This is a genomic window from Endozoicomonas sp. ALB091 (assembly GCF_049310265.1).
In the GTDB taxonomy this organism is placed as follows: domain Bacteria; phylum Pseudomonadota; class Gammaproteobacteria; order Pseudomonadales; family Endozoicomonadaceae; genus Endozoicomonas.
Genome location: NZ_JBLYNQ010000007.1, coordinates 634,382 through 692,052 on the forward strand (window position 1 = coordinate 634,382; position 57,671 = coordinate 692,052).

General features: G+C 51.1%; 52 protein-coding genes (1 of these 52 cut by a window edge). 18 read left to right on the forward strand and 34 right to left on the reverse strand.

Annotated elements, in window-relative coordinates; translation table 11 throughout:
• Positions 1-36 precede the first annotated feature (36 nt).
• From nqrF to ACO6UX_RS14675, 7 genes are all read right to left on the reverse strand, one after another.
• Positions 37-1,263: an NADH:ubiquinone reductase (Na(+)-transporting) subunit F gene (gene nqrF, locus ACO6UX_RS14645; RefSeq protein WP_422448768.1), complete on the reverse strand. Its 1,227-nt coding sequence runs from the start codon at positions 1,261-1,263 to the stop codon at positions 37-39.
• Positions 1,264-1,279: 16 nt separating this feature from the next.
• Positions 1,280-1,876, reverse strand: a complete 597-nt coding sequence (gene nqrE / locus ACO6UX_RS14650) for an NADH:ubiquinone reductase (Na(+)-transporting) subunit E (RefSeq protein WP_422448770.1) — start codon at positions 1,874-1,876, stop codon at positions 1,280-1,282.
• A 3-nt stretch (positions 1,877-1,879) separates the two neighbouring features.
• Positions 1,880-2,545 carry an NADH:ubiquinone reductase (Na(+)-transporting) subunit D gene (locus ACO6UX_RS14655; RefSeq protein WP_422448772.1) on the reverse strand — a complete coding sequence of 222 codons (666 nt, stop codon included), beginning with the start codon at positions 2,543-2,545 and terminating at the stop codon, positions 1,880-1,882.
• Entirely contained in the window at positions 2,545-3,336 is a 792-nt protein-coding gene (locus ACO6UX_RS14660; RefSeq protein ID WP_422448774.1) for a Na(+)-translocating NADH-quinone reductase subunit C, read from the reverse strand. The genes ACO6UX_RS14655 and ACO6UX_RS14660 overlap by 1 nt, the downstream gene beginning before the upstream one ends.
• On the reverse strand, positions 3,336-4,508 hold the full coding sequence (locus tag ACO6UX_RS14665; protein WP_101749066.1) for an NADH:ubiquinone reductase (Na(+)-transporting) subunit B: 1,173 nt from the start codon (positions 4,506-4,508) through the stop codon (positions 3,336-3,338). Before ACO6UX_RS14665 ends, ACO6UX_RS14660 begins: the two co-directional genes overlap by 1 nt.
• Before the next feature lie 33 nt (positions 4,509-4,541).
• Entirely contained in the window at positions 4,542-5,879 is a 1,338-nt protein-coding gene (locus ACO6UX_RS14670) for a Na(+)-translocating NADH-quinone reductase subunit A (RefSeq protein ID WP_422448776.1), read from the reverse strand.
• 891 nt (positions 5,880-6,770) lie between these two features.
• On the reverse strand, positions 6,771-7,553 hold the full coding sequence (locus ACO6UX_RS14675) for a TatD family hydrolase (RefSeq protein WP_422448778.1): 783 nt from the start codon (positions 7,551-7,553) through the stop codon (positions 6,771-6,773).
• A gap of 87 nt (positions 7,554-7,640) precedes the next feature.
• On the opposite strand from ACO6UX_RS14675, the gene ACO6UX_RS14680 reads away from it, so the two are divergent.
• Positions 7,641-7,769 (forward strand): hypothetical protein, encoded by a 129-nt coding sequence (locus ACO6UX_RS14680; protein WP_422448780.1) that lies wholly within the window; start codon positions 7,641-7,643, stop codon positions 7,767-7,769.
• Between the two features lie 41 nt (positions 7,770-7,810).
• Here ACO6UX_RS14680 and ACO6UX_RS14685 read toward each other — a convergent pair whose 3' ends face one another.
• From ACO6UX_RS14685 to ACO6UX_RS14740, 12 genes are all read right to left on the reverse strand, one after another.
• A complete protein-coding gene (locus tag ACO6UX_RS14685; RefSeq protein ID WP_422448782.1) occupies positions 7,811-8,152 on the reverse strand; it encodes a PilZ domain-containing protein in 342 nt (113 codons plus the stop codon).
• A 55-nt stretch (positions 8,153-8,207) separates the two neighbouring features.
• The gene (locus tag ACO6UX_RS14690; protein ID WP_422448784.1) at positions 8,208-9,191 is read right to left on the reverse strand and encodes a DNA polymerase III subunit delta'; all 984 of its coding nucleotides are present in this window, start codon (positions 9,189-9,191) and stop codon (positions 8,208-8,210) included.
• A gap of 68 nt (positions 9,192-9,259) precedes the next feature.
• On the reverse strand, positions 9,260-9,901 hold the full coding sequence (gene tmk, locus ACO6UX_RS14695; protein ID WP_422448786.1) for a dTMP kinase: 642 nt from the start codon (positions 9,899-9,901) through the stop codon (positions 9,260-9,262).
• A 29-nt stretch (positions 9,902-9,930) separates the two neighbouring features.
• Positions 9,931-10,986: an endolytic transglycosylase MltG gene (mltG, locus tag ACO6UX_RS14700; RefSeq protein ID WP_422448788.1), complete on the reverse strand. Its 1,056-nt coding sequence runs from the start codon at positions 10,984-10,986 to the stop codon at positions 9,931-9,933.
• Positions 10,979-11,803 carry an aminodeoxychorismate lyase gene (pabC, locus tag ACO6UX_RS14705; RefSeq protein ID WP_422448790.1) on the reverse strand — a complete coding sequence of 275 codons (825 nt, stop codon included), beginning with the start codon at positions 11,801-11,803 and terminating at the stop codon, positions 10,979-10,981. The genes mltG and pabC overlap by 8 nt, the downstream gene beginning before the upstream one ends.
• Before the next feature lie 13 nt (positions 11,804-11,816).
• Positions 11,817-13,058 (reverse strand): beta-ketoacyl-ACP synthase II, encoded by a 1,242-nt coding sequence (fabF, locus tag ACO6UX_RS14710; protein WP_422449563.1) that lies wholly within the window; start codon positions 13,056-13,058, stop codon positions 11,817-11,819.
• Positions 13,059-13,587: 529 nt separating this feature from the next.
• On the reverse strand, positions 13,588-13,821 hold the full coding sequence (gene acpP / locus ACO6UX_RS14715; protein WP_020582918.1) for an acyl carrier protein: 234 nt from the start codon (positions 13,819-13,821) through the stop codon (positions 13,588-13,590).
• A gap of 212 nt (positions 13,822-14,033) precedes the next feature.
• Positions 14,034-14,816, reverse strand: a complete 783-nt coding sequence (gene fabG / locus ACO6UX_RS14720; protein WP_422448793.1) for a 3-oxoacyl-ACP reductase FabG — start codon at positions 14,814-14,816, stop codon at positions 14,034-14,036.
• 14 nt (positions 14,817-14,830) lie between these two features.
• Positions 14,831-15,769 carry an ACP S-malonyltransferase gene (gene fabD / locus ACO6UX_RS14725; protein ID WP_422448795.1) on the reverse strand — a complete coding sequence of 313 codons (939 nt, stop codon included), beginning with the start codon at positions 15,767-15,769 and terminating at the stop codon, positions 14,831-14,833.
• Positions 15,770-16,342: 573 nt separating this feature from the next.
• Positions 16,343-17,377, reverse strand: coding sequence for a phosphate acyltransferase PlsX (gene plsX, locus ACO6UX_RS14730; protein ID WP_422449564.1), 1,035 nt, complete (start codon positions 17,375-17,377; stop codon positions 16,343-16,345).
• 8 nt (positions 17,378-17,385) lie between these two features.
• Positions 17,386-17,568, reverse strand: coding sequence for a 50S ribosomal protein L32 (gene rpmF / locus ACO6UX_RS14735; protein ID WP_020582914.1), 183 nt, complete (start codon positions 17,566-17,568; stop codon positions 17,386-17,388).
• Between the two features lie 33 nt (positions 17,569-17,601).
• Complete coding sequence (locus tag ACO6UX_RS14740) at positions 17,602-18,216, reverse strand: YceD family protein (protein ID WP_422448797.1); 615 nt, start codon at positions 18,214-18,216, stop codon at positions 17,602-17,604.
• Between the two features lie 177 nt (positions 18,217-18,393).
• Between ACO6UX_RS14740 and ACO6UX_RS14745 the strand changes: the two genes are divergently transcribed.
• Positions 18,394-18,975: a Maf family protein gene (locus ACO6UX_RS14745; protein WP_422448799.1), complete on the forward strand. Its 582-nt coding sequence runs from the start codon at positions 18,394-18,396 to the stop codon at positions 18,973-18,975.
• Between the two features lie 42 nt (positions 18,976-19,017).
• Here the strand turns inward: ACO6UX_RS14745 and ACO6UX_RS14750 are convergent, their stop codons facing one another.
• Both ACO6UX_RS14750 and rluC read right to left on the reverse strand, forming a co-directional pair.
• The gene (locus ACO6UX_RS14750) at positions 19,018-20,004 is read right to left on the reverse strand and encodes a S49 family peptidase (RefSeq protein ID WP_422448801.1); all 987 of its coding nucleotides are present in this window, start codon (positions 20,002-20,004) and stop codon (positions 19,018-19,020) included.
• 42 nt (positions 20,005-20,046) lie between these two features.
• Positions 20,047-21,006 carry a 23S rRNA pseudouridine(955/2504/2580) synthase RluC gene (rluC, locus tag ACO6UX_RS14755; RefSeq protein WP_422448803.1) on the reverse strand — a complete coding sequence of 320 codons (960 nt, stop codon included), beginning with the start codon at positions 21,004-21,006 and terminating at the stop codon, positions 20,047-20,049.
• 919 nt (positions 21,007-21,925) lie between these two features.
• Between rluC and rne the strand changes: the two genes are divergently transcribed.
• On the forward strand, positions 21,926-25,084 hold the full coding sequence (gene rne, locus ACO6UX_RS14760) for a ribonuclease E (protein WP_422448805.1): 3,159 nt from the start codon (positions 21,926-21,928) through the stop codon (positions 25,082-25,084).
• Positions 25,085-25,314: 230 nt separating this feature from the next.
• A complete protein-coding gene (locus ACO6UX_RS14765) occupies positions 25,315-25,797 on the forward strand; it encodes a hypothetical protein (RefSeq protein ID WP_422448807.1) in 483 nt (160 codons plus the stop codon).
• Between the two features lie 265 nt (positions 25,798-26,062).
• On the opposite strand, the gene murB is transcribed toward ACO6UX_RS14765, so the two are convergent.
• The 8 genes from murB to ACO6UX_RS14805 all read right to left on the reverse strand — a co-directional run bounded on the left by murB (position 26,063) and on the right by ACO6UX_RS14805 (position 33,269).
• Positions 26,063-27,115, reverse strand: a complete 1,053-nt coding sequence (murB, locus tag ACO6UX_RS14770) for a UDP-N-acetylmuramate dehydrogenase (RefSeq protein WP_422448809.1) — start codon at positions 27,113-27,115, stop codon at positions 26,063-26,065.
• Between the two features lie 41 nt (positions 27,116-27,156).
• On the reverse strand, positions 27,157-27,627 hold the full coding sequence (locus ACO6UX_RS14775) for a low molecular weight protein-tyrosine-phosphatase (RefSeq protein ID WP_422448811.1): 471 nt from the start codon (positions 27,625-27,627) through the stop codon (positions 27,157-27,159).
• Between the two features lie 5 nt (positions 27,628-27,632).
• Entirely contained in the window at positions 27,633-28,505 is an 873-nt protein-coding gene (gene kdsB / locus ACO6UX_RS14780; protein WP_422448813.1) for a 3-deoxy-manno-octulosonate cytidylyltransferase, read from the reverse strand.
• The gene (locus ACO6UX_RS14785; protein ID WP_066015636.1) at positions 28,505-28,696 is read right to left on the reverse strand and encodes a Trm112 family protein; all 192 of its coding nucleotides are present in this window, start codon (positions 28,694-28,696) and stop codon (positions 28,505-28,507) included. The genes kdsB and ACO6UX_RS14785 overlap by 1 nt, the downstream gene beginning before the upstream one ends.
• A 16-nt stretch (positions 28,697-28,712) precedes the next feature.
• On the reverse strand, positions 28,713-29,771 hold the full coding sequence (gene lpxK, locus ACO6UX_RS14790) for a tetraacyldisaccharide 4'-kinase (protein ID WP_422448815.1): 1,059 nt from the start codon (positions 29,769-29,771) through the stop codon (positions 28,713-28,715).
• Positions 29,768-30,196 (reverse strand): ExbD/TolR family protein, encoded by a 429-nt coding sequence (locus tag ACO6UX_RS14795; protein WP_422448817.1) that lies wholly within the window; start codon positions 30,194-30,196, stop codon positions 29,768-29,770. The genes lpxK and ACO6UX_RS14795 overlap by 4 nt, the downstream gene beginning before the upstream one ends.
• Positions 30,193-30,840: a MotA/TolQ/ExbB proton channel family protein gene (locus ACO6UX_RS14800; RefSeq protein WP_422448819.1), complete on the reverse strand. Its 648-nt coding sequence runs from the start codon at positions 30,838-30,840 to the stop codon at positions 30,193-30,195. Before ACO6UX_RS14800 ends, ACO6UX_RS14795 begins: the two co-directional genes overlap by 4 nt.
• Before the next feature lie 134 nt (positions 30,841-30,974).
• Entirely contained in the window at positions 30,975-33,269 is a 2,295-nt protein-coding gene (locus ACO6UX_RS14805) for a DNA internalization-related competence protein ComEC/Rec2 (RefSeq protein ID WP_422448821.1), read from the reverse strand.
• A gap of 317 nt (positions 33,270-33,586) precedes the next feature.
• Here ACO6UX_RS14805 and ACO6UX_RS14810 point away from each other — a divergent pair, with 317 nt between their 5' ends.
• The 3 genes from ACO6UX_RS14810 (at position 33,587) to ACO6UX_RS14820 (ending at position 36,413) form a co-directional block, all read left to right on the forward strand.
• A complete protein-coding gene (locus ACO6UX_RS14810; protein WP_209276541.1) occupies positions 33,587-34,120 on the forward strand; it encodes a DUF2062 domain-containing protein in 534 nt (177 codons plus the stop codon).
• A 34-nt stretch (positions 34,121-34,154) separates the two neighbouring features.
• Positions 34,155-34,460 carry a hypothetical protein gene (locus ACO6UX_RS14815; protein ID WP_422448823.1) on the forward strand — a complete coding sequence of 102 codons (306 nt, stop codon included), beginning with the start codon at positions 34,155-34,157 and terminating at the stop codon, positions 34,458-34,460.
• A 345-nt stretch (positions 34,461-34,805) separates the two neighbouring features.
• Positions 34,806-36,413 carry a hypothetical protein gene (locus ACO6UX_RS14820; protein ID WP_422448825.1) on the forward strand — a complete coding sequence of 536 codons (1,608 nt, stop codon included), beginning with the start codon at positions 34,806-34,808 and terminating at the stop codon, positions 36,411-36,413.
• Between the two features lie 21 nt (positions 36,414-36,434).
• Here the strand turns inward: ACO6UX_RS14820 and ACO6UX_RS14825 are convergent, their stop codons facing one another.
• Positions 36,435-41,282, reverse strand: a complete 4,848-nt coding sequence (locus tag ACO6UX_RS14825) for an NAD-glutamate dehydrogenase (RefSeq protein WP_422448827.1) — start codon at positions 41,280-41,282, stop codon at positions 36,435-36,437.
• A 245-nt stretch (positions 41,283-41,527) separates the two neighbouring features.
• Here ACO6UX_RS14825 and ACO6UX_RS14830 point away from each other — a divergent pair, with 245 nt between their 5' ends.
• From ACO6UX_RS14830 to ACO6UX_RS14865, 8 genes are all read left to right on the forward strand, one after another.
• The gene (locus ACO6UX_RS14830) at positions 41,528-42,499 is read left to right on the forward strand and encodes an AAA family ATPase (RefSeq protein WP_422448829.1); all 972 of its coding nucleotides are present in this window, start codon (positions 41,528-41,530) and stop codon (positions 42,497-42,499) included.
• Between the two features lie 37 nt (positions 42,500-42,536).
• Positions 42,537-43,475, forward strand: coding sequence for a DUF58 domain-containing protein (locus ACO6UX_RS14835; protein ID WP_422448831.1), 939 nt, complete (start codon positions 42,537-42,539; stop codon positions 43,473-43,475).
• A 58-nt stretch (positions 43,476-43,533) separates the two neighbouring features.
• Positions 43,534-44,031 carry a DUF4381 domain-containing protein gene (locus ACO6UX_RS14840; RefSeq protein WP_422448833.1) on the forward strand — a complete coding sequence of 166 codons (498 nt, stop codon included), beginning with the start codon at positions 43,534-43,536 and terminating at the stop codon, positions 44,029-44,031.
• Complete coding sequence (locus ACO6UX_RS14845; RefSeq protein WP_422448835.1) at positions 44,024-45,061, forward strand: vWA domain-containing protein; 1,038 nt, start codon at positions 44,024-44,026, stop codon at positions 45,059-45,061. The genes ACO6UX_RS14840 and ACO6UX_RS14845 overlap by 8 nt, the downstream gene beginning before the upstream one ends.
• The gene (locus tag ACO6UX_RS14850; RefSeq protein WP_422448837.1) at positions 45,054-46,991 is read left to right on the forward strand and encodes a VWA domain-containing protein; all 1,938 of its coding nucleotides are present in this window, start codon (positions 45,054-45,056) and stop codon (positions 46,989-46,991) included. Before ACO6UX_RS14845 ends, ACO6UX_RS14850 begins: the two co-directional genes overlap by 8 nt.
• Positions 46,985-48,778: a BatD family protein gene (locus ACO6UX_RS14855; RefSeq protein ID WP_422448839.1), complete on the forward strand. Its 1,794-nt coding sequence runs from the start codon at positions 46,985-46,987 to the stop codon at positions 48,776-48,778. The genes ACO6UX_RS14850 and ACO6UX_RS14855 overlap by 7 nt, the downstream gene beginning before the upstream one ends.
• A gap of 478 nt (positions 48,779-49,256) precedes the next feature.
• A complete protein-coding gene (locus ACO6UX_RS14860; RefSeq protein WP_422448841.1) occupies positions 49,257-52,397 on the forward strand; it encodes a hypothetical protein in 3,141 nt (1,046 codons plus the stop codon).
• Positions 52,398-52,846: 449 nt separating this feature from the next.
• The gene (locus ACO6UX_RS14865) at positions 52,847-53,479 is read left to right on the forward strand and encodes a hypothetical protein (protein ID WP_422448843.1); all 633 of its coding nucleotides are present in this window, start codon (positions 52,847-52,849) and stop codon (positions 53,477-53,479) included.
• 62 nt (positions 53,480-53,541) lie between these two features.
• Here the strand turns inward: ACO6UX_RS14865 and ACO6UX_RS14870 are convergent, their stop codons facing one another.
• The 3 genes from ACO6UX_RS14870 to ACO6UX_RS14880 form a co-directional block, all read right to left on the reverse strand.
• On the reverse strand, positions 53,542-53,892 hold the full coding sequence (locus tag ACO6UX_RS14870; protein WP_422448845.1) for a hypothetical protein: 351 nt from the start codon (positions 53,890-53,892) through the stop codon (positions 53,542-53,544).
• 13 nt (positions 53,893-53,905) lie between these two features.
• Positions 53,906-54,562, reverse strand: coding sequence for a hypothetical protein (locus tag ACO6UX_RS14875; RefSeq protein ID WP_422448847.1), 657 nt, complete (start codon positions 54,560-54,562; stop codon positions 53,906-53,908).
• Between the two features lie 118 nt (positions 54,563-54,680).
• Complete coding sequence (locus tag ACO6UX_RS14880) at positions 54,681-55,475, reverse strand: lytic transglycosylase domain-containing protein (protein WP_422448849.1); 795 nt, start codon at positions 55,473-55,475, stop codon at positions 54,681-54,683.
• Positions 55,476-55,512: 37 nt separating this feature from the next.
• Between ACO6UX_RS14880 and ACO6UX_RS14885 the strand changes: the two genes are divergently transcribed.
• From ACO6UX_RS14885 to ACO6UX_RS14895, 3 genes are all read left to right on the forward strand, one after another.
• Positions 55,513-55,635, forward strand: a complete 123-nt coding sequence (locus ACO6UX_RS14885) for a hypothetical protein (RefSeq protein WP_422448851.1) — start codon at positions 55,513-55,515, stop codon at positions 55,633-55,635.
• A 547-nt stretch (positions 55,636-56,182) separates the two neighbouring features.
• On the forward strand, positions 56,183-56,929 hold the full coding sequence (gene fkpA / locus ACO6UX_RS14890; protein WP_422448853.1) for an FKBP-type peptidyl-prolyl cis-trans isomerase: 747 nt from the start codon (positions 56,183-56,185) through the stop codon (positions 56,927-56,929).
• Between the two features lie 72 nt (positions 56,930-57,001).
• The gene (locus ACO6UX_RS14895) at positions 57,002-57,175 is read left to right on the forward strand and encodes a hypothetical protein (protein WP_209203657.1); all 174 of its coding nucleotides are present in this window, start codon (positions 57,002-57,004) and stop codon (positions 57,173-57,175) included.
• Here the strand turns inward: ACO6UX_RS14895 and ACO6UX_RS14900 are convergent, their stop codons facing one another.
• Positions 57,176-57,671: the 3' portion of a sodium-dependent transporter gene (locus tag ACO6UX_RS14900; protein WP_422448855.1), read on the reverse strand. It continues 848 nt past the right edge of the window; only the last 496 of its 1,344 coding nucleotides appear in the window; its start codon lies beyond the right edge, outside the window; its stop codon occupies positions 57,176-57,178.

The window sequence follows — 57,671 nt, forward strand, 5'->3', positions numbered from 1 at the left end:
AAAGAGCACCGGCCTTTACTTCATTAAAGCCAGAGTTTAGCCACCAAAATCATCCAGAAGGATGTTCTCAGGCTCTACACCCTGATCTTCCAGCATCTTGATAACGGCTGCGTTCATCATGGGTGGTCCACACATGTAGAACTCGCAGTCTTCCGGAGCCGGATGATCCTTCAGGTAGTTATCAAACAGAACCTGATGGATAAAGCCGGTGTAGCCGGTCCAGTTATCTTCTGGCAGCGGATCGGACAGTGCCAGGTGCCAGCTGAAGTTCTCATTCTCTTCAGCCAGTTTGTCGAACTCATCCACGTAGAAGGCTTCACGCAGGGAGCGGGCACCGTACCAGAAAGAGATCTTACGGGTGGAAGACAGACGCTTCAGCTGGTCAAAGATGTGCGAACGCATGGGTGCCATACCCGCACCACCACCAACAAAGACCATTTCGTTGTCGGTCTCTTTGGCGAAGAACTCACCAAAAGGTCCGTACACGGTCATCTTGTCGCCGGGCTTCAGGTTGAAGACGAACGAAGACATCTTGCCAGGCGCAAAATCAGTACCCGGAGGTGGTGAAGCAATACGGATATTGAACTTCAGCAGGCCTTTCTCTTCCGGATAGTTGGCCATGGAGTAGGCACGGATAGTCTCTTCATCCACCTTGGAAACGTACTGCCACTGGTTAAACTTATCCCAGTCACCACGGTACTCTTCGCCGATATCGAAGTTTTTGTACTCGACGGTATGGGGAGGACATTCCAGCTGGACGTAACCACCGGCACGGAATTTAACGTCTTCCCCTTCTGGCAGTTTCAGTACCAGTTCCTTGATGAAGGTCGCTACGTTGTCATTGGAAACAACTTCACATTCCCACTTCTTGACGCCGAAGAGTTCTTCTTCAACTTCAATTTCCATGTCCTGCTTAACCGCCACCTGGCAGGAAAGACGCCAGCCTTCCTTCTCTTCACGCTTGGTGAAGTGGGAGCGCTCGGTTGGCAGCATTTCACCACCACCGGACAGCACCTTACACTTACACTGCGCGCAGGTACCACCGCCACCACAGGCGGAGGGCAGGAATACCCCGGCACCGGACAGGGTGTTGAGCAGCTTGCCACCGGCAGCCGTGGTTACGGCTTTGCCGGGATCTTCATTAATCCCGATGGTCACGTCACCCATACTCACCAGTTTCGAACGGGCGGCGAGGATAACCAACACCAGCGCCAGTACGATAATGGTAAACATGGCAACGCCATAGATAATATTTAAATCCATATCGTCCCAATCCCCCTTACAGCTGTACGCCAGAGAAAGAAAGGAAGCCCAGGGACATCAAACCTACGGTAATGAAGGTAATGCCCAGACCTCTCAGTCCTGCAGGTACATCACTGTACTTGAGCTTTTCACGGATGCCCGCCAGGGCAACAATGGCCAGAGCCCAGCCCACACCAGCACCGAAACCATAAACCGCAGATTCACCGAGGTTATAGTCACGCTGAACCATGAACAGTGACGCACCCATGATAGCGCAGTTTACGGTAATCAGTGGCAGAAATACGCCCAGCGCGTTGTAAAGAGCGGGTACAAATTTATCCAGAAACATTTCCAGGATCTGTACCAGGGCAGCGATAACACCGATGTAGGTGATCAGGCCCAGGAAGCTCAGGTCAACACCGGCAACCAGCGCCCCGTCTTTCAGGATGTTCTGGTAAATGACATTGTTAATGGGCACGGTGATGGTCAGTACGGCAACCACCGCAACCCCCAGGCCCAGGGCAGTTTTCACCTGCTTGGATACGGCCAGGAAGGTACACATCCCCAGAAAGAAAGCCAGCGCCATGTTTTCCACGAACACTGCTTTCACAAATAGCGAAATAAAATGTTCCATGACTTAGTGCGCCTCACTGAATTTGGTATTAGGTGCAATCTTGAATTCCACCTCTTCAACCTGGTCTGTCTTCCAGCTGCGAATCGCCCAGATCAGCAGACCGATCAGGAAGAAGGCACTGGGTGCCAGCAGCATCAGGCCATTGGGAACATACCAGCCACCGTTGTTTACGGTTGCGAAGATCTCCATACCAAACAGGTTCCCAGCACCAAACAGCTCACGGAAGAAAGCAACAATCATCAGCACACAGCCATAGCCCAGACCGTTACCGAAACCGTCCAGGGCTGACAGCATTGGACCGTTCTTCATGGCGAAGGCTTCCGCCCGACCCATGACGATACAGTTGGTAATGATCAGGCCAACGAATACCGACAACTGCTTGGAGATGTCGTAAGCGTAAGCTTTCAGGATCTGGTCAACCACAATGACCAGCGAGGCGATAACCGTCATCTGACAGATAATACGGATGCTGTTGGGAATGTGGTTACGGATCAGGGAAACCGCCAGGTTGGAACAGGTGGTTACCCCGATAACCGCCAGTGCCATAACCAGGCTGACCTGCATGCTGGTGGTGACCGCCAGCGCCGAACAGATACCCAGAATCTGCAGGGTAATAGGGTTATTCTTAACAACCGGTTCCAGCAGGATATCTTTGGTCTTCACAGACATTATGCATTCCCCGCTTTCAGATTATTCAGGAACAGTTTAAAGCCGACATCGGACAACCAGAACTTGATCAGATTGCTGACGCCATTGGAAGTCAACGTGGCTCCAGCCAGGCCATCAATCTGGTTTACGGCTCCCGGGCTGGCTGTATCAACGCCACCTTTGACCACGTGCAATGCCACCTTGCCATCAACACCGTAGATTTCCTTGCCAACCCAGCGGGATTTCCAGACCGGGTTGCTGACTTCACCGCCCAGTCCGGGGGTTTCCGCCTGCTCAAAGAATCCGAAACCTTTCACGGTGTTCAGGTTGTTTTCCAGCGCCAGGAATCCGTACATGGTAGACCACAGGCCACGGCCGTGAACCGGCAGGATCAGGGTCTGCATCTGGCCATCCTGCTCCACCAGGTAGACCTTGGCAACGTCAGCCTGGCGGGAAATACCGGCGATGTCAGCACTGCCCAGGGCTCTGGAAGCCTTGGCATCTTTGGCGGCAGTACGCTGGTCGTACTGATCAACGGTCAGGCCATTGGCATCATCAACAAACTTACCGGTTTTCAGATCCACCAGCCGTGGTTGGATCTGCTGGTACAGCTCAGCAATTTCAGCGGGACTCAGCGCTCTGGCATCACTGCTCAGACCGGCGATATCCAGAATGTTACGCTGAACATCCAGCTTGATGTTCCGGTCCTGAACCGGCTTCAGAAATACTGCCGCCATGGATACCAGCACCGAACAGATCAGTGACAGTACCACCGTGACCAGCAGCGTCTTTTTAATCGTATCGTTTCCCATCAGGCCCGAGCCTCCCGACGCTTGATATTGGCCTCTACCACAAAGTGGTCAATCAGCGGCGCAAACAGGTTGGCAAACAGAATGGCCAGCATCATCCCTTCCGGATACGCAGGGTTCACCACTCGAATCAGGACAACCATGACACCAATCAGTGCACCGTAGAACCAGCGGCCCTGGTTAGTCATGGACGCCGATACCGGATCCGTGGTCATGAAGATCAGACCGAAGGCAAATCCACCCAGGACCATGTGCCAGTACCAGGGCATATGGAACATGTAATTGGTATCAGAACCGATCATGTTGAACAGGGTAGACAGGGCAATCATACCGATCATGGTACCCGCGACAATTCTCCAGGAAGCAATACCAGAGAACAGCAGAACCGCACCACCGATAAAGATGGCCAGTGTCGATGTCTCGCCTACAGAACCCTGCATCACGCCAACAAACGCCTGGATCCAGCTGATGGACTGTTGCAGTGCTTCCATACCGCCCTGCTGGGTAACGCTCAACATGGTGGCACCGGAGAAGCCGTCAGCCGCAGTCCATACCAGGTCACCGGAAATCTGCGCCGGATATGCGAAGAACAGGAACGCACGGCCAGTCAGCGCCGGGTTCAGGAAGTTCTTGCCCGTACCGCCGAATACTTCCTTACCGATAACGACACCGAAGGAGATACCCAGGGCTACCTGCCAGAGCGGGATGGAGGGTGGCACAATCAGGGCAAACAGCACGGAGGTAACGAAGAAACCTTCATTCACTTCATGCTTACGGATAATGGCAAACAGCACTTCCCAGAAACCACCGACAAAGAAAGTCACGGCGTAGATGGGCAGAAAGTGAACAGCACCATAGATCAGGTTATCCAGGATACTGGCAGGATCATTACCGGCCAGCATGGCAATCAGCATACCGTGCCAGTCAGCCGGGACAGTGCCCAGACCATTGGCAATGGCCGTGTTTGCCTGATAACCCACGTTCCACATACCGAAGAACATGGCCGGGAAGGTACATAACCAGACCAGCCCCATCATGCGCTTCAGATCAACCGCATCACGCACGTGGCTGGTGTTATGGGTTTTGTCCAGCGGTGTATAGAACAGCGTGTCAGCGGCTTCATACAGCGCATAGAATTTTTCGTATTTACCGCCCTTGACGAAATGGGGTTCCATCGAGTCAAGGAGATTTCTTAATGGCTTCACTGATTACCCCTCCAGCTCAATACGGGTCAGGTTGTCACGCAGCAGGGGGCCGTACTCATACTTACCCGCACAAACGAATGTGCAGAGAGCCAGGTCTTCCTCTTCCAGCTCAAGGGCACCCAGTTTCTGAGCGGTCTCGGTGTCACCGACAATAATGGCACGAAGCAGCTGAGTCGCCAGGATATCCAGAGGCATCATCTTTTCGTAGTTGCCTACGGGTACCATCGCACGCTCACCACCGTTTGTCGTTGTGGTGAAGTTGAACAGGCGGCTCTTGCTCAGGCCGGAGGTCATAACCCGCAGAATGGAGAAGCGATCCACCGTTGGGTTGACCCAGCCCAGGAACAGACGCTCGTCACTATCTTCCAGAACGGAAACCTGATTATGGTAACGTCCCAGGTAAGCAAATGGACCTTTGGCAGTGCGACCGCCAAATACCGATCCAGAAATAATACGGTTGGTGGCAGGCTTCAGTTCACCGGCAGTGATTTCATCGGTAGAGGCACCCAGGCGGGTACGAACCAGGCGTGGCTTGTCAACCTGAGGCCCTGCCAGAGAGACAACACGATCCGTGAACAGCTTACCGGTGGTAAACAGTTTACCGACGGCAATAACATCCTGATAACCCACCTGCCAAACCGTTTTGGTGGCAGAAACCGGGTCCAGAAAGTGGATGTGTGTACCTGGCAGACCTGCGGGATGGGGACCTGCAAACTCTTCACTGTTGGCAATGCCCGCAGGAATGTTGGCACCCGGAGCCTTGCACAGGAAGATCTTGCCGCCACTGAGTTTACCCAGGATATTGATACCCTGTTCAAACGCCTCGGCCTGTTCCCTGATCACCACTTCCGGATTGGCAGCCAGCGGGTGAGTATCAATCGCCGTGATAAAGATCGACGCCGGGCGGGTTCCCAATACGGGTACCTTGCTGAACGGACGGGTGCGCAGGGCAGTCCATAGACCGGATTCATTCAGCAACGCTTCCACCTGTTCAGCGGTCAGACCCGCCAGCTCTTCAGGTTTGAAGGCTGTAAAGGTCTCTTCTTCTTCCTGGCCATCGACATCGATCACCACGGATTGCAACACCCGTTTTTCACCACGGTTAATTGCTGAAACTGTACCGCCAGCCAATGCAGTGTACCGGATACCCGGTGTCTTTTTATCGGTAAAGAGCAGTTGCCCTTTCTTAACTCGATCTCCCACAGCAACCGCCATCGTAGGTTTCATACCTACATAATCAAAGCCAATCACGGCAACAGAGCGCGCCGCCCTGCCTTCCGAGATACTTTGTTCAGGCGATCCTGAGATCGGGAGATCCAGCCCCTGTTTGATTTTGATCATACCTTTCGCCTAATCAATCAAGTTGAGGTCAGGAGTAACCCGTCTCTCCGGTGATCCGGAACTGTCGTAACGAATTATGGAAGCCATGGTCATTGAGTCTTCCCTGACGAAAAACACAAAAACAAAACTCCCGCTAACCAGAACACTGGCCGGGGCACTGCACATTATGGTCAGTAAGCAACTTGAGAAAGGGGGGAGCAAACACGCCGGGCAAGGCAAAACCCTGAGGCCTAAAGCTTCAGGGTCAGGCAGCAGAAGCTGATAGCAAACCCCCTTTTTCAAGGTTACTGCTGCGCAGTTTTATTCCCGGAAAGCAATCTGGCAATCCGATCAGACACAGAAAAAACTCCGCTGAAAATCAGCCGAATTCTGATGGGCATCCAGATAGACAAGCATCGTAATTGTAGAACTTGTGTTCTTTATAATTAGCTGAAGCATGATCGGAAATTCCGTATCTGAGCCTAAATCCGCAACATCACCGATGAAAATGGTGGCGCAATTATAAATAGACTGGAGGTGATATGCCATACTGACAGGGAGGATATTTTTACCAATACCTATAAGAAATAACCAACAAATACCCTAATCGCCAGAGTTTTTCTCGCTCTTCCCTGGCAGAGAAAACAGCGAGAATTCTCGGCCAACTTACCCTTCAATCATGCAAAACCTGATACATAATTTTTCCTTTATAGCACTAGTACATGGTTTCAATGAGTTTGAGGTGTATAATCTCCGTTCACCCTGAGCGGAGTCGAAGGGTGCTTGGCACGATCTATCAGAGTCCGGAGTTTCCGCCCTTCGACAGGCTCAGGACGAACGAAGTGCGGAGGCATGACATCCCGTCAAACTCATTGAAACCATGTACTAGGTTACACGACCATTGCTTACCAATCAGACTGCCCGGCGGAACAGCCGATAGAAATTGTCAGACGTTTTTTCTCCAAGCTCCTCGGGTGTCACTCCTTTCAGCTCAGCAATAAATCGTGCCACATCGGCAACGAACCTTGGCTCATTCGACTTGCCCCGATGGGGGACCGGTGCCAGATAGGGAGAGTCTGTTTCAATCAGCAAACGATCCATGGGTAAATAGTCAACCACCGCCCGCAACGCAGACGCATTCCGAAAGGTCACAATACCCGATATGGAAATGTAGTAATTCAGGTCCAATGCCGCTTTTGCCATCTCCAGAGACTCGGTAAAGCAGTGCAGCACCCCGGCAGACTCCCTGGAACCGTATTCACGGAGAAAGTCCAGAGTATCTTCCCGGGCATCGCGGGTATGCACCACCACCGGCAACACCAGTTCTGCGGCCAGTTCAAGATGGTTAATAAAGGACTGCCGCTGAACCGCCTGAGCCCCCTCGGTGGTGGCGTAGTAGTAATCAAGCCCTGTTTCACCGATAGCAACCACTTTTTTATGGTTGGCCAGTGAGCGCACAACGTCGATATCAGGCACAACCTCCTTGCAGTCCAGTGGATGAACGCCAACCGAGGCATAGACATCCTCATACCGCTCCGCCAGTGATACTACTTCCGGACCATTGGCCAGATCGATGCCAATACAGAGCATACGATCCACACCCGCCGCCCTGGCTGCCTCTACTGCAAGGTCAAGATTCCCCTCATAAGCACTCAAATCCAGACGGTCGAGATGACAATGGGAGTCAATAAACATTCTTCTCTCCTGAAAGTTCAACCCTGACAAATTTGCACCGCAGGTTTCATAAAACCAATTTCTGCCACAGGGTCAGGAGGTTTTTTGATGAGTCTGCTACCAGGCCTGCTGGCCCGGATGTCTGAAATAAAGAGACCGGATATTTCCGGAAACTGGAAGTGTAGGCAACCCACACGGTCAGTTAAGGATGACCGGGTCGCCATTGGAGCAGCGTGACCTTTTCACTGACTGGTTCGGGCACACTGTCAAAAGACCGCTCACATTGTGTTGGTATGGCGGTTCGACGACAAGGCACCGGCGATATGCTTCTCAATTTTACTGCGGACACTGTCAGTCGGATCATTAAATTGAATACCGATCCCTGCCTGTCGGCCACCCTGGGCTCCCATCGGCGTCACCCAAACCACCTTCCCCGGCACAGGAATCTTCTCCGGCTCATCCATCAGCGTCAGACGAATAAACACGTCATCCCCGAGGTTGTAATGTTTGTGAGTTGGCACAAACAGCCCGCCGCCACTGATAAACGGCATATACGCTTCATAGAGTGATGCCGTGTCCCGTATGGTCAGAGACATCAGTCCCTGCATCCCTTTCCCCATGACAGCCCTCTCCTTTTTTCCTGAATTCAAATTCTGAACGGGTTCAGAACCCGATTTATATCACCAGCTCAAGATAATCGCTGAACACACCTTCCATCAACATCTGACTGTTCAGGTTAGCGCCCTCAAGCAATTGCTGTCGCTGTTGCATGATCTTATCGCGCAATACCAGCAGATCACCCGCTTCCACTTTTTTAGCCATATAGTCCAGCATTCTCATCAAATCACGATTCCGAACACAGCTTTCATCGGCCGCCAGTTTCAGTTTTACAGCATCATCCAGCCAGCTGCCCATCCAGTCCAGCAGTTCAACCAGGTTACCCGTATGCCACTCTTTCGCCATTTCTACAGGGGTCAGATTCCCACGAAACAGTTCGGGCATAGCATTGAACAAACGTCCTCGAACTGCCAGCGTATCATGATCAAACATTGCCCTGGCGGTCATGGGCGAACCTGATGAAAGGCTCAACAACTGATCCACCACCAGAGGATCGGCAATATGATCCGACAACCAGGCTTTTGCCTGCACAGTATCCGGCACAGTAAAAGACACCATCTGACAACGGCTGCGGATGGTCGGCAACATATCTCCGGAGCGGGCACTGACCAGAATAAAGAGAGTATCACCGCCGGGCTCTTCCAGACTTTTCAGCAATGCATTGGCGGCATTAACATTCATCGCTTCCGCCGGGTTAATAACGATGACCCTGCGCCCCCCCTGCTGGGCGGTTTTACGGGCAAACTCATTGACCTGACGAATCTGGTCAATCTTGATTGGCTTGCCTGTCGCCTCAGGCTGAACCGCCAGCAGGTCAGGATGAGTTCCCGCCTTTACCAGCTCACAGCTCTTGCAATGACCACAGGCGTAATCACCACTGTTTTGATGACAAAGCACACGAGTGGCCATAGCCCTGGCAAAATAACCCTTGCCCACCCCGGGCCCCCCCTTCAACAGCAGGGCATGGGAAAGCAGGCCTGCCTGCATTCGCTGAACCAGTGGTTGCCACTGAACCCCGTGCCAGGGTAACGGCTTTGACAAGAAGTTACTCACCATATCAGTTGATTCAGAACTCAATATTAATCCAACCTTTATCCTTGGCCGTGGAGCTATTGACTCCCAAGCCGACGCTGCAAAACCTTGATGATGTGTGCTTCAACCTCTGGAATCGACTGACTGCCATCAATAACAACGTACTGATCGGGTAAACGCTCAGCCCTTTCCAGATAGACAGTGCGAACGCGGTGAAAGAACTCGATCGCTTCCTGCTCAATCCGATCCAGCGCCCCACCCTGCTCCATAGCCCGACCTTTCGCCCTTGCCAGGCCAAGTTCCGGCTCAATATCCAGAAGCAACGTCATATCCGGCCTGCGATCTCCCTGCACCAGCTGCTCCAGTACCGCGATACGCTGCTCATCGATACCACGACCACCACCCTGATAGGCATAAGTTGCATCGGTAAACCGGTCACAAACCACCACCTTGCCCTCAGCCAGTGCAGGTTCGACACGCTGACTGAGGTTCTGGCTGCGCGCGGCAAAGACCATCAACAGTTCGGTAGTATCTGTCACCGTCTCTTCGTGTTCGGCCAGCACCAGGCTTCTCAGCTGTTCAGCCAATGGCGTGCCACCTGGCTCCCGGGTTTCAACAACATCATGGCCATTAACCTTTAACCATTGCAGAACAACCCCTTTGGCGGTGGTTTTACCGGCACCTTCACAGCCTTCAATCGTCAGAAAAAAACCCATCAATCTCTCAATTTCAACAGTAGCCAGTATTGCTATTGCACCGTAGAACGATAATCTTTCCGCCGTTCCGTAATCTGATACTTCCTGACGGCGCGATTGTGCTCAGCCAGTGTTTTGGAAAAGTGGTGAGTACCATCGCCACGGGCAACAAAATAAAGCGTTTCCCCATTGGACGGATTCAGTGCCGCCTGAATGGCCTCACGGCCAACCGTCGCAATCGGGGTTGGCGGCAGACCATGAATCACATAGGTGTTATAGGCGGTTCGTTCCCGCAGCATACGACGATTCAATTCACCCTGGTAACGATCACCCATACCGTAGATAACGGTCGGATCGGTCTGCAGTCGCATCCTTTTTTCCAGACGTCGGATAAAGACACCGGCAATATCAGGCCGCTCGGATGGCACACCGGTCTCTTTCTCAATAATCGACGCCATAATCAAGGCTTCGTAGGGGGATCTATACGGCAGGTTTTTGGCCTTTTGATCCCACTCATCCGCAAGGACGGATTGCAGCCTTTGATAGGCTCTTTGCAGAATTGACGCCACCGGCGTCCCCGCTTCAAAGCTGTAGGTGTCCGCATAGAACAACCCTTCCAGGTTATCGGTCTGCGGTACATCCCCGGGCAACGCCCCCATCACCGCTGGCAGTTTGTTCAGCTCTACCGGAGCGGCCAGTTTCGGGTGGCTATTCAAGTCTGCGAGCAACTCTTTTAGTGTCCAGCCTTCCACCAGGGTCGCGCTGAAGTAACGAACATCACCAGTAACAAACTTGTGCAACAGCTGCCGATAGGTGGTACCGGTAGCAATCAGGTATTCCCCGGCATGAAGGTCCGCAGCAACCCCCTTGACCCGGGCAAAGACCTTAAACATATCAGGATATTGAATCAGCCGGTCTGCCGCCAGTCGCTGCACCACACGTCCCAGCGAGTCGCCCGTAACAATGACAAACCCGGCTTCACTGGTTACCGGCACCTGCTGATCACCATACCAGCGCAGACCATACCAGCCAGCTGCAAGACCTGCCAGGACCAGAAACAGAGCCAACAGCAAACCACCGAACAGTGTCAGCAGCAACTTCCTAAGCATTGAATTCTTCCAGTACACAATCTCGAATTTGGACAGTCAGTGGGCCAATCTCCCACTCCCTTCCCTCGCATTCAATCACAGGCCAGACACCGTTGACACTGTTGCAGAGAAAGACTTCCGCAACATCCAGCCCCCGGGGTACGGACTGCTCTTTAACCGTCATCCCACGATGACGGGCAAACTCAATGATAAAATCGCGACAAACCCCCGCCACACCTTGGAATGACAGATCCGGAGTCACCAGGTCACCTTCATGGGTCACAACAAACAGATTACTCATGGTGCCTTCAACCAGGTTGCCCGCAAAGTCACACAGCAGACCTTCGTCGTAAGCATCGCCCTGCCATTCACTTCTGGCCAGGACCTGCTCCAGACGATTCAGATGCTTCAGACCTGCCAGGTCACTTCGCCCAAGACGCATCTGACAAAGCTTTACCCGTGCCCCATGCACTGCGGGATCACGGGACCTTGACGGCAGCGGGTGGAGTGACAGAATCCGACGCGAAGAGAGACAACCCTCAGGATTATAGCCGCGTCCACCGCTGCCCCGGGTGATCATAACCTTCAGCACACCGTCATCGGCCCGGTTATCCAACAGAAAGGCATCCACCTCCTCAAGCAATCGCTCAATATCCACGGCAATACCCAGCTGCTGGCAAGAGCGTTGCAGACGACGCCAATGGTAGTCAGCCAGCGTTGGCTTACCACCGGCAACCCGAACCGTTTCAAATAAGCCATCCCCGTAAGCCAGCCCACGGTCTGAAACCGGCAGGACACTTTCAGGTACTCCATTCACCCAGACTGGATACTCACTCACCCGGAACCCCCTCTTAGCTGTCTAATCTGGAAAATGCCAGGGTTACATTGGTACCGCCAAAGCCAAAAGAGTTGGAGAGCACATGATCCATCGGCATTTTCCTGGCATGGTGCGGCACATAATCAAGATCACAGCCTTCGCCGGGCTGATCCAGATTGATGGTCGGGGGAATCACACCTTCAACCAGGGATTTGATACTGAATACCGCTTCCACCGCCCCGGCAGCCCCCAGCAAATGGCCGGTCATGGATTTGGTGGAACTGACCGCCAAGCGCGCGGCGTGGGTACCAAACACCTTATGAATCGCCAGTGTTTCAGCCACATCCCCTGCCGGTGTGGACGTGCCGTGGGCATTAATATACGACACATTTTCAGGTGCCAGACCGGCATCTTCAAGGGCTGACATCATGGCACGCGCAGCACCACGACCATCTTCTGGCGGCGACGTCATGTGCCAGGCATCACCACTCATGCCAACACCACTGAGCTCAGCGTAAATCCTGGCACCACGTTTAACCGCATGTTCGTACTCTTCCAGCACCAGAATACCGGCACCATCCCCCAGGACAAAACCGTCACGATCCGCATCCCACGGGCGGCTGGCTTTTTCAGGCTCATGGTTACGGGTAGAGAGCGCACGGGCTGCGGCAAAACCGGTCATGCCCAGCGCAGACGAACCTTTTTCGGCACCGCCGGCCACCATCAGATCGGCATCACCATAAGCGATGGTTCTCGCGGCAAGGGCAATGGCATGGCTGCCGGTAGCACAGGCTGTAGAGGTGGCAAAGTTGGGTCCCTGAAGATTGTATTTCATGGAAACCCAGCCCGCCGCCATATTGACGATGGCAGCAGGAATAAAAAATGGGGATATTCGACGCGGGCCGCTGTTCAGCAGTGTGGAGTGGTTCTGTTCAATAGACGTCAAACCACCAATACCCGAGCCGATCGCCACACCATATCGGTGCGCACAGTGATCATCAATCACCAGACCGGCGTCAGCCATGGCCTCGGCAGCAGCAGCCACACCGTATTGAATAAAGACATCCATTTTACGGGCATCTTTCTTATCGATAACACCGTCAGGATCAAAACCTTTGACCGCGCCACAGATAGATACACTGAAACCTTTCGTATCAAGATGGGAGATCGCTTCAATACCACTGCGCCCAGCTAACAGGGCAGACCAGCTGTCATGGACATTATTGCCCACCGGGGTTATTGCCCCCATGCCTGTTACAACAACCCTTCTACGCATTCGCTGCGACAATCGTTCTGTATTTTTTTCTTCCGACAAGACTGACTCTCCTGCTGACCTGTCGTATAGATTTAATGAACCGTCATTCACATCAAAGCATCGCCACAGCAGCCTGACTATGAAAAAACGACAACAACACGATGATAAGTAGTTAACCAAATGAAATCATATTTTCTGACTAAGTGGTCAGTCACTCCCGGCAACTGCTCCTGCGTTGCTCTAGCTCCTGCATCCATGCAGTCGTGCGGCGTTACAACTCCGGTCACATAGCTAAGGCTATGCTCCCTTCGTTGTGCCTTGCATAGTAACTGCCCACTTAGCCAGAAATATACGATTCCATTTGGCCAACTACTTAATGTCATCACGCAGCCAGCTTTTACCGCGATAGCCAGCAGACTGCCATAAACAACAAAAGCCGCAGACCATCGTCGTGCGGCTTTCGAGTGACATACTTTGGGGATACTTTCGCTAGAGAATATGTATCGGGAAAGCGTGTCACAAAGATACAGTTGTGCAAATCAAGGCAGAATCAGGAGTGTGCAACAACGTAGTCAATTGCTTCCTGAACAGTGGTGATTTTCTCAGCCTCTTCATCAGGAATCTCGGTTTCGAATTCCTCTTCCAACGCCATCACCAACTCAACAGTATCCAGAGAGTCCGCGCCAAGATCCTCTACGAATGACGCACTGTTAGTGACTTCGTCTTCCTTCACGCCAAGCTGTTCGCAAACAATCTTCTTAACGCGCTCTTCAATGGTGCTCATACCTTGTTGTGCTCCTATCGATATTCGGTGCAGCCTGAGGCTACAGGTGAACTAGTGTATATGGTCAATTATGGGAATTTCAAGCCAGTTCATGGAAAACCGGTGACCATCCACGCAAATTGACAACAGATTTAACAAAACCCCAAAACCCAACCCATTAGAACAGGGCTTGCCTCGCCCTGCTCATTACTACAGGTTCCGGCCAAGGAGGATTAATTCATGTACATGCCGCCATTGACATGCAAGGTCTCACCAGTGATATACCCGGCAGGCTCACTGACCAGAAATGCAACAGCAGCGGCAATTTCTTCCGGCTGCCCCAACCGGGCCAGGGGAATCTGGCCAAGCAGGAAGGACTGCTGCTCTTCAGGCAGCGCCCTGGTCATATCGGTTTCGATAAAGCCCGGAGCAACGGTGTTCACGGTAATGCTTCTTGAACCGACTTCACGGGCCATCGCCCTGGTGAAGCCTTCAATACCGGCCTTGGCTGCCGCATAATTTGCCTGCCCCTGGTTACCCATGGAACCAACGACAGAGCTGATATTCACTATCCGCCCCCAGCGAGCTTTAGTCATGCCACGCAGGACAGCCTTACTCATCCGGAAGATGGAACTGAGATTAGTATCAATAACGTCATCCCACTCCTCCTCCTTCATGCGCATCAGGATATTATCACGGGTAATGCCGGCATTGTTGATCAGAATCAACGGTGCGCCATATTCTGCGCAGATCACCTTGAGCACTGCCTGACATTCATCCGCTGAAGTTACGTTCAGGGCCATGCCCTGACCTTGAATACCTTCCGCCTGCAAAGCGTCAGTAATGGCCGCCGCACCGGACTCAGACGTTGCCGTGCCAATCACGATGGCTCCGGCTTTCCCCAGGGCAAATGCTATGGCTTTGCCAATACCACGACTGGCACCGGTAACCAGGGCAACCTTCCCCTTCAAACCATCTCCTGCAATGGACCGATCCAGCTCTCTTTCAGCAGTCATTTCCCGCCTGTTCCTTATTGGTTAGCTTCTGCCAGCATCTGAGCCATAGCGTCAGCAGACTCCAGCGTAGCAATGGGCGCACGTCGTGCAATACGTTTATTCAGTCCAGCCAGCACTTTACCGGGGCCGCATTCAGCAAACCGGCCAACACCAGCGGCCATCATGGTTTCCACAGACTCAACCCAGCGAACCGGACTGTACAGCTGAGCCACCAGATTCGCCTTAAGCTGAGCCGGATCAGAACAGACACTGGCAGAGACATTCTGCACCACCGGAATCACCGGCTCGATCAACTCAATACCGTCCAACGCTTTTTGCAGGCGCTCTGCAGCAGGCTTCATCAAGGCACAATGAGAAGGAACACTGACTGGCAGCTCAATCGCCCTTTTGGCACCCGCTGCTTTGGCAGACTCAATGACACGTTTAACTGCGGCAACCTGTCCGGCAATCACCACCTGACCGGGGGCATTGAAATTGACCGCCTCGACCACTTCATCACCTGCCGCTTTCTCACAGGCAGCAACCACATCTGCATCATCAAGGCCAATAATAGCAGCCATGGCTCCTGCACCGGAGGCAACCGCCTCCTGCATAAACAGTCCACGCAGACGAACCAGACTGACGGCATCGGCAAAATTCATCGCACCGGCACACACCAGGGCCGAATATTCACCCAGGCTGTGCCCGGCCATCATCGACGGCGCTTCGCCCTGACGCTCACACCAGAGACGCCAGAGAGCCACACTGGATACCAGCAATGCAGGCTGGGTATTCTCCGTCTGATTCAGCGCCTCAGCAGGCCCCTCAGAAACCATGTTCAGGAGATCAAAACCAAGCCCCCCGGTGGCTTCAGCAAACGTTGCCCGCACCACTGGCTCTGAAAGATAGTCAGCGATCATGCCAACTTGTTGGGACCCTTGTCCTGGAAAGACAAAAGCAAGCTTATCCGTCATTGCAACCCGCTCTTTCGCTTGGCTCTCCTGTTACCGAGAGGCCTGAAATTCAATTGAATACGAAGCGAACCTCTCGGTACAACCGCACCGATTAATGCAGTCAGCCCAAAGACCAGATACGCTTCCCAATAAAAAACCGGGGCAATTATAGGAAAAATAGACAACAAGGTAAGTAAATTTATGTTTCCAATAACAAAAAAGAACCAAAAATGATTATAAGCACAGAATAATTAACACAAAATATTATAGATACCATTACCTGCAAATCCCGTGCAATCTCTGACCTGGAGTTGCAATTGATCATTATTAACGGTAAAGCCTTGGCAATAAGTTCAGTAAGGCAGTCACAATGATCTATGCAGGGCAACTTATTTTTCCGGAACATTCACTCAGAAACGATCAGCGAAAAATACAACCTGTTTAACCGAGGCAAGAGACCAGCTACCAGACCCGGAAAACCAACAGTCTGTTTTTGAGGCAGTAGCCCTGTTGTTATTCCGGGGCCGGTAATGTACGCTCACCTGCTATTTCGGATCATATCTTCCAGGGATGGCTTTCAATCATCATTAACCTTTACCCCTCTCCCAGCATTAATTCTATCTCTTCTGCCAACCGCCCGGGAACATCACTATCCACTTCCCTGACGGCCTCGCCGATAGCCCGAAAAAAACCTTCTTCATCGGAGTGACCGTGACTTTTGACCACAATCCCCTGCAGCCCGAGAAAACTGGCACCGTTGTATACTACCGGATCAATGCTTTTATAGATTTTGCGCATGACCGGCGCAATCAGCAGAGAGAGAAACCGACGCCAAAGCGTCTGCTGAAAAGCGGCAACCAGGCTGTCACGGATTAAACCGGCAACCCCCTCTCCGGTTTTCAGGGCAATATTGCCAACAAAACCGTCGCAGACCACCACATCCGCGCCACCGGCAAACACATCATTCCCTTCGATATAGCCGATGTAGTTCAAACGACCATCTTCTTTCAACAGCCGATTTGCCAGCTTTACCTGTTCATTCCCTTTGATATCCTCAGTGCCGACGTTCAGCAACCCCACCCTCGGAGCATTGATACCCCTGACAGTAGCGGCCAGCAAAGACCCCATCACAGCAAACTGGTAAAGGCTGTTGGCTGAACAGTCCACATTGGCACCCATATCCAGCAGCAGAACACTACCACCGGCACAGGGAATGGCTCCGGCAATGGCAGGACGATCAATACCCACAAAGGTTTTCAGGGCAAATCGCCCCATGGCCATCAGGGCACCCGTATTCCCCGAGCTGACGCAGGCAGCCGCACGGCCATCAGCCACCTGTTCAAGAGCACCCCACATGGAGCTGTCTTCTTTGGATCTCAGGGCAAAAGAGGGTTTTTCATCCATGCCGATGGTCTTGCCAGCATGAATAACCGTAAGGCGGGACTGATCGAATGCAATAGAAGAGAGATGACCGGTAATCAGTTGCTGATCACCTACCAGGGAAAGATGAAGATCCGGATAAGCATCCAGGGCTCGGAGGGCAGCCCGGATACGAGAACGGGGACTTTCGTCCCCGCTCATAATATCAAGCGCTATTCTCCTTCCTGGAGCTGCTGGCCGTCCTGGCATGGTACGGCTCACTCGCCGATTTTACCTTCAAGCACTTTGCGGCCACGGTAGAAGCCGTCAGCGGTCATGTGATGACGACGATGAGTTTCGCCGGAAGTCGCATCAACAGACAGCTGAGAAGCAGTCAGACTGTCGTGGGAACGGCGCATGTCACGCTTGGAACGGGTTTTACGGTTTTGCTGAACAGCCATGTGTCAACTCTCCTAAATTCTTTGCCTGGAACTCTATTTGGGTTCGGTAGTACTTTTATCCTGATCAGCTTTCAGACTAGCCAGAACACTGAACGGGTTACGACGCTTTTTCTCTTCCTCTGCCCGGGCAGCGGAAGCCTCAGCCTCTTCATCAGATTCAGTAGTAAAGTTCTGCTGAACCTGGCAGGCTTCAGGCGGATGATAAGCCACGATAGGAAGGCTCAACAGAAGCTCTTCCTCCAGCAGGGGCACTAACTCCATCGGCTCCTCCTGGAGCATCAGGGGTTCATAACCCTCTGGCAGGGACCGGGCCTGCTCATCGGTCAATACACCCATCAGGTTGAGGCCTGAACGCACGGGAAGTTCTGCTACATCAAGACAGCGCTGACAAATCATTTTAAGATTCGCCTCAACATGCCCCTCAAGAACCACTCGGTGATCTTCGCTCATATAGAAATGAAGAAAGACCTTCACCTCGCCCTGATCGTCAGCGAGACTGGCCACCAGTCGATCAAACTGTTTAAGCGCCAGCGAACCTTCAAACTGTAACCCCTGACGCGCGAGTTTCCGCGGATCAATGGTTTTTGGTAATTGGCCTGATAACATAAGCGCGCAATCATAGGGCGATGCCCCTTTGCTGTCAAACATCCTTTTCGGGTGAGGTTTATCAGAATTTCAACTATTTCGTGAATAACATGCCTGAAGACTGTATTTTCACAACCTGCTGCCGGATGGCGCAGGCGAGTTTTACAAAAATTCGTAACCATGCATACTGTGCTCGACTATCCGCACCCTTTGCCCGCACCACCTGCACAACATAAAACGATGAATATATTGCTAGCCTCAGGCTCACCCTATCGAAAAAGCCTGCTTGAACGACTCAACCTGACGTTCAGCCAGGCCTCACCGGACATTGACGAAACCCCTGAACCCGGAGAGAGCGCCAGGGAGCTGGCCATCAGGCTTTCCCGGGAAAAAGCCCTGATACTGGCAGATCAGTATCCGGACACCCTGATTATTGCCTCCGACCAAACCGCCGCGCTGGACAATAGAATTCTGGGCAAACCCGGAACCCGGGAACAAGCCATTCAACAGCTTTCCAACTGCAGCGGCAGACAGGTGGTTTTCCACACCGGACTTAGCCTGCTGAACACCGCTACAGCAGAGCATCAGCTGACCTGTGTGGATTACACCGCCTGGTTCCGAACACTGTCCAGCACGCAGATTGCCACCTATATAGATGCAGAAAGTCCGCTGGACTGCGCTGGCAGCTTCAAATGTGAAGGACTGGGCATAACCCTGTTCGAGAAAATGGCTGGCGATGATCCTGACAGCCTGATTGGACTGCCACTGATCACCCTGACCACCATGCTGATGAATGAAGGGGTTTATCCTTTGGGCAGATAGGGTAAATACACCGGGTCTTGCACAGCAGACCCGGTAATCAAATCACATTAACTGAAAACCGTCACCCAGGGCTTCCACCAAAGTGGCGCTGACACCAGCCCCAAAATCCCGGGCAAATTTTTCCAATGGTGAAAGGCGAAAGGTGTAATCAACAATATCCTCTTCACCCACCACTTCACGGGCCACATAACCGGCACTGCCCAGACCATCAATCAGACCCAGTGTTTTGGCCTGTTCACCAGACCAGACCATGCCTGAAAAGATATCCGACCGATCAGCCAGTCGATCACCCCGCCCGTTTTTTACCGCGTCAATAAACTGCTGGTGAATAGTATCCAGCGACGTTTGCCATTCGACAGCAGCTTCACGGTCCACGGACTGGAATGGATCAAGGAATGCCTTATTTTCACCGGAGGTATAGGTTCTGCGGGTAACCCCCAGCTTCTCCATCGCCCCGACAAAACCGAAACCAGAGGAAATAACGCCGATAGACCCTACCAGGCTGGCCTTGTCAGCGTAAATTTCATCAGCGGCAGCGGCAATGTAGTAGCCGCCAGACGCACCAATATCCATAATGACCGCGTAAAGAGGAGTATCCTTGTGCAGTTCGCGCAGCCTGAGAATCTCATCATAGATATAGCCAGATTGAACAGGGCTACCACCCGGGCTGTTAATTCTCAAAATCACCGCTTTAGTGCCCGGATCCTCAAAGGCTGAGCGTAATCCCGACACCACGACATCTGCATTCACATCGCCACCACCAATCTGGCCATCAATCTCCACCAGCGCCGTATGCTCACTGGAGCCATCACTGATCACCACATCATTGATATTGGTCGCGTTATAAATGACAGCAACGGAGAAAAACAACCAGCCAAAGGTCAGCAGCTTAAAAAATATACCCCATCGCCGGGAACGCTGCTGCTCCAGCAGCGAGCCTTTGGCCAGGGCATCCACCAGATCCCAGGCTCGATTACTGTCCAGGCTATCCTGCGCCTCAGACGAGGACTCCCGCCACTTGTCTTGCATAATCACCCCTTAAACAGGTTCACTCAAAAACGATCATATTTATCAATTCTTCGGTTCGGCATCCAGCCCTTGTAAAGCTGACAACACCTCAGCCAGGTCGTCCGGCAAAGGCGCTTCAACCTTCAATCGCTTACCATCCAGCAGGTCAAATTCGATACTGGCGGCATGCAGGAACAGCCTTTTAAGACCAAACTGCTTCTGGGACTGATTGTCTGAATCCTTACCGTATTTTTCATCCCCGGCAATGGGATGCCCTGCGTGCAGACAGTGAACCCGAATCTGATGGGTCCGCCCTGTGATGGGGTAAGCCTCAACCAGGGTCATATTTGGAAAACGGTTCAGTACTCGAAACGCTGTTCGGGATTTTTTGCCATCCACATGCACCCGGACCATCCGCTCTCCTGACTGCAGCACGTTCTTCAACAGCGGCGCATTGACCAGCTGCTTTCTCGCTGGCCACTTACCCACCACCAGCGCATGATACAGCTTTTCAACTTTTTCTTTCTGCTGCAACTGGTTATGCAGGTGACGCAGCATACTGCGGCGCTTGGCAATCACCAGACAACCCGAGGTGTCCCGGTCCAGGCGATGCGCCAGTTCCAGCGTGCGGTTATCCGGCCGTAGCTGGCGAAGCGCTTCAATTACACCATAAGACAGACCACTGCCGCCATGCACAGCAAGCCCGGACGGTTTGTTGATAATCAGCAGCAGATCATCTTCATAAAGTACCGCTTTTTCCAATTGAGCGATCACGCTGTCAGCGGGCCTTACCGGAGCCTCCCTTTCGGCCACCCTGACCGGAGGAATACGAACAACATCGTTCAATTCAAGGCGATAATCTGCGCTTACCCGCTTTTTGTTGACCCGTACCTCACCCTTGCGAACGATACGATACACCCTGGTCTTGGGCACACCTTTAAGAACCCGCAACAGAAAATTATCAACACGCTGACCAGCCGCATCCTCATCAATGGTAATAAAGTTAACGTTTGCTTGTTTCAATCGTCTAACCACATATCTGTTTATGCCAAGTTGCAGCCCCGAAAGCTCTACCTTAACCGGTTGAGATAAAAAGACTTTCAGGGATTACCGCGATTTTCTTTCAGGTAATGTTATCAGCTTTGTGTCATTTGAAGCACTTACAGATTACTGATATAGTTGTGGCACTGCCTTGTAACTATCCGAAGAGGCAGTTCGATTTACGAAGTCTGAGCATGACCCGAAAGGGATAGCATCACTTAAATTCCGCTAACCGGGCCGAAAATAAACCGGAGCTACGTTTACCCGATGAACAAGTCCGGGCCAGGTAACTCCGGGAATAGCCGCTCAGGCAGACATCATGGCAGATGAACCAGTTGCATCCCTCCCTGAGGGTATGAGTTCCTGTCATGGTGCTGAACGATTAAAGACCACGGCCACAGCCGTGATAGATAAACAGTGCCACCCAAGAACAGAGGTTGCGCTCCCGATACCAGGGATGAAGAACAGCGGACGGGTCATATGCTAGTGACAGGCTCAGTGATACCTGTAAACGTATCCACAACCAGCCAGAAGCGCCCGATCAACGCATCTCCCCACTATGCATCCGGTCAACATACGGATGCAGATTGCTATATCGTTACAGCCTTACCCTTGAATAAGCCCGGCTGTAAGTCTGATAGCTGGTTACCACCGACCACACCGTTCTCCTGCGGTTGTTGGCCTGTGTACACTCGGGTAGCACCGGAGAGTTTGTACAGAAGCTGAAGGAAACCAGTTGCACTGCCAGCCACCATGAATACGTCAGGTGGCAGGCCGGGCGCTTCCGGAAAGACGATGGATTGCCCGTCAAACCAATGAATGCGCTGGATTTACCGAATGTCACGAACAACTTTTCGCCACCAACATCTGCTTAGGGTAGCCATTAGCAATTTGGTACTCTATGAAGAGAATGTTGATCAATGCAACCCAGCAAGAAGAGCTGAGGGTTGCACTCGTCGATGGGCAGCGCCTGTTCGATCTGGATATCGAATCCGGAGCCCGCGAACAGAAGAAAGCCAACATCTACAAAGCAAAAATCACCCGTGTTGAGCCCAGCCTGGAAGCCGCGTTTGTGGACTTTGGCGCAGAGCGACACGGCTTCCTGCCTTTAAAAGAGATCTCCCGGGAATACTTCGTCGGCCATACTGGTGGTCGTCCCAACATCAAGGAAGTCATCAAGGAAGGCACCGAGGTTATCGTTCAGGTCGATAAGGAAGAGCGTGGCAACAAAGGTGCCGCCCTGACCACACTGGTCAGCCTGGCAGGCCGCTACCTTGTACTGATGCCCAACAACCCACGGGCCGGTGGCATCTCACGCCGTATTGAAGGCGATGAGCGCGCTGAACTGCGTGAGGCCATGAGCAAGCTGGACATCCCCGCCGAAATGGGCGTCATCGTTCGCACAGCCGGCCTTGGCCGTTCAACAGAAGACCTTCAGTGGGATCTGGACTATCTCCTGCAACTCTGGAACTCCATCAAAGATGCTGCCGATAAAAATCCCGCACCATTTTTGATCTACCAGGAAAGCAATGTCATTATCCGTGCTATCCGCGACTATCTGCGCCAGGATGTTGGTGAAGTACTGATCGACAAAACCCAGGTTTATCAAGAAGCCCTGGATTTTGTTAAACAGGTCATGCCCCAGTACCAGAACAAGATCAAGCTGTACAAAGACAGCGTCCCCCTGTTCAACCGCTTCCAGATTGAAAGCCAGATCGAGACCGCCTTCCAGCGTGAAGTCAAACTGCCATCCGGCGGCTCCATTGTTATTGATCCAACAGAAGCCCTGGTGTCCATTGATATCAACTCCGCCCGTGCAACCCGTGGTGGCGATATCGAAGAAACCGCCTATAACACCAACCTCGAAGCGGCGGATGAGATTGCCCGCCAACTGCGCCTGCGCGATATTGGCGGACTGATTGTTATCGACTTCATCGATATGGGCAGCAACCGGAATCAGCGGGAAGTTGAGAACCGCATTCGTCAGGCGCTGTCGGTTGATCGTGCCCGCGTTCAAACCAGCCGTATCTCCCGCTTTGGCCTGCTGGAAATGTCCCGTCAGCGTCTGCGCCCATCACTGGGTGAAACCAGTGGCGTGGTCTGCCCTCGCTGCTCAGGCCAGGGCACGATTCGGGATATTGAGTCTCTGGCCCTGTCTATTCTGCGCCTGATGGAAGAAGAGGCCATGAAGGACAAGACGTCCGAAATTCGCGCACAGGTTCCTGTGCCGGTGGCGGCATTTCTGCTGAATGAAAAGCGCAAAATGATCGCCAAGATCGAGAAGCGCCATGATGCCCGCATCATCGTTATTCCAAATGCCAATCTGGAAACTCCCCATTACGATGTCCAGCGCCTCCGTGACGACAATCTTCAGGATCGCGAGAGCAGCTACGAAATCATCCTTGAGGGTGAAGACGCCAGCCCGGAAGAGCTGACCACAGCCACCAGGCCTCAGCCCAGACAACAGGCCGCCGTGCGCAATGTTGCCCCGGCACAGCCTGCACCCGCCATTAAAGCGCCTGAAGCAAAACCCGGATTTATTGACAGCCTGCTGAAGTCCATCGGCAGCCTCTTCAACCCGGAAAATGATGACGACAAATCCGCTGGCCAGGACAAACTCACCCAGCAACGTCAACCGGCGCGTCGTGACAGTCAAGCTGGCCAGAACAGGAAAAAGACCCGAACTGATTCCCAGCGCCGCGACAGACAGGACAGCAACCGTCCTCAGAAAGAGCGCAAAAAGAGTCAGCAGGAACGTTCAGACAACCGTTCCAGCAGCCAGGAAAACCGTTTTGAAAGGCAGGAAAGACGCCAGCGTGACAAACCGGAAGTAGCGGAACAACGGGAACCCAGACAGGAACGCCGCCAAGACCAGGAACCAGAACAAGGCTCCGGTGATCGTCGACGCCGCCCGAACTCTGCACCCCGTCGTCGCAACAACCGACAGTCTCAGCGTCAGCAACAGAATGAACCGCAATTACAGCCACTGCTGCCTGAAAGCGCTAAAGGGGCAGTAAATGCGCCTGCTGTTCATGAAACTGCCGCACAGGAAAGCATTCCACAGGAAAAGCGTGCTGACAAAAAAGAGTCATTTGCCAGCATTGAGAAGCCTGAGCTGGAAAGCAGAAAAGCTGCAGCAGCTGCCCCGGAAGCTCCTGCAGCCCCGGCCATGCCAATGGACAAGGTAGAGGAAACCAGCAAGGCTCCTGTCGAAGAGCAAGCCGTTGCCAACACCCCTGAAGCACCGGAAGAAGTGAGACCTCGTCGCTCCAGAAGAGTGAAGAATGACCCTCGCCGTCTCAGGGAAACTCAGCAGTCTGCGCCTGAGGAAGTCAGCGAACCTGAAATCCCTGCTGAGAGCGACTCACCAGCCAATCAACAGCCTTCTGTCGATAAAGAGCCAACAGTTGAGCTTGCAACAGCTGGAGATTCTGAAGCGCAATCGGAAAAAGCAGAACAAGCCTCCGTTGAGACCAGCACTCAAGAACGCCAGACTGACCTGCCCGTTGCCGCCGCAGAAGCAACAACCGTTGAGCGGGAGAAGGTAACCCCACGCCCTCAGATGACAGAAATGGCAAAAGCCGTTGCCGCTTCCCATAATCTAGATAAGCCAGCGTTTGCAACCATGCCACCCGCTTTCGAGAAACCAGCCGTAGCGGAAGCAGAGGCTGTCGAGCCCAAGCCGACCATGACCGCCAATGAAGCTGAAGAGATGCTGAAGCAGGCATTAAATCAGTCTGATGAAGACAAGGCCGTTGTTCATGAAAGCCAACAGGAGAAGCCCGCTGAGGCTGCCACGGCACCACAACCTTTAGCGACTGAGAGCAAAGCAGCAGAAGCACCACAAGCAGCTGAGCGTGACCAGACAGCAGAGGTTAAAGCCAGCGAAGCTGAAGCATCTTCTGATGATGAAACCGTTGAAAGGCCGCGTCGTCGTCGCAGCCGTGCTCACAACGACCCCCGGGCAAAGCGCCAGACTCAGCAGATCGAACTGCCTGTTGAGCCAGAAAGCGAAACTCAGGAAGCTCCGCAGGTGCGCACTGAAGAAAGCAACCTGTAATAAGGGTTGATACTGAACTGAACGGGGTGGTTTCCACCCCGTTTTTTTTTGCCTTGAAAAACCACCAGAAGGCTCTCCAGTCATAGCGATGGACAATAAATCTCTGCCGAACTCGCACCCACGAAAATTAAAAGAGCCACAACCCGCCACTGGTGGAACTTTTATCAATTTCAGAAATCAAAACAAGGAGTAAACCATGTAACTAAAACAACCAAAACAGAGGGAAATTTATGAAAAACAACCTATTCAAGCAGTGGGTAATGGCCAGTTTACTGTGCATTCTATCCTGCTCTGCATTTTCAGACGTTGAATATTCAGGCATCGCTTTCAGCAACGTAGATATCCACGGTCAAGGCACTGAAGCCGACGTTAAACCCGGTGAAACTGTCGGCATCCATGCCCATTACAAATGGCTCTGGCCCCGGGAAGAAGCCAGCATTGTCCAGATTATTGTTGGTATTGATGGCATAGGTGCTCAAACAACAATTGCCAATGCCATTGTCGTTGATGGTCGATATCTTGACCCTCATTACAATGATATCACCGAGCAAGATGTAGACTTTCACATCGTTGCACCCAACGAACCCGGCACTTACCAGATCCGCTTCCGCTACGCTCAGGCCTACGGGGCCGAAGAGGCCGTTGGAGTATGGTGGTACGTTGATCAGGCTCCTACCGACGAAGCAACAATTGGCACTATTACTGTCCGTTAAACGATATGACACGCTAGGAGCCTGTCAGAGAATAGCGCCCGTAGCGAGGATTGCGAGAAATTGAGGATAAAAATTTCTGATTCTGAGGAGAATAGCGGGGCTATTTGACGAAGAAGCAGGAATTTTTAGACCAATTTATCGCAACCGCAGTAGGGCAGTCTATTCTCGGACAGGCTCCTAGTCAGGAGTCCCGGACAACTCATGGGACTTCTGACTGATTACAGCCAGTAAACACCTCCCGGAACCGGAATTTGCATCCTCAGATTCACAGGGTTGCTTTATCATCTTCCATATAAAGGCGCGGCTCTCTTTCCAGCTGAACACCAAACTTTTCATTTACTTTCTGCTGAACCTGCCTGGAGAAAGACAGCACATCCCGACCAGTGGCTCCACCGTGATTTACCAGAACAAGAGCCTGTTTCTGGTAAGTCCCCACACAACCCTCTCGCTCTCCTTTCAGCCCGGCCTGATCAATCAGCCAACCAGCGGCCAGTTTCCAGTTCTGCCCAAGGGGATAAGCGACGATATTCGGATATTCCTGCTTCAGGCGATCCATCTCTGACTTTGATACCTCCGGGTTTTTGAAAAAGCTGCCAGCATTACCCACCTCAGATGGGTCCGGCAACTTTTCCCGGCGAATATCACAAACAGCCCGACTGATATCCAATGCGGAAGGAGCCTGATCGCCCAGACGTCTGGCAAGCAGATCACCTAACTGGCCATAGCCCAGGTTGGGTTTTAATGTTGCATCAAGATCCAGGGTCACAGCGACAATAATGTACTGATCACGCTTTTCCCTTTTGAATACCGAATCGCGATAACCAAAGCGGCAACTTTGCCGGTCAAAATACTCAACCTGCCCGGATTCCAGGTTCATCGCCTCCAGCGACACGAAAGAATCCGTTAACTCAACACCATAGGCACCAATATTCTGGATAGGTGCAGCGCCAACGTTACCCGGTATCAAGGAGAGGTTTTCCAGTCCATAGGCCTGATTATCCAGAGACCATAAAACAAACTCATGCCAGTTCTCTCCCGCCTCGGCCCTGACCCGAACACAATCCTGATCACGACTCAACACCGTTTTTCCCTTGAGATTAACGTGCACAACCAGGGCATCAAGAAAATCACCAAGCACCACATTACTGCCACCGCCCAGGGGAATAACGGGCAACTGCTTTTGCCTGGCAAAAGCCAGTGCCGACTGCAATTCAGCAACCGTATTTGCCTCAGCGTAGTATCTGGCAGTAGACGGCAACCCCAGGGTATTTCTCTCCACCAGGGAATAGTTGTCGAAAATCTTAAGCGGGAAGTTCATTAATAGTTGATTCAATAGAAATTGGAGACAAAACGGAGATACTATTTATGGGTTTTCTGCAAATGATCCAGCAACGCAACCCCACCCAGCTCAACCAGATTAAGCACCCGCTCAAACCCTTCGTTACCACCGTAGTAAGGGTCCGGAACTTCAGAGACTGGCAGGTCAGCAAAATCAAGAAAAAGCTTCAATTTACAGGCATGTTCCTGCGGGCAGATCTTTTGCAGGTTCTTCAGGTTCTCTCTGTCCATAGCCAGAATATAATCCTGCTCAACAAAATCAGCAGAGGTTACCTTGCGGGAGCGAATAAATGAAAGGTCATAACCGTGATCCGCAGCCTGCTGCATGGAACGGCTGTCTGGTAACCCGCCATCATGCCAGCCACTGGTGCCCGCTGAATCAACTCTGATACAGTCTGACAACCCTGCTTCCGCCACTTGATGGGCAAACACACCATGGGCAGTGGGTGACCGACAGATATTTCCCAGGCAGACGAACAGTACTTTTGTCATTCTGTTTATGCTCTGACCATGGTTTCATTGGGCTCAGAACTGTCCAGTTCCTGCTCTCTTTCAAGCAATGCACGAACTGCCTGCAGATCCTGTTCCGTATCGACACCATGGGGCGGCGTTGCCACCGCTTCAGCCACATGAATACGATAGCCATGCCACATCAGTCGAAGCTGCTCAAGAGACTCCATACTCTCAATCGGGCTGACACCCCAGGTCACATAATGATTCAGGAGTCCAACCCGATAGGCATAGATCCCAATGTGACGCTGAAAGCAGGCATCTGCCGACACTCTCTTTTCCTCCGTGGCAAAATCGTCCCGCGCCCAGGGAATGGGCGCACGGCTGAAATAAAGCGCATACCCCCGGACATCAGCAACCACTTTGACAATACCGGGATCGAAAATCTGCTCCACCCGGGTCAACGGGCTGGATAACGTAGCAGCCCCTGCCTCAGACGACAGCTGCAGATTTCTGGCCACCTGATTGATCACAGAGGGGGGGATAAGAGGTTCATCACCCTGCACATTGACAATGATTTCATCATCCTTCAGACCATAGATTCTGGCCACTTCCTGCAACCGGTCAGTGCCAGAAGGATGCCCCGGCAGCGTCATGCATACCTCTGCGCCAAAACCGTCAGCCACCTTCAGGATACGCTCATCATCCGTAGCAATGATGACCTTCCGGGCGGCACTGGCCAGTGCCCGCTCATAAACATGCTGCACCATAGGCTTGCCCGCAATATCAGCCAGAGGCTTGCCCGGCAAACGACTGGAAGCAAATCGGGCAGGTATTACAACGGTGAAGTCAGAGCCTTCAGCTGTATGAGAGCCTTCAGTGGAGGGAAAGCCCTCAACCGATAAAAAGCCTTGTGCCATCAGGACGCCTCATCCAAACGTTCATCAACGGTCAATGTGCGCGCCTCACCTTCGAGCATGACAGGAATACCGTCACGAACCGGATAAGCAAGACCGCAGGGTCTGCAAACCAGTTCCTGACGCTCTTTATTTGGCCGCACTTCCCCTTTACACAGTGGGCAGGCCAGAATTTCAAACAGCGTTTTATCCATCATTGTTCCTCTGCCATCAGCCAGCAAATACCGGCTTACGAGCTTCAATCATTGCTACCAGCTGCTCAATACATGAGTCCGATACACGGGTCGTCACCGGCAGATACCAGTGTCGGTGATCGGCAAAACCACTGCATTTAACGGCATCCTTAGCCGTCATAATTACCGGAAGATCGTCGTTAAAACAGATATCTTCCGGTGCAAATACGTGGTGATCCGGATAAGGATGCCCAATAACATCGTATCCCAAAGCGCGCAGTGTATTAAAAAAACGCTCCGGATTACCAATTCCTGCAACACCATGAACCCTGGTTTTATCGGGAATTGGTTGCGAAATCCCCGTCATGCTGACCAGCGCCGAAGGTTCAAGGGAAAAACAATACAGTTTTTCCCGCTCCAGCGTGGTCAGCCCAAGCGAACTTTCTACTTCCTCAGCCTTCGCTGACAGAGAAGCATGGTTGGTGTTGACCAGAATCATATCCACCTGGCTCATTCTTTCCGGTGGTTCCCGAAGCGGGCCTGCGGGCAGACACAGCTGGTTGCCAAGCAACCGGTCACCATCCAGAACCAATACTTCAATATGCCGTTGCAGATTATAGTGCTGCAATCCATCATCTGCGATGATCAGATTGCAGTCTGTCTGATCACAGAGATAGCGGGCCGCCTTTACACGATCAACGTCAACAATCAAAGGGACATGCAGCTGTCGGGCGAGCATCACCGGCTCATCCCCTGCCTTTGCCGGGTCTGAATCCGGCCGCACCGACAGAGGCATACCTCCGGTTTTCGCACCAAATCCACGACTGATAATCCCAGGCCGGTAGCCCCTTCGCTGAAACTCCCGTACAAGGGCGGCAACCAAAGGGGTTTTACCGGTTCCCCCTACCGAAATATTACCCAACACAATGACCGGCACAGGCGAAGACCATCGCGCTGCCTGCAGTAAACGTTGCTTTCTTCTCGCAGCCAGAAAGGAAAATAACCAGCTAAGTGGCTTGAGACAGCGGGTCCAGCCACCGGCAGGAGCATACCAGGAGTCTGTGACCGACTGGCTGAAACGGGGCCAGAGCTTCACTGATCAGACTCGGTATCTTTTCGGGTGGTCATGCTCAGGTTGGTAAAACCCAGCTGCCCGGCAGCATCCATTGCCGTAACAACCGCCTGATAAGGCGTATTGGCGTCAGCGGTAATAATCAGGGGTATCTTGCTGTCTCCCTGGCTTACTTTACCCAGTGCCCGCTTGAGTGTATCCAGCTGACCATTGACCAGTCCCTGACCATCAACGGCAAAATCTCCGGACTTGCTGATGATGATCTCAATCTGCTTTGGCTGCTGCTGCAACACCTCGCCGGAGGATTCCGGCAAGTCAATGACCAGATGCGTCTCCTTGGTGAAGGTGGTTGAGACCATAAAGAAAATCAGCAGCAGGAATACCACATCAATCAGGGGCGTCAGGTTGATCGACACCTCTTCCTGATTTATCTGTCGTCGGAAGTTCATTTTTTCCTGGCCTCACTGCCCGGAGCGGATGAAGAGCCCTTGCGATCACCCTGCAGCACTTCCACCAGCTTGATGGCATCCTGCTCCATGGCAACCACCAGCTCATCAATGCGCCGGGTAAAATAGCGATGGAAAATCAGGGCCGGGATAGCTACGGTAAGACCGGCTGCTGTGGTAATGAGAGCCTTGGAAATCCCGCCAGCAAGAACACCGGCATTACCGGTGCCTTCAACCATCAGCACAGTAAAGACATCAATCATACCGATCACGGTTCCCAGCAAACCCAGCAGCGGAGTAATCGCGGCAATGGTCCCCAGGGTATTGAGATAACGTTCAAGGTCATGGATCACCTTGCCCGCCTGCTCTTCAATACTTTCCTTCATGATTTCCCGGCCGCTGCGGGCATTGGTCAGACCAGCGGCCAGAATCTCTCCCAGGGGCGACCCGGCTTTCAGCTGGTCAAGCTTGCGATTGTCCAATCCATTACTTTTGATCCACCTCCATACTTGAGACAGGGTATTTTTCGGTGCAATGCGTGAGGGTCTCAACGTCCAGAGCCGCTCGAAGATGATTGCCATGGCAATGACTGAAGACAACAGGATAGGCACCATCAGCCAACCACCGGATTTCACCAGTTCGAACACAATAATCTTCCCTTATAATGACAAATTCATGATATCTGGCCCGGTTAATGTCAGGCATATCAGTTCCCGGCCAGTATGACTGTATCACAGAGATTAGCGCCATTTAAGCAGTAACTGATCGCTTTGGCAGAGCGTCAGCGCCACCAATAGCGGGTGTGTGTTTTGCGGTAGGCTGAAACGGTCATATCACCGCTACCGAGCGTAAAGGAAAGTGAGCCGTCCGCAGCGGTATTAAAAATTTTCGCCCCCGAGCTTTGCGCACGGGCTAATGTTTCAGCGGCCGGATGACCGAAGCGATTGGCAAAGCCGGAGGAAAAAATAACCGCCCCGGGCTGAACCGCAGAGAGAAAGTCAGAACTACTGGAAAACCGGCTACCATGGTGAGCGGCCACCAGCACACTGGATTCGAGCTCAGCGCCCTGCTCAATTAACCGTTTCTCAACCCGTCCACTAATGTCTCCGGGCAGTAAAAGACTGTCTGACCCTGCTGTCACTTTCAGGACACAGGATGCATCATTGCTGCGCCGATATTCACCACCGGCCAGCACCTGAAAATAAACCCCATCCCACTCCCAATGATCTCCGGATTGGCATTTCACCCACTCTTGCTCAAAACCGGGCAGCCTGGTACCACTGATAACCGGTACATTCGGGTATCTGGACAACAGTGATGGCAAACCACCTGAATGATCCTGATCACCATGAGAAATGATAATGCGATCAATTTGGGTCACGCCGGATTTGGACAGCGCCGGAAGAATCACGCTTTCTGCCGCTGACAATTTTTCCGAGAACCGGTCACCAGTGTCGTATACCAGAAGGTGCTGACGTGTTCTGATAAACACAGACAACCCTTGCCCTACATCCAAAACAGTGACCTCAGCCTGACCTGCCGGTATCTCAGGTGTTTTCGGGAACAACGAAGGCATCAGCATCACCGGGGCAAGCCAGCGCAAACGCAGAGTTGCCGGAGCAATCAGCAGCAACATGCCGACCACAGCGAACAACAGGTCAAGCCAGGTCAGAGACTGCTGTGGTGGAATAAGCACTATCAAACCGGACACCCACTGCAGTCCCCATTGAAACCCTGTCACCAGATAATCCAGCCCGGCCATAATGAAACCGGCAGCCTCAGGCAACACAAACTGCACAATTGCGCTGAACAGCAGCAAGGGAACGACGGCAATGCCAATTAATGGAATGGCGAGAAGATTCACCAGGGGAGACAGTGGTGATACCGGCTGACCATTAAACAGCAGCAAAGGCGTCAACAGGGCAAACACCAGCCATTGCGGCTTAAACAGGGTTACCGGCCAGCCAGTCCTCTCCTTTCTGCCAACCATACCGAACAGCAGTGCACCTGCGGCAATAAACGAGTACCAGAATCCATTGCTGGTTATGGCCAGAGGGTCAATGGCCAGCACTGCCGCCAAAGCCAACAACCAAAGTGTGGCGGGAGAGGCTCTGATACCCAGCAAGGGTGCCAGTAATGCAGCAAATGTCATCACCAGGGCCCGCTGCACCGGCACACTGAACCCGGCCAACAGGGCATAGAACAACGCAAACAGCATGCCTGTCAGCGCCTTGACCACGGGTAAGGGTACACTCCGAAGTGGAATTCCCCCCAATCGCCCAACAATGGTGGCAAGGGAAAAGCCCAACCAGGCCATAAGACCGATATGCAGGCCGGAAATCACCATCAAATGGGTGGTTCCCGTCTCATTCAGCATCTGCCATTGCTGAGTATTGATTGCGGTTTTATCACCCAGCAGCAGTGCCGAGAAGATTCCTCTGTTGTTATCCGATACCGTGGAGTACAACCACTCTCTTAAAAGCGCCCTTACCTGATGAAGGCGATATATCCCGCTAACACTATTGTCGAGCAGTGATCCGGACTTCACATACCCCGTGGCCTGTATCCCCTGACGCAGCGCCCAGGCTTCATAATCGAACGCACCCGGGCTTGAAAAACCATGGGGCTGTCGCAACCTGACCGTTAACTGCCAAGTCTCTCCAGCCTGCAAATCCGGCGGTTCATACCAGCTGAGCCTGACCTTTTTGGCATACAGAACAGCCCCTGCATGACTGACTGCGAAATCAAAGCGCGCTGCCATGCCGTTTATCACCGGCAGACTGGCAATCTTTCCTTCGATATTGATATCCCGCCCATGTATATAGCCATCAAGGCGAGTGACAGCGTAATGCGATGCATACCATGAGCTGACAAGAGTACCCGCCAGCAGAGGCAGCAGCCACCAGCGGACCCGGGAAGCTCCGGCTGACGATAATCCCCACAGAAACAGAATGAACAGCGGCAGGCTGATCGACAGCAGTACTGACATGCCAAATGTCAATGAAACAAAACCACTGGCAAGTACGAAGATAAGTAATCCCCTTGCCGGTTTTATGGTCGTGTGCGTGTTATCCACGTAGTCTTGCCTACCATTTCAGTGCATAATCCAAGGCTTTACCTCATTCAAGGCACTGTTCTGCCCTGCCTTGAATGACCGCAATTGTGCTGTGGCATAATCAACCATTCTTTATTTGAAAAGTGGCATGCTATGGCCGATGAAAATCAGCAAGCATAGATGAATTTCAGTCTGGAAAAGCCAATCCCGAATCGATTGAAGGCAACTGGCAAGACTTCCATACTGGAAAACTGGCAACCTCTGCAAACCATGAACTAAAGTCATAGCTCAGAGCATAATGAGTTGATGTCATGATAGCGGTAAGATAGTGAAAGGATATGGCGAAAAAACTGATTAAAAGGTATTTGCCGGAACCAAAAACCATCAAGGAACATCGCCACCTGCGGTTTCTGGGTTCTGCATTATATGATGCAAACCTGTGGCAACTGAATCGCCGCTCCGCTGCTGCCGCATTTTTTGTCGGCATATTTGTTGCGTTTATTCCCATGCCTTTCCAAATGATTCTGGCGGCATGTCTGGCCATTGTTTTCCGATGCAATCTGCCTCTTTCTGTGGCACTGGTCTGGATAACCAACCCATTGACCATGCCTGCCATATTCTATTTTACATACAAAATTGGCTGTTTTATCCTTCAGACACCGGTAAGTGAAGCTTCCTTTGAACTCACCGTACAAGGTCTGGGTGCCGGACTTGCCCGTGTGTGGAAGCCTCTTTATCTGGGATCGCTGGTATCAGGCGTTGTGCTCGGCTTTATCAGTTACCTGCTGATTCGGGCGGCCTGGCGCTGGAATGTTGTCATCCACTGGCGCCAGAGAAACAAACGTCGCTCCCGACCCGGTCCTTTCAACTAACCGCTATTCAAAAGTCTCTAGAGATAACAGCCCCATGCAAAGAAGTTTTCAAAAACGCCAGCCAAAACTGGAAGGTCGTGGTCTGCTTGAAGCTATCAGCACCGATGGCCCTCACAGCGACTGGCTGGGGATGCCGGATTACTATATCCATACCCTGACGGTTGCTGGTGAGGATTACAAATACCTGGCGGCCGACAAGCAACTGGATGTCAATGTTGGTGATACGGTGGTCTTCAGATATCAGGAAGTCGGCAAGACTGAAAACAAGGAAAAGCGCATTGATAAGCGCTCCCTTGGTCTCTACATTGACCCAAGCCAATACCTTCAGGAAACGCCCTGAAGCCTGCCTGCCGGGCCGTCTGACCGGGTAAACCCTGTGTCCGGACGGCTGGTAACTGCCAGCAAAATCACTCTGAATTGGAATATCACCTCTGGTGCATCAAGCCGCTGCTTTCCAGACTAAAAACCACTTTTGAATGGTTGACTGAAACCAATTTCAGCAACATGCGGAACTATATGACTCAAAAAGCAGACTAAGTGTTTATTGACGATGTTTTATGAGTACCTGACAGCAGCAAATCCCTGACAATATACAATTTCGAAATATCAATTTTAAAAAATAAAATTCATAACATTTAAATCAATCTGTGGTTGACCAGATCTCCGGTAAAAGTGACCATTAACCATGTTATTTAATAGAAAACACACAGGCAGCCATAAGCAAAAGCATACAGGCCCTCGTTATATTAAGTTGATTGTCGGGCTCGCCATTGCCATTGCCGTTTTAGCCACAAAAATGGCCTACTGTGACATTGAGCATCCGCAAAACAATAGCCTGAGATATTCTGTCGCCAAGCGTGCAGTCCCCATATTAACCGAGACGCTGTTTTCAATTGAGAGGCTTCATGAACAATCACCGATGCTGTCATGGGTGTTTAAAAGCAGTCTGCTACAGGCATTTCAGGCAGCATCTCGAATCAACAATTTGTATATCATCTCTTACCGGGATATCAAGGCACTTAACGATTATGCCAAAACCACTAAACACGGTTATTACGAGTTATCCTTCAAAGGCAAAAGAATTTATTTCATCGCTAATGCAGATATCGCCAATCAGATCATCGCTCTTGAAGGACAAGAGCACAACGTTCATACCCACAGAAGACTGTTGAGTGCACAAAACTGGTTTCTGCTGGAAAACAATCCTGTAGCTGCAAGGGATATGCATCACCATAGCTATGGAAGCAAGCAGGCAGCACTCTTTCAGCAGGCGTTTGAAAGGCTGCAACAGCTGCCCGATACTTCTGTGTTATTAACAAACCAGCAAACCTCGGACTTCGTATATGGCGAGAAAGCTGCCGATCTGATCAGCAATCTGCTAACCCAGATATATTTTCAAATACTGTTTTCCAATGTCTCTCCACAATACCCCGTTAACAGAAACATTCAGCAGCAGGTTAATCAACATTATTACCCGATAAAGCGGCTTTACGACCAGCTTGAAGTGCATACCGGAAAATACGATTTAAAAGCCAATCATTTCATTCATGGCAACAGCTCATTTGTAAAAGATCACCCGTACACCAATATTCAAACATTAGAACAGTTTTACAAAGTGCTCTGTTATTTATATGACGAGCCCCTGATGCCGAGCATTCACTCTGGCAACCACCAGTCCACCAGAGAAACTGTGGCAACAAGAACAGTCGAGCTATTAAGAAAAAATAATGCAGCCGTGCTACCCGTATTTGCCCCCTCCCTGACTCTGGACCTTGAAGAGGTGTCACCAGAGGAAGCCATCAACATTATTTTCAATTTATTATCCTGGATTGATAATTCATTGAACATCAGCAATACAGCGACAAATTTTGTTATTCACATCGCTGAACATCATCAAAACCAGCACCTTATTGATATGCATCAGCTATTTGCTGATGAAGTCCACAACCTGCGCGCCCTGGCAACGCTGTTTCCCAGAAAAGTGAACCGCCCCTTCCGGGTAACAACCAGATCAGAAACAGAAAGCCACCAGATACATTTTCAACCGGATGATATGATACTGATAACCAACGCCATCAAAGGGCACGCCTTTGGCTATGAGCCCAGAAAATGCCCATCAAAGCCCTACAGTGTTTATATTCTTCCTGAGTTTCTCCAGTATTTTTTTGCGAATTATCACGCCCGATATGCTGCCCGCTCAAAACTGATTCCAAACAGTACAAGCTGGTTCTGGAATAAACTGGATGTTGCTCCATTAGTTCTGGAACCAGCGTTTAATGTAACTGAGCAGTAATTTATCAGGCTGTCTCAGTTACTATCCATGCAAACTAACCTGAGCCAGATCCATTAACTCACGATTGGCAACGGCAAACATGGCCAGGTCGGCCTGTGGCGCACTGCGTATTTCGGCCAGCATGCTCTGCCAGCGGGCTACCAGGGCATGGTTATCCATAATCCATTTATCGATGGTTTGCTCAATGGGTACGCCATCCTGCGCCATGGTGATGAGCCCTTCGGATAATTTACGCTGTTGCCAGCTCAACTCGTCCCTGGCGCTGTCCCGTGCCAGAGACTGCCAGTGATTAGTCACTTCCAGTTGCGACAGGGCATTACCATACCAGTTCAGCTCCAGGCGAGAACCTATGGTAAAGAAAGTCCTGATGGCCACCTCCAGGGGAACCCCGGTTTCGTCGGCTACCCTGATCACGGGCAACACACTCAACAGATAACGCTGCCCGGCAACCACCAGAGCCAGCGCCTGTGGAACGCCTTGTGCAACCATACTGTCAACGGCCTTGTCCAACTCTGCCTTTTCTTCTTCACCGAGGGATTCGGTAAAACAGGAGAGGAATTTCTCCACCCTGGGCCCATAATGTTCAACACACTCGGCCGGTATCAGGTCCTGACGCTTCAGGCGGATAAACCAGCGGGTAGTCCGCCTCGCCAGCTTGATCAATGCGCCCATCATCCGGTACTGCAATGCACTGGAAACCTTATGATCCAATTGCTCAATCATCATCCAGTAACGGGAAACATTAAACACATCACGACTGGCACTGAAGGCACGGGCGATCTCGGCCGATGACGCACCCGTGGTCATTTGCAGCCGATAAACAAAGGTAATCCCCATCATATCAATCAGATGATTGGCAATCTGGGTAGAGATAATCTCCTTGCGCAGACGATGTTTTCTGATCTCCTCCGGAAAGCGGTCCACCAGAATCCGGGGAAAGGCACTGTATAATTCCCGGGTAAGATATCGATCATCAATCACTGTCGAGTTCAGTAACGCTTCTTTCAGGTCAGCTTTACTGTATGAAATCAACAGGGACAATTCCGGCCGGGTTAACCCCTGCCCATTAGCGGCCCGTTCGGCCATCGCTTCATTATCTGGCAAAAACTCAATGGTTCTGTCCAGCTTACCCTGCTCCTCAAGGTGCTGCATAAAACGACGATACTCGCCCATTCTTGAGGCAACGTCCGATTCAACCACAGAAATCGCCTGGGTCTGACGGTAGTTATTGGTCAATACCAGGGCGGCCACTTCATCGGTCATGCTTTCCAGCAGCTGGTTTCGCTGTTTAATGGTCATATCGCCATTGGCGACCATATCATTCAGCAGAATCTTGATATTGACCTCGTGATCAGAACAGTCAACGCCACCGGAATTATCGATAAAGTCGGTATTCAAGCCACCGCCCTGCAGCGCATATTCCATACGCCCCAGTTGACTCAGCCCAAGATTCCCCCCTTCCCCGACCACACTGGCCTGAACTTCACAACCATTAATTCTCAGTGGATCATTGGCCTTATCCCCCACGTCGCTGTGGGTTTCGTTCATTGACTTGATGTAGGTACCGATACCGCCATTCCATAACAGATCAACCGGGGCCCGTAACATACAGCGAATCAACTCATTGGGTGGCAGATGACTGGCGGTAATACCAAAGCGTTCCTTCATTTCAGGACTGATGGCGATTGACTTTGCCTGGCGGGAAAAAACGCCCCCGCCCTTAGAAATAAGACTGGTGTCGTAGTCTGCCCAGCTGGAACGAGGCAAATCAAACAGACGACGGCGCTCGGCAAAACTCTGATAAACATCCGGATTGGGATCAACAAAAATATGCAGATGATTGAATGCACCAATTAAAGCAATGGTTTCGGAGCACAACATACCATTGCCAAAAACATCTCCGCCCATATCGCCAATACCAATGGTAGAGATCACATCCTGCTGGACATGTATCCCTTTTTCCCGGAAGTGTCTCTGCACCGAAACCCAGGCACCTCTGGCGGTAATCCCCATCTTCTTGTGGTCATAACCCACACTGCCCCCGGAAGCAAAGGCATCCCCCAGCCAGAAGTTGTAATCCTGTGCAATGCCGTTGGCGATATCGGAAAACGTTGCCGTGCCTTTATCCGCGGCCACCACCAGATAACTGTCACTGTCGTCATACATCACCACGCCATCCGGATGAACCACGTCACCTTCCACCAGGTTATCGGTGATATCCAACAGTCCTCTGATAAAGGTTTTATAACAGCGAATCCCCTCTGCCATTATCGCTTCCCGGCTGCCATCAACCGGTAACTGTTTGGGCACAAAACCGCCTTTGGCACCAACGGGGACAATAAGCGCATTTTTCACCTGCTGGGCCTTGACCAGTCCAAGAATTTCCGTTCTGAAATCTTCCACCCGGTCAGACCAGCGCAAACCGCCTCGGGCCACTTTGCCCCCTCTCAGGTGAACACCTTCGACAATGGGCGAGTAGACAAAAATTTCATACAGTGGCACCGGTTTGGGAATGTCCGGTATCTCCCTTGCCGCCATTTTCAGGGAGATATACCACTTGGCACTGCCTTCGTCATCCTGCTGATAAAAGTTGGTTCGCTGTGTTGCCTTGATCACATCCTGATAACACCGGATAAGCTTGTCTTCACTCAACACTTCCACCTGATCAAGCCCATGGAGAATTTGCTGCTGAATATGCTGCTGGCGAGCAAGCCGCTGGGTTATGGACAGCTTCAGCATGGGGTTGAAGCGAACCTCAAACAACGCCACCAACAACCGGGCAATCTCAATGTTATTGCACAACGTTTCGGCAATATAAGTCTGACTGAAACCGACACGAATCTGCTTCATATAACGGGCATAAGCCCGCAGCATGGCAACCTGCCGCCAACTCAGGCCAGCAGATAATACCAGCCGGTTGAACCGGTCATTTTCCGCCTCCCCGAACCAGATTTTTTCAAACGCTTCCCGGAAGGTAGGACCCACTTTTTGCAGATCAATGGTAATTCGTGAATCGAAACTTAACTGAAAGTCATGGATCCAGATGGTGTCACCGGAAGCGGTGTTAATCAGATAGGGATACTCACCGAGCACACGCAGACCCAGGTTTTCAATAATTGGAATCTGGTCAGCTAACGGCAGAGGCTCGATAAAATGGTACAGCTTCAGGTGAACCAGCCCGGCAGCATCGTCCAGTGACTGGTAAAACCCCATGGCCAGCGGCCGGTCATTGTCCATTTTTTCAAAATGGCGAATATCCGTCACCGCAGACTGGGGCTTGAACGCTTCCTGATAGGCGGCACTGAACCCATCGGAGAACCTTGCCAGCAGTTTATTCCCCCGCACCTCCCCAAAAGTTTCCAGCACCTCTGTCCGGAGGTCATCATTCCAGGATGATCCCGCGAGCATAATCTCCCGGGTAATCACATCCAGATTGTAATCAATCCGCCCTTTCAACTTGAACACGAAATGAACCCTGGCCAGGATCGACTCAGAAAAATAGGTGGTAAACTCGCTGTCTTCTGCCTCCAGTCGGTGACAGAGAATGTTTTCCACCCGCCGACGGAAGCGGGTACTGTAGATATCCCTTGGCACATAGACCAGCGCTGAACAGAATGGCCCGTAGGGATCCTGGCGGATAAAGACTTTTATCTGTTTCCGCTCCTGCATTCGCAGGATTGACATGGCGGTCTGAAAAAGTTCGTCCTGACTGGTCTGAAACAGTTCATCCCTGGGGAAAATCTCCAGTATCTGCACCAGGTCTTTGCCATGATGGCTTTTGGGGTCCAGACCAGAGCGTTGCAGGATTGCCGACACCTTATTACGGATATAGGGAATGGCGTAGGGCGTCTTGCGATACACCGGAGAGGTGTAGAGACCAACAATACGCGCCTCACCCACAATGCGCCCCTGCTCATCAAAGCGTCGCACAGTAATAAAGTCAGGATAGGCTGGCCGGTGAACACTGGAACGGACAGAAGCTTTGGAGAACGAGAGCCGTTCGGTCAGCTCAAACAGATCATGTTCAATAAAGGGTTCCAGTGACAGCTGACCGGGCTGACCTTCATTGACAGGTTTCAACAACCCAAACAGTGACTCCGACGGTCTTCTCAGACGACGACTGCCTTCATGTTCTGTGACAATCAGTTCTTCGTAACCCAGGAAGGTGAAATTATCATCCAGCAGCCATTCCAGAAAGGCCTGAACCTCATCGTCTTTTTTCAGCAAGCCTCCCGGCATAGCCCCCGGCTCTCCGGCCATAGCCGCCAGCCTTTTCACCCGTCCGGTCATTTCACCGAAGTCATCGACAACACGACTGACATCTCTCAGAACCGCATTTAATTGACTCTCCAGCTGGTCCAGTTGACTCTGGTCTTCACAACGGTCAATTTCGAGATAAACAAAGGCCTCCTGGCAAACAAATTCACCCTCACCCCGTTCATCCCCAAACTGCAGGGTCATGTCTGCGGCACGCCGGGAATAGAAGACGCCATTGCGCAATAAATGAATGGTCGAGCCATAATCGTTCAGCTTCATCCTGAGCGAGTCCACCACAAAAGGCATATCCCGATGGAGGATTCGGATGACGGTATGGGTTGAGTGCCAGCCATGCATGTTATATTCCGGATTGATCACCTCAATGCGCGGCTGGCCCGGATTATGGTATTGAATAAACTTCCAGAATGAGTGGGTAGCGCCCAGCAGTTCCTGCCAGTTGCCGGATACCAGATCCTCATGGGTATCCAGTGAGTAATACCGGTAGACAAACTCATGAAAGCTATCCAGCTGCTCTACCGGAATATGGGTAGCCAGATCACTGATCAGTTTATCCAGAGTTTCTTCACGCTCCTGACTATTTAACTGCCCCATCCCTGGCCTCTCCATTTTGAATAGATATCTGTTTAAAAATCCATGTACTAGACCATCGGCCTTGGCAAACCTATATTGAAGGGCGCTGTGGAAAATAAGGCCTTTAAGTAGTTAACCGTAAAGCATTCGACAAGACACAGGGATGGGGCTTATCAATAGCACAAATGACTTGTAGAATTTCAAGACTGAAAAGTGGTGCCATGCACTCTCTTTAAAGACGCAGACAGATTGCCAGGTTGAAAAAAATGTCATCAAGCCACTGTTTTACCCAATTCAGTCAGCTGAAAAACTACCTCTCCAGCACCATCATTGGCCAGGAACATCTGGTTAACCGCCTGTTAATCATCCTGCTGGCTGACGGACACCTGCTGGTTGAAGGTGCGCCCGGCCTGGCCAAGACCAGGGCGGTTAAAGCACTGTCCGATGGCCTGGATGCCGATTTCCACAGAATCCAGTTTACCCCTGACCTGCTGCCTGCCGATGTCACCGGCACCGACATCTATCTGCCGGAAGATGGCAGCTTCCGGTTTCAGCCCGGCCCGATTTTCCACAACCTGATTCTGGCGGACGAGATCAACCGCGCACCGGCCAAAGTTCAGTCTTCATTATTGGAAGCCATGGCCGAGCGGCAGGTCAGTGTTGGCCAGAAAACCTACCCATTGCCTGAGGTCTTTATGGTGATGGCCACCCAGAACCCCATTGAACAGGAAGGCACTTACCCATTGCCGGAGGCCCAGCTGGATCGCTTTATCATGCATGTCCGGGTCGGCTATCCCGGTGTTGACGCAGAGCGGGCCATTCTGAAACTGGCCAGGGGAGAAGCCATGCAGACGCCGGTTGAGCGCCCACAATCCACGCTTACCCAGGAAGAAATTCTGCAGGCCCGCCAGGCAGTGCTGACCGTGCATATGGAGCCATCGGTTGAGGAATACATTGTTCAGTTAATTAATGCCAGCCGCCACCCGGAACGCTACAGCGATCAACTCTCAGGATGGCTGGATTATGGTGCCAGCCCCAGGGGCACCATTGCCCTTGATCGCTGCGCCCGCGCTTATGCCTGGCTGGATGGCCGTGATTATGTCACCCCTGATGATGTTCAGTCGATCGCCCACGACGTGCTGCGCCATCGCCTGCTGCTGACTTTTGAAGCTGAAGCCGAAGGTAAAGATGCAGACCAGATCATCAACCAGCTATTAGACGTAGTTCCCATCGCCTGAACTGATTCACACCTGCATTTAAAGGGCTATTCAAGCCATGAGTGGAGCCTACTGTACATTACAGAGCCTGGTTAATCTGCGGTTGTCGGCCAGGGACCTGCCTTTGTTTCGCCAGGGACGCAGCCAGCGGCAGATGCTGGGTAACTCCCGTTCCCCGTTCAAGGGCCGTGGTATCGACTTTGAAGAAGTCAGGGCCTATCAGTTCGGGGATGATATCCGTTCTATCGACTGGCGGGTCACGGCCCGGAGAATGAAGCCGCACACCAAAGTCTTTCATGAAGAACGAGAGCGGCCGGTGATGATTTTGCTCGACCAGAGCCACGCCATGTTCTTTGGCAGCCAACTGAACTTCAAATCCGTCACTGCGGCGGAAATCTCCGCTCTGATTGCCTGGGCCACCCTTAACCATGGTGACCGGATTGGCGGCGTTATTTTCAATGAACATGAGCTGAATGAAACACGACCAAAGCGTTCCAGAAAAACGCTGATGCACTGGCTTAACCAGACGGAACGGATGAATCGGAAACTCCGCCTTGCCTCCATAGCCAGTATGGATGCGGAACATGGGCTGGCCAGAACCCTCAGGCACACCCGGCGAGTGGCACATCCCGGCACCCAGATATTTCTGATCAGCGATTTCAGCCATGTTAATAAAGAGTCCGAACAGCATCTGGCTCAGCTGGCCCGGCACAATGAACTGATGGCTATCAAAGTGAACGACCCTCTGGAACAGCATCTGCCAGCTCCGGATCAATACCGGATAACCGATGGCATGCATAACCTGTCGGTGAACACCGGCCACCCTCAGCTGCGCCAGCAGTTCCATCAGCAGTATCTGGCGCACCATGAACAGCTGAAGCAGATGCTGGCGCGGTATCGTATCCCGCTGCTGGAGATTAATTGCGCCACACCCACCGCGCTGCAGTTGTTGGGGCTGTATGGTGTCAGGACGAACAACAGGGAGCTGGCTCAGTGAAGAGATATTTGGTGGTTAACGCCTGTTTTGAGCTTACGGCACCTCAGGGGACTTAGTTATGGACCTGCAAAATCCTCTGGACCAACTCCGCCCGAACCATCTCCCGGACCCTGTTGGATTATGGCCACCCGCCATTGGCTGGTGGCTTCTGGCGTTGATTGGTATTGCCCTGATGGTTCTGGTTACCGTCTATAGCTGGCGTCGCTGGCAGAAAAACCGTTATCGCTCAGAGGCACTGCTGCAAGCCAGAAAAATTCACGCTGACTATCAGGCTCATCAGTCGCTGCACAGACTGGCCAATGAATCCAATGAACTGTTAAAACGGGTAGCCTTGCATGCGTTTCCTGCAAACAAGGTTGCCGGGCTGAGCGGGGCTTCCTGGTGCCAGTTCCTGGCGGATACCGGTGATATGCCCGACTTCCTCAACCACAGCGCCTTCAATAACCACCGCTATAACCCGCAGATACCGCTAACGCCAACCCACGGCACTCCTGACGAGATGCCAGCGAACGTGTATAAACTCACCCGGCAATGGATAAAGAAACACCATGCTTGAGCTTGAATGGCCCTGGATACTGATTGCCCTGCCCTTACCTCTGCTGGTTTATCGATGGGTCAAACCAGCCAGCAGTAATAATGATGCCGCGCTGTATACCCCTTTTTATGGCAAGCTGTCGTCCATAGTGGGAGAGCAACGGGCAGAACAGGAAACGCCTTCTGGCAAACGAACCATTCTACCCGGTGTGATCTGGCTACTGCTGCTTATTGCTGCCAGCAAACCGGTCTGGCTGGGAGACCCCGTTGAGATACAAGACAGTGGTCGTGACCTGATGATGGCCGTTGACCTCTCAGGCAGTATGGAGATCAAAGATATGGTGCTCAATGGCCGTCAGGTTGATCGGCTGAGCGCCACCAAAGCGGTGATGAATGACTTTATCCAGCGCCGCCGTGGCGACCGGCTTGGACTTATCCTGTTTGGCACCCAGGCCTATCTGCAAACACCGCTGACCTTTGACCGGGAAACGGTCAAAACACTGATGAATGAGTCGGCTATCGGGATGGCGGGCAACAAGACAGCCATCGGAGATGCCCTGGGTCTTACCGTTAAGCATCTTCGTAAGCGCCCCGAAGACAGTCGGGTGCTTATCTTGCTGACCGATGGTGCCAACACCACCGGAGAAATCTCGCCACTGCAGGCTGCCCAGATTGCCCGGGAAGAAGGCATCAAAATCTACGCTATTGGCCTCGGGGCTGAAGAGATGGTGGAGCGCAGTTTCTTTGGCTCCCGCCGGGTTAATCCATCGGCGGACCTGGACGAGCAAACCTTACAGGAAATGGCAGAACTGACAGGCGGTCAGTATTTCCGGGCCCGTAATATTGAGGAACTGAATAAGATTTACGCACTGCTGGATCAGCTTGAACCTGTCGTTCAGGAAGAAGAGGTGTTTCGCCCCAGCAAGAACCTGTTTTTCTGGCCACTGGGGCTGGCGCTGCTGCTAAGCCTGATCCCGGCAATGATAAAGATCAATTTCCCCAGCGCTCTTAACCACTGGCAAGCTGACAAAGGGAAGGCTCACCATGATTGAATTTTTCTCTTTGTTTATGGATCAATTCCATTTTCTCAGACCACTTTGGCTGCTGATGCTACTGCCCTGCATCACCCTGGTATTCCTGCTCTGGCGACAACATCGGGATCGGGGCAGCTGGTCTAAAGTCATTGCCCCTGCGCTTCTACCCTGGTTATTGGAAGGAGAGCAGCAGAAACCTGATCGCTGGCCGCTGATGCTGGTATTGACTGGCTGGGTGATCACCTCTCTGGCCCTTGCCGGTCCTGCCTGGCAGAAGGAGCCGGTACCCGTCAGTAAACATCAACAGCCCTGGGTGGTTGCCGTTGATCTCTCCTATCACATGTACGCGGCGGATCTTTCCCCCAACCGCCTGACCCGGGTGCGGTTCAAGCTGCAGGATTTGTTCAACCAGCGCAGTGAAGGACTCTCTGCCCTGGTCGCCTACGCTGGCTCTGCCCATACCGTAGCGCCATTGACAGACGATAGTCGTACATTAAACAATCTGACCAAAGCCCTTGGCCCTGACATTATGCCCGTGCAGGGTAACAACCCTGTAGCAGCAGTGCGCCTGGCAAAACAGCTCGTGACTCAGGGCAGCAGTGAGTCCGGCGATATTTTACTGGTCACGGGCTCCATGACCGCAGCACAGGCGGAGCAGATTTCCAGCCTGCTACAGAACAGCGGTATCCGTTTATCCATCCTTGGTACCGGAACGGAACAGGGGGCACCGATTCCCTTGCCTGATGGCGGTTATCTGAAAAATCAACAGGGAGCCATTGTTGTCCCTCAACTGGAGCAGTCCCGTCTGCAGTCACTGGCCCGGGCCAATGGCGGTGGATACCAGACCATGACCGTTGCAGCTACCGACCTGCAAGCCCTCCTGCCAACAGGCAACATCAATCCACTATTCGGTGAACAGATATCAACTGACCGTGAGCTTGATCAGTGGTACGACGCCGGTTACTGGCTGGTATGGCTGCTATTACCTGCTGCCCTGTTGGGCTTTTGCCGTGGGTGGTTAGTACTGATCATGGTCTCCCTGTTGCCGGTCCCCCAGGATGCCATGGCATTGAGCTGGAATGACCTTTGGCTGACACGGGATCAGCAGGGGCAGAAGGCGCTACAGGAGGAGAATCCGGAGCTGGCAGCCAGCCTGTTCAATGATCCGGCCTGGAAAGCGGAAGCTTTATTCCGGAATCAGCAGTTTGAGGAATCTGCAACAACCCTGAACTCTCCTGATGATCAGACGATTGAGCCCATATCGGCTTACAACCGGGGCAATGCACTGGCCAGGGCAGGCAAACTTCAGGAAGCCATTGACGCTTATGACCAGGCAATATCCCAACAACCCGATATGGAGGATGCCAGGTTCAACCGTCATCTGGTTGAACAGTTATTGCAGCAGCAGTCCGATCAATCGCAGCAAAATCAGGGAAACGACAGTCAGCAAAATAGCACCCGACAAGAAAGTGGCCAGGGTGAAAATAGCCAGCAGCAGTCCCGGAGCGATAATAACCAATCCAGAAACAACAACCGGGATGACGCTGCTCCTGAAAATGACCAGACCGGTGAAAACACCAGCGCGCAGGAATCTTCAGCGCAACAGCGCCCACAGAACAACCCACCCGTTGATCAGAACCAGCAGCAAGATCAACAACAAGCCCAATCTGAACCGTCTGAAGATAAGGACAGCACCAGTCCATCGCAACAGTCTGCTCAGGCCGAAAAAAATAAAGTTGATGATAAAGCTCCGGAAACAACGGCCAGTGCTTCGGATGAAGGGGAAGATGAGCAGCCACTTTCTGCCGAACAGCAGGCTATTGAAAGCTGGCTGAGAACCATTCCGGATGACCCGGGTGGTTTATTACGCAGAAAGTTTCTGCATCAGCAACAGTCTCAACAACTATCTCAACAACAGCAAAACAGAACGAAGGAGGCATCATGGTAAATCGAAAGTCATTTTATTTGATGTTGACCGCATTGATCAGTCTTTCGGTTTCCATGATGGCCAATGCCGCATTTACCGCCAGTGTTAACAGAACATCACTGGCCAGCCATGAAACCCTGGAACTCACCCTGCGCACGGATGAAAGTTCCAGTGACGCTCCGGACCTGAAACCCCTGGAGTGGAGTTTTGACATACTGGGCACCCGGCAACAGAACAAGACCAGCATCATTAACGGCAAAAGGGAGTTTACCCGCGACTGGGTGGTTACCTTGGCTCCGAAACAGCAGGGAACGCTGGTGATTCCACCCATCCAACTGGGTGACCGGCAATCTGAAGCGGTTACCATCACCGTCCGCGATAACCGACCCGATGACCCGACAACGGATACCGGCCCAATCCTGATGAACGCCGAGGTCAGCAGTGACAGTATTTATGTCCAGCAGGAGCTGATCTTCACCCTGACCATTCTCTCCAGAGTCCAGCTGTATGATGATAACCGGCTGAGCGCCCTGGATATCAGCGATGCGCTGATTCAGCAGCTGGGGGAAACACGGAAACTGGATACCATTATTGAGGGTATTCGCTACCGGGGATTTGAGTTGAAGTACTCGATTCATCCCCAATCGGTGGGCGAAATAATCATACCATCACTGACCTTTACCGGTGTGGCGGCCGAGCCCCGGGATCCATTTGGCAGTTTCTTTTCCAGTGGTGGCAAACCCGTACTTGCCCGCTCCAGGGAGATACAAATTGAAGTAAAACCCAGACCTGAAAACTACCCTGCGGGTGACACCTGGTTACCCGCGCGAAAGGTAACGATTCAGGAGCAATGGAGTCAGCCACTGGACAGTTTGCAGGTGGGGGATGCCATTACCCGAACCATTACCGTCAATGCCGACGGTCTCAGTGCCGCACAACTGCCACCTATTCTGATGACTCAGCCAAAGGGAGTGAACAGCTACCCGGATAAATCCGGGACAGCAGACCGGGAAACAGCCAATGGCGTTCAAGGGCAGCGCACAGATTCCATAGCCATGATTCCTACCCGCCCCGGAAAAATCACATTGCCCGCGATTGAATACACCTGGTTTGATACAGCAAGTGGCGAGACTAAAACCTCCAGACTGCCTGCAACAGAGATAGAGGTATCCGCCGATCCAAACGCTAATGCCTTAACCGTGACCTCCCCGACCACATTGCCAACAGACAAGCCTGCTGAATGTCCGGATCCTGCGAGAGTCAGCGATACAACACCGCTGGAGCCTGCCAGCATCTGGCAGACACCTGTCTTCTGGCAGTGGTTAACCGCTTTTTTTGCACTGTTATGGCTGGTGACCCTGGGGCTCTGGCGGTTCAAATCCGGTGCCGCAACAAAGTCAGATCAACCCATCACTAACATGGGTGGTCGTCATCAATCCGGGAAACACGCCTCTGAAGCAGAAGCATTCCGGCAACTGGAAGCTGCCTGCCTGCAGAACGATGTTCGGTTGACGTTGAGTGAACTGAAAAACTGGTGTCGCATATATCTTAACAACAACCTTAACAACAACCTTAACAACGAGAACCGGACTTCATTGACCGACTGTCTCAACCAGCTTGGCTCAGAGGAACTGAGCGATATCTGCAACCAACTGACCGCCAGTCTTTATCAAACTCAGGCAGGAGGGGCTGCCACAGCTGCTCAAGAAGAGCAGTTGACAGCATTGCTGGCAGTGTGCAAAAAGCTCAAAGGTACAAAGTCTGGTCGGAAAAAAGATCAGCAGCTCGGTGAGCTGTATCCCGAATAGATCCGCTTAACTTGCTGGGAGCATCCTCTCAGCAAATTCATTTTATGTCATTTTGCCCCTGGCCCAATACGTTCTGCCTAACCGTCTAACAATAAATTGCAATCAGGTATATTTAACAAAAGCCGTCACTCCCGCCTGACCAACTGAAACTGAAACTGAAACTGATCGCATTTAAAATGGAAAATTTTTCTATAATACAGTTTAAAAAAATCAGGATAAATTAATTAAGAGAACTTTTAGAATGCCATTGCCTCCTATGAACATTGATGAACGGGTGCATTATCCAGAGCCAGAAGTTTCAGGATTGCCTGTCACTCCTCATGTCAAAAGCGGCTATGTACAAAACCCGGCTCCATTAAATTGCGAAGCATTGATGCCCTGTTGTCCTAATTCATATCCTTTTCAAACTACAGATATTTCTTCAAGGGGCATCCTTCCCGTTTCAACAGTTCCAGTTCAATTTCTGGCAACAACCCAAATGACCGGTCAGCCGGTTGCTGCCGTATATTGTGGAAATCAACCTGTCATTCCATTTCCGCAACAACAACCAATCAGTATGAACACACTGCCATTGGCAATAGAGCCAGACACTTACGATGCAACATTCCGTCCATTTCCCGGGCAGGATTTTGTGGCAGTAACTTCTGATCAAGTGTCAGGCTGGCCACCTTCTTGCCCGGTTGAGAGCCTTACGCATGATAAAGCGCTTCGCCAGGGATTTGAGAGCAAGACTGCTCAGCCTGAGGCAACCATGGTGAAAGCGGATAGACAAATAGCAATAACGACAAAGGTTAATCTGGATCCGGAAGCAAACGAGTTCGTGCCAAAAACACTGCAATGTTCTAAGGAACAGGTATCCCGGAGGGATGACAGACAACCGGCAAACGCTTTTGCCAGCAACAATGAAAAAGCATGCCCATCCCAACAGCTGCAGGCAGAGGATGAAGTACCAGTGGGAGCTATACCACTCCCGCAGGTTACAGGTACGAAATCTAATGAGGCCGGTGCTGAGTTAACGCCTTCATCAGCCCCGGATTACGCGAATAGTCCCGGGACATATTTTTCAGTCCAACAAGTCCTGCAACTCAGGCACCCCGGGGCTGCCAGAAAAACACCCTGGGCACTCAGGCTGCTTTACCTCGAATGCTTCGATTTTCATCAGAAAATGCGCACCGATAATAGCTTTGATAAACAGGGGAACAGGATAAAGCTTTCCAGGAGCGAGTTAAAAAAACAGCACAAGACACTACAAAACCAGCTGAGGGAAAATAACAGCACGGTAAAACTACCTCCGTTACATAAAATAAAAAAACTGCCATCGACTGATATACTTTTGGTCAGACCAACAACCCATGCAAATATTCACCCACTGAGCAGTCAATTAAACCATACTGCTGCTTCATTAGACCCGGATAAGTTTACTCAGAGGGAAAAAGTAAGAAACAGTCTGGCCGCGCATTTGGCATTTTATAAGTGTTCTGGCAAAGAGATGAACCAGCTGAAAGAAATGGCCAAAACCGAAGAGGTAAGAGGATACGTGGAAAAAATAGAAACAGATGATCTATGGAATCTGGATTTTACCAGCATGTACTACTACCCCTATTTTGACCAAAAGGTTTTTACACTCAAAGCCCCATTCATCAGGTCGGCAGAGACGATTTACTGCCATCCACGTTTGTCCAGTCAACCATTGTTACAATATGGAAAAAAACTTTTTGCTATCAGTGAAACACAGCAAGCCATTAATGAAAGCCATGATAAACAATCAGCGGACATTATCAATACCATCACGTCATTAGCAAAAACCCTGAGTATCAAGCTGAACCAGCAGGCGGATAACAATACACCTGCCAAGGTGCCAGAAACTTTTTCCAGGCAGTGCATTCAGTGGCATATACAATTTACCTCTGATCTTGTTTACAAAATGATTAAATTGGGTGAGGAAAATACACAGGAAATTGGAGATGCTACTGCCTACTCAATGGATGCTCTTCTTGTGAGTATTAACACACTGTCTGACTATTCTTCAATATTTACCGAAGAGTTCATAATGCTTACTGAATCACTGTGCCTCTTGCTGCAAAGTCGCCCGCTTCAGCATTTACTGGTGCAACAGGTAGCACAAGTACCCGGCAACGTTAAAAGCGCTTGGCTTAAATCTATAGAACAACTGGAAAGTACGACCCTGATGATTCTGGTAAAATCATTGCAGCACCCGGGGCTGTTAAACACCACCATGTGCCTCCTTAAAACGCTATCTGACCATGAAATATTTCGAACGGGACAAGCTGGCAATAACAAAATATCCATGATTCGATTAGCCAGAGTAGCAACAGAGATTACTAATAGTTTATTAACAACACTGACTAATAATTTCCTGGATGACCTTTCGACACATAATCAATTTATACAACAACTGAACAGTTGCTGCTCGATACTCAATCAAGTGCATCAAAAAGTCATTCAGAAATCCAACCTTGTTCACACTGAGTCACAAAATCTGGAAGCTTGTATAAAGACTCTCCATGAAGCGTGTAAAATTCGACTCACTGAAATTGACAGGGTACGTCAGGATTATCTTAATGAATTTGAGAGTGAGAAAAAAAGCAATCATGACATATTACGAGAAAATATGAAAAAAAGGGAGCGGGCAAAACAGAAACAGGAAATAAGAAACAAAAGAAAACAGCAGCTTCAACAGGAGATTACCAGAGTAAAATCTGAGCCACAGGAGAAAGAACAACCGGAATCAGATCATGCAAAGCTGGTTAATAGCATGAGTAAGCGACTGCAACTGTTTAATAAAAATCTTGAGTACGGTGAAAACTATGTTAACGAACTGACGACAGTCGATTCTGTATTTCCTGAAATACAGCAATCCCCCGTATTGGCTGTCTGGGTTTATGGTGATCTTGCCTACAACCTATGCAATAAGTGTACGGATAAATTTAACCGGGCCACACTTTTTGTCGAGAAGTTCGACAAAATGAGAGCCTTCTGTGATGATGCTCTTAAGGAAGCTGCTCAACATCCATGGCAGTATGACGCCCAGTGGCTATATGATAGAAATCCAAATCAGCCAATCAGCATCAGCAGCATCAATTTCCTTACGCGGTTATCTGATCCAGAGCAGATTCAGGTCCTGATCAAACGTGCATTCACCAGCGCTTCCCTGTATCAGTCAGCCCTTGATCGAGGCAGAGATGCCGCCCATCAACTGACTCAGGATATGATGGTCGGCCAGGCAAGTGAGGAAAATGATCTGCAAATGTATCACCTGCAGCAAAGGGTAGCGTTTATCATTGAAGAAATGAACGATGTAAAGCAGTACCTGAAAGACCTGCAACCGGTGCCTGACATATCTCATCTTTTAGCTACAAGAAAGCAGCTTTTTAAAACACTTAAAACAAAAGAGGTTACCAGTGTGCCAGACGTCGGTAAAGCAGATCAGGGCAAAGAAGCAAAGGACGCCGTTTATAAAGCACTGCTGGAGAAATCAAAAAGGGAGTGGAAAGTTGACAGCTCAGTTTGTGATATGCGCAATTCTGCCGAACAGCAGCTTGAGCAAGTCATTAAAGGTTTTACAGAACTTAAAACACAGCTGGGAGTCGTACAATAGTCTTTTTCAACTAACCAATATCCGGATTAATAGCCTTAGCCAATCTTTATAATTGGCTGACGTAAATATCAAATGGGCTGTATCAGAGTTGAACTTTCATAATGAAGGAGTGGTCTCAGGGTGTAATTCAATAGTTCAGTAATGTAATGTACAGGTTTAGCCCGGACTCAACTCTCTTTTATGGATCTCCTTGTTTACAGGAGTTGCAAAAAAATCCCTTGCTATTACTGGCGGAGGTTTCAAGCTCACAACTCAGCGGGTTCGGTTATCCTGTACAGATACTTAGGCAGTCCCATTCTGGATATTTAAAACAACAATTACCGAATCAGGATACACCCGGTTCTTCACGTGCTCTGAGTATTTTTTCAACGTTCCATTTACCTCCCTCTGTACATTCAACAGTTACTTTTTCCCAGCCACCACCACGCTCCATTGCGGCAGTCAGTCCGTTGATCAGGTACACTCAACAGCAGGCTCCTGCCAACACTGTTGAGTTTAAAGCAACTGAATCTTCCGGTTACGGCGAACTTCTGCCCCCCACTCCTGATCTGCCCCAGGCACTTAAGACACTGAAAGAGGTGAGTGAGTCCGATAAACGCAACGCGACCAGAGCCAGATATGCTGCATCCGAAAAAGGCAGGAAGGCCATAGCCAGGGCCAAAGCTAAATATCAGGCATCCAATAAAGGCAAAGAGATCATGGCCAGGGCCAGGGCTAAATACATGGCATCCGATAAAGGCAAAGAGACCATAGCCAAATACACCGCATCTGATAAACGCAAGACGTCAAGGGCCAAATATGCTGCATCCGAAAAAGGCAGGAAGGCCATAGCCAGGGCCAGGGCTAAATACATGGCATCCGATAAATGCAAAGAGGCCAGCGCCAGAAGGTGGGCCAAATTCGCTGCATCTGATAAAGGTAAGGCAGACCAGCCCATAAGGTATACAAGGACAACAACCTATCGATTGGCTATAAAACAAGGCTTGAGTGAAGAGTTGGCGAGGGAAAAAGCAGAGCTGGCAGCTGAGGCAAAAAAAGCAGAATTAACATCAGTCCCCCCCACTTTTCAGTCAACAGACTGAAGGAGCATTACCAATCCGGAAGCAAAGTGCATCTGATGTAACGCCCTGTTCGTTATGTGAGTTTATTTACTCAACCAAATCTGTGAGATGGTTGGATTGGAATGCAGGCATGTTTCCCTAACCTTCAATTGCACATCAGAATTGGTGGCAAATGCTGAAAGCACCATAGATCGGACGATATTGTTTGAAATCACCTCAGCCTGTGAATCATAATCATTGTATAAATCCACTTTTACCAAATCGCTTCGGCAACCATACGGACCAATAGTACGGTCAACTTTGAAGTAAAAAGTTCTGCTTCCCTGAGCATGGGCACCAACACTGATTATCTTCAATCCGGTTTCCGTACCGGCCACAACAGTCGTTGATATAATTGATAACAATAGTCCAAGTATGCTAATGAATATGCGCATTTTTTTCCCCTTTTCAGTCAACCTTCCGGCCGCTATTCAGTACCTGTGTAGTTGTCCCCATGATTTTACGTCCGAGTAAAATAGAAGGTCTGTATGGATGCAGTACCGCAGACAAGCCTGAAGGGTTATAGTCATCATCCGCAGGTTTCTGGTGACCTGTGCCTCCGGCATCGCCACAACTGTGATAACAGCAGGGGGTATGTATCCATACGTGGCTGTTGCCATCTCCTGCCACGATTGCCACGATTGCCAGGACAGTTACCGCAGCGACAGCTACACCGGAGAAGATCAATTCAGATCCATGTCTTGGCAGCTCATAGTACAGGCGTGAAATACAGTTGAAAGTCTCTCGGGCGGGTTTGATGGTATATTCCAGCAGGCTTTTGTGTGGTTTTCCACGGATCGCATCTGTGGCCATTTTCCCAATACCATAGACAGCACCTCCGGTGGCAGCGAGCCCGGTAACAGCCACAGCGGTAACGTAATAGGCAGCAAAAACACCGCCATTTACCACCGTTGAGGCAATGCGAAATGGCATGACACAAGCCTTTGCAGCAGCTTTGCCGATACTTGACCATACGGAACGACGACCGCTTCCCTCCATGGCAGGAGCATGAAATTGGGTCTGACTGACATTAGTCGAAACTGGAGCAACACCTGGATAGCTCATAAAACCACCTCCCTGTTGATATAAAAATTAAGGTAATGCTTTATCAGACCCGGAATTTACCAGGGTATTCAGTTTGATTGACTAACAAGATGGTTAGGAATAGTGTCATTCAGCCTGATTAAAGTGCCTGAAAGTAAATGTAAAGCACCATAAGCACCAGTTGGCGACAAAAGAGACAACCAGCGCTGGGAATAACACACTCTGGAGAGTGATAGCCCGATTTGACTCTGGAAAAACCATCACCCTCGACAACAGAAAGGGCTGGTAACCTGATGCCATGCTTACCCGGCAGAAGAACCACATGGCTGAGGGCCAGAAACTTGGCCACATGTTTTCGGGTTTCAGCTGGCAAATCAAGGCTCCAGAAACCCGCATCTGAATATTCTCCCGACGCTTCAGCCTGAGCAATGCTTTGTTTCACCCGGTAAAGGCCTGCGTTATAAGCAGCAATGGTTAACATCCAGTCACTGGTTCTTTTATAGAGGTACTCAATATAGGTCAATGCGGCATCAGTGGCTTTTTCCAGGTCAGTTCTTTCATCACACTTTTTCGATACCTTAAGTCCGTAAGCCCTGGCTGTTCGGGGCATCAACTGCCACAGCCCCATCGCCCTTGCCGATGAACGTGCTTTGAGGTCAAGCTCGCTTTCAATCAGCGGTAGCAGGGCCAGCTCTGCCGGCAGACCTTTTTCCTGAATCTTCCTGTTCAAATAAAATTGATACACCAGGATTCGTTCGGACAGACGGTTAAAATAATATTGGGGAAATGCTTTCAGCTGCTCTTTGACCTTCGCATTGTGATAGTAGGCCATTAACCGAAAACCATGGCGTAACGACTGCCAGCCATCTTTTGGGTCATGAATGCAGACCGGCCGGTAGGGCTTATCCATTTGACGCTTTTCCGTCTCTGCCATGTCCCCCTGTCCATGGCATGGCACAGGAGAAAAGCCCATGAAGACAACAACAGCTGCCAACGCCAGAAAATACCAGCCCGTCCGACAACCCGCCAAAAGTGGCCCGTCTTTTACTGCACTTTTATTGCACAAGGGTGTCTCAGGCTGCTTTCCGGACTGAATAAAAACGGTAGTGCTAACAGCAGACTCCAAGCGACGGCTCCAAAGCAAACAATGGCGACGAAAAACTCTATAAATTGAAACTAGAGATTTAAACTGGGACAAAAAGACAAAGATCATAAAAATATAGCGTATTTTACACCGGAAATTCGAGGCATGCTGTTAAAGACCGACTGACAGAATCCCCCCAGACAACCTTTTATCCCCGGTAAATAGTTGGTCAAATGGAATTGAATCGTGATTCGTGGAATTGATATCTTCACGCTCCTGTAATAATTGATGGCTCTTTCTATCAACGCCTCAATTGATAGCTTAAGCAGACCAGCATAACGTCGCCCCATTAAATTCAGAGAGAATTGATTTTGTATAAACCGGTAATGATATACCGTAAGGTAATAATGTGATTTTTTTGAAAAATTATTGTTATTTGGTTCAACTGACGTAAAGGCTGTGCCATTATTGATAGGTTTTTTTTTACTTTCATCCTGATACAGGCAAGATCGTCCTGGCCAATACGGCATTTCTGGCCAAAAACAACGGAAACTGATATGAAGAAGGTTATTAAGATATCTGCTCTGGCAGCCGCTGTACTCTTGGCATCAGGCTGTCAGGAAAAGACCACCCAGGCTCCTGAAGTTGAGTTAAACACGGATGATCAGAAAGCCGCCTATGCCATTGGTGCCTCTGTTGGTAACTTTGCCAGTCAGACACTGAAGCAGCAGGATGAGCTTGGTGTTGTGCTTGACCGTGCGCTGGTTCAGCAGGGCTTGCTGGACGCCCTTGCCGATCAGGTCAAAATGAACGAGGAGGAGATGGGTGCAGCGCTTAGGGCTCATGAGCAGAAGATGAACACCGTCGTTCAGGAGAACGCTACCAAAAAGCGTGAGGAGACCCGTAAAACCGGTGCCAAATACCTGGAAGATAACGCCGTGAAAGAAGGAGTTTCCGTGACTGAGTCCGGTCTGCAATATGAAGTTATCAAGCAGGGAGACGGCCCAAAACCAACCGCAGCGGATACTGTTACCGTTCATTATACCGGTACGCTGACTGACGGCACTGTTTTCGACAGCAGCAAGCAGAGAGGCCAGCCAGCGACTTTCCCCCTGGCAAACGTGATCAAGGGCTGGACTGAGGGTGTTGCCCTGATGTCTGTTGGCTCTGAATATCGCCTGACGATTCCCGCTGAGCTGGCTTACGGCGACCAGGAAGTTGGTTCCATTCCAGCAGGCTCCGTGCTGGTATTTGAGGTTGAGCTGATCAGCATTGAAGGCAAAGAAGAAGCCGCCAGCGAATAAACCACGAAATAAATCCTCAGGCTGGGTACAATAACGGGCAGTACGACGACTGCCCGTTATTTTTGGTGAAATATGAACCTGATCTCTATTTTAGTACTTTTGTTCATCACCCTGTTTGTTGTGGTTAAGCTGACGGAGCGCCATGGCAAACCGCTGACTAATGAACAGCAGGGCAAGCTTGCCAAAATCGCCATGGTATTAATTTTTGTTATGTTAGTGGCAGCTCTGATCAAATCTCTGATGTGATCAAAATTGAAACAGCTCACCGATGATGACCATCAACAGCAATGCAGGGCTGACCCAGCGGATCAGGAGCTGCCAGGTTTTCAGGGATTTACCCTGCATTCCCAACTGTTCAATCAGCACTTTTCTTTCCATGATATAACCGCAAAAATAAAGTACCAGAAGCCCAACGGCTGGCAGCATAACCTGGGTAGCAAAGGCGGTATAAAGGTCAAACAACGTTTTACCATCAACAGCAACCTGCTTCCAGACACTGAAAGAGAGCCCGGGTATTAACCCGACCAGAAATATCATAACACCGGCTATGGTGGCTCCTGTTGCGCGGAAGCCTGAACACAGGCGACTCATCATCACCACCAGCGGCTCCGCCAGATTGACTGCCGATGTCCAAACCGCCATGACCAGAAGAAGAAAGAATAAGGGTAAAACCAGCGAGCCAAAGGGCATTTGAGCCAGGGCAACCGGCAGGGTGATAAACATCAGCCCGGGACCTTCCGCC

Excerpts from the sequence above, each read along its gene's own strand:
- ACO6UX_RS14815 (WP_422448823.1), top strand. The coding sequence starts at position 34,155 with ATGCAAAGAAGTTTTCAAAAACGCCAGCCAAAACTGGAAGGTCGTGGT.
- ACO6UX_RS14845 (WP_422448835.1), top strand. The coding sequence starts at position 44,024 with ATGCTTGAGCTTGAATGGCCCTGGATACTGATTGCCCTGCCCTTACCT.
- plsX (WP_422449564.1), bottom strand. The coding sequence starts at position 17,377 with ATGCCAGGACGGCCAGCAGCTCCAGGAAGGAGAATAGCGCTTGATATT.
- ACO6UX_RS14895 (WP_209203657.1), top strand. The coding sequence starts at position 57,002 with ATGAACCTGATCTCTATTTTAGTACTTTTGTTCATCACCCTGTTTGTT.
- murB (WP_422448809.1), bottom strand. The coding sequence starts at position 27,115 with ATGAACTTCCCGCTTAAGATTTTCGACAACTATTCCCTGGTGGAGAGA.
- nqrE (WP_422448770.1), bottom strand. The coding sequence starts at position 1,876 with ATGGAACATTTTATTTCGCTATTTGTGAAAGCAGTGTTCGTGGAAAAC.
- ACO6UX_RS14820 (WP_422448825.1), top strand. The coding sequence starts at position 34,806 with ATGTTATTTAATAGAAAACACACAGGCAGCCATAAGCAAAAGCATACA.
- ACO6UX_RS14775 (WP_422448811.1), bottom strand. The coding sequence starts at position 27,627 with ATGACAAAAGTACTGTTCGTCTGCCTGGGAAATATCTGTCGGTCACCC.
- acpP (WP_020582918.1), bottom strand. The coding sequence starts at position 13,821 with ATGAGCACCATTGAAGAGCGCGTTAAGAAGATTGTTTGCGAACAGCTT.
- ACO6UX_RS14745 (WP_422448799.1), top strand. The coding sequence starts at position 18,394 with ATGAATATATTGCTAGCCTCAGGCTCACCCTATCGAAAAAGCCTGCTT.
- ACO6UX_RS14870 (WP_422448845.1), bottom strand. The coding sequence starts at position 53,892 with ATGCGCATATTCATTAGCATACTTGGACTATTGTTATCAATTATATCA.
- fabD (WP_422448795.1), bottom strand. The coding sequence starts at position 15,769 with ATGACGGATAAGCTTGCTTTTGTCTTTCCAGGACAAGGGTCCCAACAA.
- fkpA (WP_422448853.1), top strand. The coding sequence starts at position 56,183 with ATGAAGAAGGTTATTAAGATATCTGCTCTGGCAGCCGCTGTACTCTTG.
- ACO6UX_RS14825 (WP_422448827.1), bottom strand. The coding sequence starts at position 41,282 with ATGGGGCAGTTAAATAGTCAGGAGCGTGAAGAAACTCTGGATAAACTG.
- ACO6UX_RS14655 (WP_422448772.1), bottom strand. The coding sequence starts at position 2,545 with ATGTCTGTGAAGACCAAAGATATCCTGCTGGAACCGGTTGTTAAGAAT.
- fabG (WP_422448793.1), bottom strand. The coding sequence starts at position 14,816 with ATGACTGCTGAAAGAGAGCTGGATCGGTCCATTGCAGGAGATGGTTTG.
- ACO6UX_RS14785 (WP_066015636.1), bottom strand. The coding sequence starts at position 28,696 with ATGGATAAAACGCTGTTTGAAATTCTGGCCTGCCCACTGTGTAAAGGG.
- ACO6UX_RS14685 (WP_422448782.1), bottom strand. The coding sequence starts at position 8,152 with ATGGGGAAAGGGATGCAGGGACTGATGTCTCTGACCATACGGGACACG.
- ACO6UX_RS14835 (WP_422448831.1), top strand. The coding sequence starts at position 42,537 with ATGAGTGGAGCCTACTGTACATTACAGAGCCTGGTTAATCTGCGGTTG.
- ACO6UX_RS14675 (WP_422448778.1), bottom strand. The coding sequence starts at position 7,553 with ATGTTTATTGACTCCCATTGTCATCTCGACCGTCTGGATTTGAGTGCT.
- mltG (WP_422448788.1), bottom strand. The coding sequence starts at position 10,986 with ATGCTTAGGAAGTTGCTGCTGACACTGTTCGGTGGTTTGCTGTTGGCT.
- ACO6UX_RS14875 (WP_422448847.1), bottom strand. The coding sequence starts at position 54,562 with ATGAGCTATCCAGGTGTTGCTCCAGTTTCGACTAATGTCAGTCAGACC.
- ACO6UX_RS14860 (WP_422448841.1), top strand. The coding sequence starts at position 49,257 with ATGACCGGTCAGCCGGTTGCTGCCGTATATTGTGGAAATCAACCTGTC.
- ACO6UX_RS14765 (WP_422448807.1), top strand. The coding sequence starts at position 25,315 with ATGAAAAACAACCTATTCAAGCAGTGGGTAATGGCCAGTTTACTGTGC.
- kdsB (WP_422448813.1), bottom strand. The coding sequence starts at position 28,505 with ATGGCACAAGGCTTTTTATCGGTTGAGGGCTTTCCCTCCACTGAAGGC.
- fabF (WP_422449563.1), bottom strand. The coding sequence starts at position 13,058 with ATGCGTAGAAGGGTTGTTGTAACAGGCATGGGGGCAATAACCCCGGTG.
- ACO6UX_RS14885 (WP_422448851.1), top strand. The coding sequence starts at position 55,513 with ATGAAGACAACAACAGCTGCCAACGCCAGAAAATACCAGCCCGTCCGA.
- ACO6UX_RS14830 (WP_422448829.1), top strand. The coding sequence starts at position 41,528 with ATGTCATCAAGCCACTGTTTTACCCAATTCAGTCAGCTGAAAAACTAC.
- ACO6UX_RS14850 (WP_422448837.1), top strand. The coding sequence starts at position 45,054 with ATGATTGAATTTTTCTCTTTGTTTATGGATCAATTCCATTTTCTCAGA.
- ACO6UX_RS14665 (WP_101749066.1), bottom strand. The coding sequence starts at position 4,508 with ATGGAACCCCATTTCGTCAAGGGCGGTAAATACGAAAAATTCTATGCG.
- ACO6UX_RS14740 (WP_422448797.1), bottom strand. The coding sequence starts at position 18,216 with ATGTTTGACAGCAAAGGGGCATCGCCCTATGATTGCGCGCTTATGTTA.
- ACO6UX_RS14795 (WP_422448817.1), bottom strand. The coding sequence starts at position 30,196 with ATGAACTTCCGACGACAGATAAATCAGGAAGAGGTGTCGATCAACCTG.
- nqrF (WP_422448768.1), bottom strand. The coding sequence starts at position 1,263 with ATGGATTTAAATATTATCTATGGCGTTGCCATGTTTACCATTATCGTA.
- ACO6UX_RS14840 (WP_422448833.1), top strand. The coding sequence starts at position 43,534 with ATGGACCTGCAAAATCCTCTGGACCAACTCCGCCCGAACCATCTCCCG.
- ACO6UX_RS14750 (WP_422448801.1), bottom strand. The coding sequence starts at position 20,004 with ATGCAAGACAAGTGGCGGGAGTCCTCGTCTGAGGCGCAGGATAGCCTG.
- ACO6UX_RS14660 (WP_422448774.1), bottom strand. The coding sequence starts at position 3,336 with ATGGGAAACGATACGATTAAAAAGACGCTGCTGGTCACGGTGGTACTG.
- rpmF (WP_020582914.1), bottom strand. The coding sequence starts at position 17,568 with ATGGCTGTTCAGCAAAACCGTAAAACCCGTTCCAAGCGTGACATGCGC.
- ACO6UX_RS14880 (WP_422448849.1), bottom strand. The coding sequence starts at position 55,475 with ATGGCAGAGACGGAAAAGCGTCAAATGGATAAGCCCTACCGGCCGGTC.
- rne (WP_422448805.1), top strand. The coding sequence starts at position 21,926 with ATGAAGAGAATGTTGATCAATGCAACCCAGCAAGAAGAGCTGAGGGTT.
- ACO6UX_RS14670 (WP_422448776.1), bottom strand. The coding sequence starts at position 5,879 with ATGATCAAAATCAAACAGGGGCTGGATCTCCCGATCTCAGGATCGCCT.
- ACO6UX_RS14680 (WP_422448780.1), top strand. The coding sequence starts at position 7,641 with ATGAGTCTGCTACCAGGCCTGCTGGCCCGGATGTCTGAAATAAAGAGA.
- ACO6UX_RS14810 (WP_209276541.1), top strand. The coding sequence starts at position 33,587 with ATGGCGAAAAAACTGATTAAAAGGTATTTGCCGGAACCAAAAACCATC.
- ACO6UX_RS14855 (WP_422448839.1), top strand. The coding sequence starts at position 46,985 with ATGGTAAATCGAAAGTCATTTTATTTGATGTTGACCGCATTGATCAGT.